We start from the raw sequence: 57671 nt of genomic DNA, 5'->3' as shown, positions 1-57671 counted from the left end.
CGACGTGAATCACGTTCATCAGAACAGAAACATACATCGTCTCTTTGGTGTAACCATGCGTACGAATCGTCGCGGCCAGCGCGTTAATCAGCGCCTGAAGGAAGATCCCGCCTCCGACAATACTTATATAAGAACGGGCAAAATCGTATATTTCACCTTGGATATGAAGCAGTGTAAGCAGATGTCCTCCGAACAAAAGGAAGCTTCCGCTCAGGATTAGTCCGACAATCAGATTAAGCGTAATCGCATTACCTGTGACCTGTGCCGCCTCACTCAACTTCTTCGAACCAATATATTGTGCCACAACAATAGCAGCACCATGTCCAATGACTTCCAATACAAGAATCGCAATGGAAATAATCTGGTTGGCTGCTCCGACTCCGGATACTGCATTATCGGACACCGAACTGAGCATGAACGTATCCACGCTCCCCATCAACATAAACAAGAAGAGTTCCAGGAAAATAGGCCATGTTAGCCGAATCAGATTCAGATCTTTGGCATCCGAACGCAAGGACTCTTTGGTTGAGGATATTGCTGTCATTTTCTCACCTTTCCCGTGTGGGCTTTAATTCTTAGGGTATGTTAGCACAGGTAGTTTGAAAATGCAGTAGTTTTGCGAAAAAACTTGAAAGTTTTTTGAAATTCCAATAATAGGTATTTTCAGTTCTTTCATTTAATTTGCATTATAGAGAAGAAATACATTCATATAGTCGTTCTAAATACATGTTCTCAGGAGATATACGAAGTCCGAGACGATGAACAAAAACCCTCACACATCCCTTTTGGATCGGGATATGTAAGGGTCCAAGGTTAAGCTAGCCATTTAATCATATGGAATACATGGGTCTATCCTTTTACCGATCCGGCAGCGATGCCCTCCACAATTCGATTGCTCAAGACGAGGAAAGCGATCAGGATCGGCAGGATGCTGATCATCAGTGTCGCGCCAATCGCTCCCCAATCCGTTGTGTACTGTCCAATAAAATTCTGTACCCCAACAGTCAGCGTCTTGTACGCATCTGTGCTGATGAACGTATTCACGAAGATGAATTCATTCCAGTCATAAATCATGTTGATAATCGCTGTCGTGGCGATCACCGAGGATGTCATCGGCAGGACGATACGGAAGAAAATCCGATGGACAGAGCAGCCGTCCATCACCGCTGCTTCCTCCACTTCCCGCGGAAGGGCATAATAGAAACCAAGCAGGATCATAATGGTGATCGGCATATTAAACGCAATGTATGAAAGAATGACCGACAATGGATGATCTGTAAGATGGAGCTTCAGAAACAGGCTGAACAACGGAATCAGCGTAGAATGCACAGGGATCATCATACCCACCATGAACAGTCCGAGCACCAGAGAACGTCCTTTCCAGCGCATGCGGGTTATCGCGAAGGTGACCAGACTCGCGAACAGTACGGTGAACACAACGGACACCACTGTGATCCAGACACTATTGAAGAAATACAAGCTAATGTTGCCTTCCGTCCACACCTTCACATAATTCTCCCAACGCGGAGTCGCAGGAAGGGCGAACGGTGCCATATCGAATACTTCCTGATTGTTTTTTAGCGAGAACAGCAGCAGCCATATCAAGGGCAGAATCTGCAGCAGCGCCACCAGAATCAACAGGCTGTAGAGCAGGACATAACCGAGCTTTCTCAGCACAGTCGGTCCCGCGCCTGTTCCGGGATAGGCTGGCAACCGAACCGTGGTATCGGTCTTCACAGGGATGGACCTCCTTTCATTTCACTTCACTCAAGAATACTGAATGGTGTCCTTGGATGCCGTAGCTTTTCGAAGCAGCCAGGTTACGACCAAACAGATCACGAGCAGGAAGAAACCAACGGCACTCCCGTAACCAAAGTCGAATCCACGGAAAGCCTGATGATACATATAAGAAGCCATCACTTCACTGGAGCCATTCGGTCCACCGTCCGTCATCACATAAATGAGGTCAAAGTACTTCAACGAACCAACGACAGCCAGCACGATCGTCACTTTGATCACTTCCGTGATCAGGGGCAGCTTGATTCGGAATGCAATCTGCCAAGGGCTTGCACCATCAATCCGCGCTGCTTCAACCAACGATTCCGGGATATTCTTGAGTGCAGCATAGTAAATCAGAATATAGAATCCCGCATACTGCCACAAGATCGGTACGAACAGCGCATACAATACCAGGGATGGCTCCGCCAGCCAGGCTGGCGGATTGGCAATACCGACAGATTCCAGAAAGGTATTAAGCACACCATTGCTGGGATGGTAAATCTTCAACCATAACTGGGCAATCGCTACGGAGGACAGCAGCATCGGAATCAGATATATTTTTCTGAACAGGTTGGCACCCTTAATTTTGCCTGACAGCACCAGGGCAATCATAAGATAACCGATCAGACTCAGTGCAGAGAACAAGGCCAGTAGAAAGGTATGATATGCACTCTGCCAGAACGTTGCGTCATGAAGCAATCTTGCATAATTTTCAAAACCGATAAAGGTCATTGCGCCGATCCCGTCCCACTGCATCAATCCGTAATATCCGGTCAGCACGATCGGGATATAGATCAGTACCAATAACAGCAGCAGTGCGGGAAGCACGTACAACGCAGCGACTAAACGGTTGGACATGACTTTATCCATCACAATATCCTCCCTATGAGCGTTGTACGTTAGTTGCCTTTATCAATCGCTTCCTGATGATTCTTCACAAATTCCTCAGGAGTGACCGCTTTTCCGAACAGTGCCTGGATCATATCCAGATGGACTTGAGCTGCGGTCGGTTTCATCTGCACGTCGGCGAATAATGTCAGGCTGCTGGCCTGATTCAATTCATTCAGCAGGTCAGTATAAAGCTGCGGCAGTTGTACCTCGGCTGTGTCCACTTTCGTTGCCGGAATAACACCCGCTTCGGTTACAGAGCTTTCGCCCCATTTTTCCACAAAATATTGAACGAATTTCTGAGCTTCATCCTTCACCTTGGAGTTCTGTGCGACGAACAAGCCTACACCCGGGCCGCCGACCCAACTGTTAATGTCGCTTTTGCCACCATCCATTGTCGGGAATTTGAAAAATCCGATTTTATCCTTGAACTCCTGCGGTACATCCGGATTGGTGGTATAGTTCGGCAGTTCCCAGGTGCCCATGAGGTACATGGCAGCTTTCTCATTCATGAATTCCGATTTACCTTCATCATTGGACAAGCCGTTATAACCTTTGTTAAAGGCGTTCATATCCACCAGCTTCTGTACTTCGGCTGCCGCCTGGATCAGGGCTGGATCGTCAAACTTGCCTGTGCCATTGATGGCCTTCTCCAATGCATCTCCGCCCAATCGATTGGCCAGATACATATACCAGAGAGACCCGGTCCAGCGATCCTTGTTGCCGAGAGCGATGGGAACCACACCATTGTCTGTCAGCGTTTTCACAACATTCAGAAATTCATCATATGTGGCCGGGGGCTGCAGATTATATTTGGCGAAAATGTCTTTGTTGTAATAGATCGGAGATATGTTCAGTTCAATCGGGAGCGCATAGGTTTTGCCTTCCACAGCATACGCTTCGGTTGTTCCGGCAATGAACTTTCCTTCTAGTGAACCACTCAGGAGGTCATCCAGTGGAGCAAACAAATTGCCCTTCACATAAGGCTCAAGAAAACCCGCTGCCCACGTTACGCCTACATCCGGGAGTTCATTGGAAGCGGACAGAATTTTCAATTTGTTCTTATATTGCTCATTCTCCAGCACTTCCTGTTTGATGGTCACGTTGGGATGATCGGTCTGATACTGTTTGATGATCTCATTCACCAGCTTATTCTGCTGTGCAGAGCTGCCTGCTGGCCAGAGATGCATAAACTTGAGGGTCACTTTTCCGTCAGAGCCACTACCGCTCGCTTCACCCTCTCCGTCAGAACCTGAATTGCTGCATCCGGATAAAAACACGGCGAGGATAAGTGTCAATGTCAGTAGCATTGCTATTGGCTTTTTTCTCATATTCCTAACCCCCTGTAATGGTTATTCGGTTGATGTAACCGCTTTAATAAAATTGTAGCATGGGTACATCTCCCCCATAAGACCAGGATGATTTGGAAAAACTCCACTATTTTATGGTTATTTAGTCTCTTTACGAATCCCAATGGAATGACGATATTTGCTTGGGCTAAGCCCTTCGAGACTTTTGAATACCTTAATAAAATATTTATCTGTCTGGTAGCCTACCTGTTCGGCGATCTCCGAGATGGGCAGGGCCGTCTGAACGAGCATCTCCTTCGCCCGTTGAATACGTGTACGGGTCAGATATTCGCTAAAATTAATTCCTATCTGCTCCTTGAACAAAACGCTAAAATAACTGGAGTTCAAGTGCAGCATATCAGCGATTTCCCGCAGGGTAACATGTTCCCTCAGATGGGAATCCACGTAAGAAACAGCTTCACTGATCTGGGGATTAAGTCTCTCGTCTCCCCGCTCTTTGGCATCCAGCAGCTTGGGGTCAACCAGCTTCTGCATCATTTGAATACGCCGCTGTTGGTCTCCAAGCTGCAAAGCCTTCTCTACCGTCTGAATCAGCTGTTCCTTCTCAATCGGTTTAAGCAAATAATCTACCACGCCAAGTTTGATGGCCTGCTGGGCATATTGGAAGTCGGCATGCCCTGACATAATCAACACAACTGGTTTGCTCGGAAACTGCTGCACGGCTTCAACGAGGGACAGGCCAGAGAATTCCGGCATGCGAACGTCAGTAATCAAAAGGTCCGCCGTCTGTTCACGGAGCCATGCTGCAGCTTCGACTCCACTTGCCGCAGTTCGAATTTCGTTACGACCAGCCGACCAGCCTTCCAGCGTCTTGCGAATCCCCTCTCGTGTACGCGGTTCATCATCAACGATTAGAATCGTTCTGCCATGAATCATATGCACCCTCCGTATCCTTCGGAATCTCAAAGCGAATGATAGTCCCTTCACCGACCTTACTCGTAATGGAAAGTCTGCACAATTCGCCAAGCTGACTGCCAAAATAAAGCTTCAACCTGCGATGCACGTTAATCAGCCCCACGCCTGTTCCCTTGTCGGAAACAGCAGGTCCACCATTCAATGCACGAACAACGGATTGAAGCCGGGAATCATCCATGCCAGGTCCATCATCCCGAACTTCGATGTGAACCAGCCCATCCTGCGTGGAAGCATCTACATGGATGCTTACCTTTCCCGGTTCAATTTTGCTCTCTATCCCGTGAAGAATAGCATTCTCCACCAAGGGCTGTATGAGCAATTTGGGAATCCTCACAGTGCGCATCGCATCACTCAGTCTGATCTCCCATTGCAGCCGTTCTCCCAGCCTCATCTCCATAATTCGAAGATAACGCTCCGCGTGCTCCAGTTCATCGGCCATAGTAACCCATTCATCCTGATTGGGACTGGAGATGATGTAGCGAAATAGGCGGGACATCGCCACAACCATACGCGCCATTTCCTCGTCTCCTTTGTCATCAAGTGACCAATAGAACGCCTCCAGCGTGTTAAACAGAAAATGAGGATTGATCTGCGACTGCAGAGCTTTCAGTTCTGTTCTTGACTGCATGATTTCCTTCTCATATATCTCCTGGGTCAACTCATTCAACCGATAAACCATCTGATTGTATACTTCATTGAGCCTGTGTATCTCCATCGTTGAGCTGAACATAATATTGGGTTTCATGGCTCCCGGACGTGCACTGCGCATGGCCCTCATCAGTCGGGTGATGGGACGTGTAATCATGGTGGACAAGAGAAAGGACATAATGAGGAACAGCACGACGCCAAACAAACCGGAAATAAGCAGTGCCGTCCGAAGAATGGACACACCCTCCGTTGTCTCGCTCACAGGTGTAAGAACCGCGAGCGTCCATCCCGTCATTTCGGAATGCTGTCTAACGACGATATAAGGTTCCTCCCGGGTCTCGACTACAGAGCTGTCACTGCTTAGGAGTGCCTTCACATCCAGACTAGCCTCCAGATTGGAAGTAACCACGCTTCCTGCCGCATCTAACAGAAGAATAGAATCCTCCACATCGTCCTCAGCATCCAAGTCATTCAGTTGAAAAAAGCTGCGCTGCATCCGCACCACGACATAACCTCCAGGTTCAAAAGCCCGGTCCATCAGGCTGACTCGCCGAATAGCCATAATGACCCCCAGATCTTCCGGGTCAGGACCGACCCAGACCAGCCTTCCCTTCTCCGCGTCTGCTTCCGCTATCCAGTTACGTCCGAGTCTTCCATCCAAAGATCGGTCATCCATGGGAAATATTCTGCTATAAGTTGTCGTATAAATTTCCAGACTCTGCACACCGCTCATAAAGGAAGGATAGCTGCTCACAACCTGCAAGAGCGCTTGGCGCTGATTAAACGTAGCCTGTTCCCCACCTTTCTCATTGCTCAGCAAACGCTGCACATAAGAATCATCTGCCACTTGAGCTGTCAAGGAGTTAACTTGTGCGATTAAGGCGTCCAGTCTGCCGTTAGCCTGAACAGCAGTTTGATGAATATGCTTCTCCGCATTGGTCTTCAGCAAACCGGATACCCGGTCATAGGCAGCGATTCCCGCAATAAATAACACCACCAACATCACCAGTACAAAACCAACAAAAATCTGATTGCGCAACGAGTTCCATCTGCCCCAATTCACTCGCAAACCCCATTCTCCTCCCCGCATGTAAAAGAAATCGCCACCCGTTTCTCATCTTGGGTGACGATTGAGTACAAGTATGCCGGAATCCATCATCGCCAATTATTGAAGCGTTTACATTTTGGCTCATTGATCTCCTTTACCGATCTTTGTTTAGCGATTAAACTAACGACTAAAAAATAGCACAGAATCCTATCTTTATCAATCTTTTAAATACAGGGCAGCTCCACAAACCAGAAGCTCATGAAAACAAAAAAAGGACGGACTCCATGAGTCCGCCCTTTTCTTCATTATTTCACTGAACCTTGCGTTACACCATTGATAATCCATTTTTGTGCAAACAGGTAAATGATGATCATCGGCAGCAACGCCAGCAGGTACGATGCAAACGCCAGGTTGAAGTCAGTATTGAATTGACCCTGGAACACATATTGTACCAGTGGAAGCGTGTATTGTGCCGGATCACTAATAATAATGAGTGGCAGCAGAAAGTCATTATAGGTAGACAGACAAGTTAGAATACCAACCGTGGCACTGATCGGCGCCATCAATGGGAAAATGATTTTCCAGAATGTGCCCCAGGTTGTTGCTCCATCTACGAAGGCTGCTTCCTCCAGCGCTACCGGAATGGACCGAATGTAACCTACATACACAAATACGTTAAAGGCGAGCCCATACACCGTATGCAGCAGGATAAGACCCAGAAGATTGGTCATTTCCAGTGATGCAGTCAGCTTAACAATCGGCAGCATGATGATTGGAAACGGAATGAACATCGCACTGACGAAGTAATAGTACAGCCCTTTGAAAAACTTCCGTTTCTCCATATTCCGGGCAATCGCGTAAGCAACCATAGAGTTACTGAGCAAGGTCAGAATGACTGTTGACGCAGTAACAATGGCACTGTTACGGAACGATTGGAAGAAGTTTGTCATGTCTATTGCACTTGCAAAGTTCTCCCAGTGGAGCGTTGTCGGAATAGCAAATACCGATTGAGCCATTTGCTCCGGATTCTTCAATGCGATTGTAACTGTCATATATAAAGGGAACAGAATGAACAAGGTACCCAGAACAATTAACAACATAACGGGCCAGTTGGTACGTAAACGGCTTCTCATTACAGATCCGTCTCCCTTCTTTGCAGGAACCGGATTTGCAGAATCGAAATCACCGCAATAACGATGAAATAGATAACCGAGTTCGCAGATTGATATGCATATTCGCCGCCTTCAAATCCACCCGTGTAGATCAGATGGGAGATGGACTGTGTTGCCCGTCCCGGTCCACCATTCGTCAAGGCCACGATCTGGTCAAAGACCATCAGTGAGTTTTTCATCGCCAGCACCATATTAATCGTGAAGAACGGGGCAATAAGCGGAAACGTAATGCTCCAGAATTCACGCCATTTGCCGGCGCCGTCCAGATTTGATGCTTCATACAATGTCGTAGGGATGGTTTGCAAGCCCGCCAAATACAGAATCGTATTCAACGCGACGGATTGCCATACCGCTACAATCACGATCCCAATCCATGCCAGGCTTTCGCTGCCCAGAATGTTGGTGGATAAGGCGTTGATGCCCAGGTTTTGTCCCCAGATCGGGAATACGTTGGAGAACAGGTAGTTAAATATGTAACCTACGATCAATACACTCAGGATATTCGGCAAGAAGTAGATGCCACGAAAAAAGTTACGGAACTTGATCTTGGCATTCAGCCCAAGTGCAATGAGCAGGCTTAGAATATTCGTAAGGATCGTTACAACGATCGCAAACTTGAAGGTAAACCAGTAGGCGTTGCCTACATTGTCATCTTGAAACAGATTGAAATAATTTTTGAATCCAACAAAATCATAACCTTTACCGAATCCGTTGTAGTTCGTAAATGAATAATAGATCCCCTGGAGGGCCGGCAGCGTCATAAATACAAAGAACAGTATTACCGCCGGAACCGTCATCCAGTAATAAGGCGCGATGCGCTTGTTCATACTCCATCCTCCTTCGGACAAGGCGTTATCGCCGATTCGCTACCTTGTCCCATTCTTTGTCGAGTGTATCCAGATAGTTGTCAATGTTCTTGTTCTGCAAAAAGGACTGTACGATGGAATTCAGCTGCACTGCAGCCGGAATATAGTGATCGGCGAAGTCGATAACCTTGCCCTGCTCAATGTAAGGTGTCAGTTCCTGTACAGCAGGATCATCTTGTTTTACACCTTCCACCGCAGAGAACAGCGTCTGTTCCTCAATGTATTTGCCTATATTTTCAGGCTCCAGCAGAAACGCGATGAACTGCTCGGCCTGCTCCTTGTTCGGTGTATCCGCTGCAATGGTAAACAGGGAGTCGATTCCGTTCACCAGCTTAATCTGGCTCGGATCATTCCCTGTCGGGAATGGGAAGAAACCAATGTCCACATTCGGATTGGCTTTGCGGATTTCGGAGATCGCCCAGGTACCCTGGATGTACATATAAGCTTGGCCATTGGCAAAAGCACGGTTACCATCCGAATACGCTTTACCGAAGTTGTCACCGTGACCATAATTCATCAGCTCCAACTGCTTCTCCGCAACCTCACGGTATTTCTCCTTGAAGGTCACTTTGTTCTCGCGACGCTCCAAGTAGAAATCAATACCAACCAAGTTAGGTCCGAGTGCATTGAACGGCAGATTCGTCTGCCAGTCATCCTTGTATGTGAAGTAAAACGGAATTTTACCCGCATCCTTGATTTTTTTGGCTGTAGCAATCAGCTCGTCCCAGGTCTTAGGTACGTCCAGACCCATTTCTTTAAATAACGTTTTGTTGTACATGATGCCGTTTGCATTTGTTGCGTAAGGAACACCTGTCACTTCATCCATGCCCGTGACATCCTTCAGCATCTTTATGTAGTTGGGATCGATCGTTTTTAACAGTGGACTGTCTGTCAGATCGGCGAAAATATCACTCTGTGCAAGAATGGAATAGGTATCGGTTGCCCCCATTGCCATAATGTCTGGCACATCGTTCTTCACCACACGTGTCTTCAGCACCGTCTCCGCGTCAGGTGGATTCACCTGAGTGACCTGAATATCGGAGTGTTCGGCGTTGAACGTTTTGATTAATTCGTCAAAGGTTCCTTTGGCTTCGGGTTTGTTCTGAAAAAATTCAACCTGCACTTTGCCGTTGGCATTATTCCCACTGGTGCAGGAAGACAGAAGTACAGCCGTTATTCCACAAAGCAGCATTAACCCGAGTGCCTTGGTAAGCGATGTTCTCATGTTGTACCTCCCTCAGCTTATATACGTAAAGATTTACCCATTAAATTAGTGAAGTAACCACGTGGTTAATCCTTCCACCGTTCTATACTTAGAGCGTTGACTATAATGTGTCCTATTATTCCTAAAACGGTTTCGGTAAAATTGAATCAGGCCCACTGAGAGCGAGTCCGCTCATCGTTATAACAAAAAAGGACATCGGAATATATCCAATGTCCCTCATGTATTCAGTTACGCTGCTTACATCAAAGCTGTTGTTAGCTCTCTATCAACGCTCTATTTTCGGCAAAGCATTACGTAAACGCTTGGCTCGGTAACTCTGAAATGCACGGATTAACATGCCGATAACGAGCATAACCACACCAACATTTATTGCTACATCCGCCAAATTGAGAATACCACGTCCCGACGGAAATACGAGAAAATCCGTTACGCGTGCGTAGATAAACCGATCGATTGCATTACCCAAAGCACCACCAACCATGAAACCGGCACCTGCCTGCATCCAGAAACCGCGAATCTCACCTTTTCTCCGATAATACATTATGCCCGCCACGAACAGAATGGCAACCACACCGAACAGACGCGCATTCCCTTGAAACAGGCTGCCTGCCATTCCACTGTTCTCATAATGCTGCAATTGCATTCCCGAGTCGCCAAGCCTCATCGTGTCGCCAACTTCCATATACATCCTCACCGCCATCTTGGTCCCCTGATCAACCAAGGTAACCAGCAGTGCTACAAAATAAAATAACATGTGCCACTCCTCCTGCCGGACGCTCAAAAGTTAAACTAAAGGGTCTCCGCTGTAACATTTCCTTCACTTTAACACACCCGAAGCGTTGTCACCAACTGGGTAGAGCACGCGCTTGGCATACACTCATAGGAATGGAATGGGCAAAAAAATCCGTGCCTGGATTAGGCACGGATGATAAATACTTTTATTGGAGTTGAAATCCACCATTTTATTGAATAGCGGAGAGCACATCCAGCAGCATGGATTTGAATTTCGGACGGTCAATGGCTTCGCAGACACGTACATTTGGCTCTTTGCCGAAACGTCCATTGATATCCACGACGCTATATCCGCGTGTTAACTCTCCCGCTGCCTCCACATCCACATAATACTGACCGGATTTGGTCATGAGCGACTCATCTGCGGCAACAGCCATCAGCAACGTATCCGGGTGAGTGGTGCCATTCAGTTTATGTACCGATTTGTTGAACTGCATAACCACTTTGTTGATGGCTGTGAAGAAATCAGCACCAGATGTACCCAGTGCTGCAATTTCAGCGTGATCATCATCATCCATAACAGAATACTGCGTACACATCTCCCAGCCAACCATGGTGGTCGGAATGCCTGCGTGCAATACAATTTTGGCTGCTTCCGGGTCTACATAGAAGTTATACTCTGCGGCTGGCGTAATATTACCCAGTGCATTGTTCGTACCACCCATGATGTAGAGATGAGCAATCTCCGGAATAATGGTTGGGTCCTTCTGGATTGCCATCGCAATGTTGGTCAGGGGTGCAATGGCCAGAAGCGAGATTTCGCCCGGATGTGCGTGTACCTTTTCAATGATAAAATCAACTGCATGCCCTGCCTCTGGACGCTGGTCTGCCTTCGGGAAATGGGCTCCGCCCATGCCGTCATCGCCATGTACGTCTTCCACCGTGCGGTGTTGGGCCTTGCCATAGGCCATCAATGGGCGCTCGCATCCTTTGTACACAGGCACCTTGCCGCCATGTCCAGCAACCTGAACCGTGTACAGGGCATTTTCAACCTCCTGGTCAAACTGTACGTTCCCACCTGTAATCGTAATGCCCTCCACCTGGAAATGGTGCAGTGCCGTCAGGATCGCAATCGTATCGTCTCCTGCTGTATCTGTATCAATGATGACTTTTCTCATGATGCCGCGCTCCTTCTTCGTTGAATTGATAATCATTCCAAATAAACACTAGGGTTTATTTTACATCAAAAACGTACCAATGACGATGGAAACGCCGATGATAATGGAACGCAGCAGCTGTGCTACTGCCATGTTGCCTCGTGCGATTTCGTCACATACCCGCATCTTGGGAATCAGGAAGTCAAATATAATATAGACCAGACACAAAATAATGATTCCAAGCGCCGACCAGAGCAGCATATCCAGCCATGAATGCGTGGAGAAGGACACCATGCCCACAATGATACACAAGCCCAGCAATTTGCTGCCCATATACATGCCTGCCGCCTCGTTGCCTTTCGCGATTTCCTCGCTATCGTTATACCGGGTCAATTGGCTAAAAGCGAAATACCCACATACCAATACAACCAGCAAAATGCCTATACCTACCGCTACATTCAGCAGGTTTAATCCCAAATTGTCCATTCCTTCTCCTCCTCGTCATCCATCCGCTCATTGACCACAGCCGCACAATAATAGGCCATATCTCCGGTTACCTTCTCCCCGATCCGAGGTAGCACACCAGCAAAATGTCCACCAATGACAAACACCCCTGTAAGCAAATAACCGCTGTATTCGCCATCCTCTGTCTGAATTACGGCCTGCTCCATCGGTACCAGCTGCTGATATATTTTAGGCTGATTATTATAATAGGCTGCGATCTCCTCATCTTCTTGCAGTTCGTCTGTTGTGTTCGAGTTCATAGGAGCGTGCAGCTTATGAGAAGCAGCCGTTTGGCCCCCATGATGATCCGATCCCTCACCCAGCAGCGATGTGCCTCGACCTTCGCGGCCCCAATAGCTTTTGGCTACGTAAGGCATTGCGCTCCATTCGAAAGGTCCAGCTTCGAAATAAGTAGGTAGCAGATACCGTGAAATGGAAGCTAACTCTGCATCGTTAAACAGCCGAAATCCGCAATACTCCGGGGTTTGTTCATTACGTTCATAGAGTGACCAGATTGCAGCCATGAAGCCCTTGCTCTGCATCAGCACATGCTGTACAGGATTCATCAGACCCAGGCGTCCATCCTGAACCAATTCAAGCAGTGCTGCGCCGATGTCCACGCCGGTCGTTTCATCTCGATCATCGATTAGATATTCCAGGGGATAGAGCCGGTACAGAAGGTTGATCTCGCGTCCATGATGGTAGAGCGCCTCCCCAGGAATAATCTCCAACTCCTCCAGTGGCGCGTAGAACGTTTCATACCCCGCCTCCTGGCACAGCTTCATCAGATACTCCGTATTGGTCCTATCCTCCACATGCTCCCCAAATGAAGTAAAGGTCACCGGGCCCAGCAAACCCTGCTTGGCGTAAGCATCCAGCCAGCGGCGAAAGCATTCCCGGATACATTCATCCATTCCTTTGGATGGAGCATGGAGCGATATTTTTTCAGCCATCCCCACCAAAATACCTTCCAATGCAGCTGCTTCAGGTATGCCGGTTGGGGTATCCGTATTATTCTCAATACATTTAGGCCCAGCTTCCCCAATAATCCAGTCCTGCCGAGTGATGCCGCCTGTCACCATCTCCATACGCGCCGCCTGAATCAGGCCGGGATGAATGCCCAACTGCTGCTCCAGAAAAGAGTCGGGCATGTATTGTTGAATAAAACGCATCACCTTGCAGTAGATTCCGTCTACAGCCTCAACTGCCGTACGCAATTCCTGCATCTCCGCTGGGGAAAAGACTGTCAACGCAGGCACACAATATTGCTTGCCATACATGCGATGGTAAGGAACCTGCTGCCCTGCTTTGCCCCTGAAAACTTCTTCATGACTGAATGGCAGTTGGTATATATGCCTCATCAGGTTCTAACCTCCCGAACTGCGGAAGAAGCTGCCAAAGCCGCTCGATTTTGAACTGGATTTACTGTAGGAGCTGCTATCCTTGTTGCTCCGATAGGACGATCCGCCACCGTAGTAATAGTGCCCACTACTGGAGTCATATTCACATCCAGTATCGTATTCCGGGTCACATTCGTCGCTATTGCTGCTACAACCAGATAATACAGCTGGAACCGCAAGCATTAGCGAGAAGGCAACAAGCTTGGCACGTGATCCAGGTTTGGGTTTGGAATCTTCGGCCATTACAGATCCACCTCCTTCATCAAAAACAACACTTTCTTGCGATCCACATCCAGCACGGAATACACAAATTCATATGTCGTACCGCCCCGGACCATGTAATGGTCCAGCAGTTGCTCGGCAAGCTCCATCGTGTACGAGGAGGATTCTGCCAAGTCCAATTCCTGAAATGCACTCCCATTCCACAGCATATATTCCGCACTGTACATGGAGGACATTTTACACATTGCCAGTGCAGCGTCCGCAATCGCTGTACCGTATTCGGCAGGTTTTTGGTTGTCATATTCGGTCACGTAGACCGCATGCTCCCGACGATCCTCACATTCATTGGATAGATGCGCCCAAAGCTTATTTTTCATCAGGGTCGCATCGACCAGCTTGCGCATGAACAGCTCATCGCGAGTAACCGATACCTGCTCCAGTACCCCTGTCTCCACCTGCCGGTCATCCGACCAGTTCCGATAAGTCATTGAATAATAAATAACGATAACCTGCCTTTCTGTGAGCTCTAAGAGGAGCCGTTTCCATACACACAAACGTATTAAACGCATGAGAAGGAAAAAAGTTACACTATTCCCGATGACATGTAAAAAAGAACAGGGTTATCAATCTCGTTCACAGAGCACGGAGCTCAAGTGTTAACGAATCTCATAAGCCTTATATGGTGATTACATATGAAATACAGATTTTAGCGAATCTGAGAGATGCTATTTCGGAAAGAACAGCCTAAAACAACGATAAGCATTCACTTCATAAGGAATAACATCTCTGTGGTTCGTTAGATAATTCAAAGTGTGGATTTTGAAGCCAATAGGGTCTCCTCGGTTCGTTAGGATGCCGGATACTTGAATCCGTCAAATCATTGCTAGTCGTCCCTTAAGCGCAAAAAAACTGTCCCAAAGCCAATGCATGACTTATGAGACAGCCTCCTCGTTTGCTCAAGCTGTTGCTAGCTCCTATTGATATTGATATTGATATTTCTATTGCCAATGCCCTTCCAGCTTACACGTATGGCTTATAATTCGGCCCACTGGGCGAGCAGTTCGTTGTACTCCGCCGACAATCGCTCTCGCTCGTCCCACATCTGTTCCAGAGCAGGCGGATCATTCGCCACCGTTTCGAGCTGTTGATCCAGTTCCCGGAGCCGGGTTTCCAGGTGTGCCATGACCTGCTCCAGCTTCTCTGCAGCACGCTCCCTGTCACGACTCTTTCCAGTATTCCCAGACTGGAAGATGGATGAGTTGTTCAGCTTGCCCGATTGCGCCGCAGCCGAAGTCCCGCGGGAAGAAATTCCTGCTTCTACCCCAGCGGCATTCCCCCGGGGTGAAGCCACCGCTCCTGCTACATGCTGATTTGCCGCCGCTGCGCGGGCTTGCAGATCCAGCTTTTTCTCGCGATAGGCTTCATAGTCTCCCAGATAAGTGGTCATCCGCCCATTCTCCAGTTCCCACACGCGGGAAGCGAGTCGATTGACGAAGTAACGGTCATGCGAGATGGCAAGCACCGTTCCTTCGAAATCAACGAGCGACTCTTCGAGCGCTTCCCTTGAAGCGATATCCAGATGGTTGGTCGGTTCATCCAGCAAAAGCACATTCGGCTTCCGCTGAACCAGCAGAGCCAGCCTTAGCCTCGTCCATTCCCCACCAGATAACTGTCCTACCGAGCGAAATACATCTGCTCCATAGAATAGATATCGGGCCAAAATGCCGCGTGCTTCTCCTTCTTCCACGCCCGCTTCCAGACGGAAGTACTCCAGCACATTCAGCTTCGGATTGGAAGGCTCCTCCTGCTGGGCCAGATAGCCAACATCTACACGTGCACCCCACTCCAGGTTGCCTGCACTGGGTTGTTCCTCGCCCAGCAACAGCTTGAACAACGTCGTTTTGCCTGAACCATTGCGTCCAATAAGGGTAATTTTGTCGCCATATTCGAGCAATCCTGATACACCGCGCAGAATTGGGCGTTCTCCATAAGACTTTTCGACATGTTCCATAACGGCCACCCGTTTTCCCGTACGGTCTGTAGGGCGTACATCGAAGTCGGCGTTACGCCGCTCCAGTACTGGGCGCTTCACCTGTTCCATCCGTTCGATTGCTTTACGCATCGAAGCTGCACGCCGGAAGAACTTTTCATTCCCCCCGACTCGGCCCCATTCTTCCAGTTGGCGGATCGTTTCTTTCATTTTTTTGATCACCTTCTGCTGCTCCTTGAACTCTTCGAATTGCTGCAGCAGTCGTTGTTCCTTCACTTTCATATATTCCGTATAGCCACCAGCTGACGTCTGCGCTTCTCCATCCTCCAGTTCTAACGTCCGGGATGCTACACGGTCCAAAAAGTAGCGATCATGTGAGATCAGGATAATCGTACCTGTGTACTCGCGCAAAAACCCTTCCAGCCATTCCACCCGCTCCAGATCAAGGTGGTTGGTCGGCTCATCCAGCAATAACAGATCAGGCCTTACAATTAGCTGTGAAGCCAGCACAACCCGGGTCTGTTCTCCACCAGACAACGAACCAAACCGCCATCCGTAATGCTCCTTCGCAATATCCAGACCGTCCGCCACCTGATCGATCCGGGCATCCATTTCATATCCACCCTCGCGCTCGAACTGGTCCTGCAATGCCGCGTACCGCTTCAACAGTCGCTCCAATTGGTTCGGATCGGATGCACATTCCGGATCGGACATCTGCTGCTCCATATCCTTCATTTGACTCCGGCACGCCATAAGCTCCCTGAATCCAAGACTCAGCACATCCAGCACTGTGTAATCGTCCATTCCTTCCGGCACCTGAGCGACGTAACCTATACGTGTATCCTTCTTGATCATCAATTGTCCTTCATCCGGCTGGCTCAGTCGTGCCAACAGACGCATCAATGTCGTTTTTCCGCTTCCGTTGCGGCCGATCAGGGCGACCTTGTCGCCTTCCATAATTTCAAACGTAATGCCGTCCAGCACCAGATGTGCTCCGTGGTATTGAGTCAGTTGTTGCGCACTAATAATCATCATAATAAGGTTCCTCCTATGGATTGGAAGATCCTGACCGCAACACAAAAAGAGCCGCAGGAGGTTAGCTCCGCGGCCCTTCAGAATTCAAGCAATATCGCTTATCGTCCGAATGGGGTCAAGGCAGGCATCTTCTCGCAAATGTTAACTTCCGTATATTCAAAATTGGACAGACTTCTCCCGTTGGTCAGAAAAGTATGAACAATGCCAGCCATAGCAATCGGCAGCTGGCTAATACGGTTGTTAAGCATCTCGTGATTCACCTGTCTTCACCTCCCTTTTCATAATTAATGACAATATATCACAGACAAATGCATTCCTGCAACCGTCCGATCGTCCAATTCACTCTTACTGTACAGCAGCTAACCCTCTGATTAATTCCGTCTCCGACGCCGAAACACTACATCCGTAATCGCCACCGTAATTAGTGTCAACATTCCCGCTGCACCCAGCGATGCACCAAGCAAGGCATAACCGATACCGTTCCACCCGCCAATCTCAATGCTAATCATGATCACAACGGCTCCGCCGAGCAAGGCCACACATGGCAGTATATATAGAACCCCGGTCATTCGACGTCCCTGCAACCGATAGATGAGCCATTCAATCAACAGCTGCACTGCCCACATGCCAAGCGTCCATAGGATGAGTACTTCCATAAGGTTCTCCTCCTTCTTGCTGAATGGTTAGAGCCTTCGTTACAGACCTCTCATTATTTCAACCAGTTGGCAAAGAACTCCCGGTATCCTTCTTTCATGATTGTGCGCGAAAAAGCACCAAAAGCATACTCACGGTTGTCTTCCGACACACTTCGCGGCGAGGCAGCAGCCATGTTCACCAGTTCAAACCAGTTATCCTCATTGCCTGCAAAGGCATGCGTGGAACGGATGTGTCCATAGCAGGCATGCTCCGGCTTCACAACCATTTTGCCCATCGCCATCGCTTCGGTCAGCGGCATCGCAAACGTATCAAATGCCGAACAGCTCCAATACACCTTGGACGAGTTCATTAGGGTAAATACCTCATCCTGTGTCAGCGCGAATTGCAATTTTACGTTGTCCGGAATGTTGTATTTCTTCATGCTTTCCTCATAGCGGCGACCGCCGAATACCATGTATACTTCCTTGTCCGGGTTCTGCCGGGCGTATTCCAGCACCAGATCCGGGCGACGATTCGCTTCATCCCGACCGATCCAGAGCACCCGATTATGCACGACCTGGCTCGGGTCATAGTGGCGATGCGCCAGCTCTTCGTTGAAGCCGATCGGGATAACGTTCACGTCATGTACACCGAAATTGCGGCCCAATTCAGTTTTTAGAAACTCCGTCTGCACAATCGCTTTATCCACCATCGTATAAAATGGCTTCATCATCTCATACCCCGTCAGCGCCGGGTCGGGAAAGCTGTGCGGGAACAACACACTCTTCGGTAAAAACATCTTCAAAAACGTAAACCCGGATACGGTGTAGATGACATGCTCTATATTTTGGCTATATATCTGGTCCAGTACGATATCATAGTTCACCAGGTCGCCTTTCTCATGCTCATAACCTGGCAACCAGTCATACCCGCTGACATGGCGCTCCGGCGAGATGAACACAATCTCCACGCCCAGCTCCAGCCCGATCTGCTTCAACCGATCCGCAAATACGCGCGGGCCCTGTGCCTCCGTGAATTGAATTTTACGCATTACGAGTCCTACTTTACGCATGTTCTGCACCCCTCATTTCTATTCCCTTCAACACTGCTTCATGCACTGTTTCAGTGTCATTGCCGTCTCGTGCCACTGGTTCCGCAGCTGTTCCTCCGGCCATACACAGTCTGCACTTCTCAGATCCCCATCAATCAGACGCAGCATCCAGAGCGAAAATACAATGGCATATGCACAGTACCACCTTTTAAAAGAAACCCGATCAACCTGAACGCTATGGCGTTCCAGCCCGTCCAGATAAACATCGATAACCCGCTCCCGCAGCTCAGGCGTAACGGTTCTCGGGAAAAGCGGATGCGATAGATCTACCAGATGATATACGTCCCAGAGAGCCGTATTCAGATGCGCATGCTCCCAATCGATAATCACCAGCCTGCCATTCACATCCGCCATGTTGCCGGGATGAAGATCTCCGTGACACAAGACACGAGGTAACTCCTCCTCTGCTGTATGGATTAGCGAGGAGATGTTGTGCCAAGCCGATGGTGACAGCGAGACCTCCAGCTTGGACAACAAATCAGCAGTGGATTCCTTTTGCCAAAGCAGATCATCCAGTATGTCCCGAATTGGCGGTTTCTGACCCACCCGGGGCAACTCACCCCAATCAGCAACAGATAAGGAGTGCCACTCCGCCATATGTACAGCAGCAGCCAGCATCGTCTCTTCCCGCGAATCATGCACCAGTTCGCCCAGATCCTCATAGATGATCCAGCTCTGTTCCGCGTTAATTTCACGGTCTGATGCAGCAATTAGCGCTGGATAAATAGGCGGCAATACAGACAGCACATACTGGGACATCCATTGTTCACGTCCATGTTGTGCAGGATTGGTCAGCGGTTTGAAAATATAACTTTCCCCGGTACGAACAGTGAAACGCTCCACATATTTACCATTCATGCCTTTGTAGAGCCTTTCTCTGCTTGTTACATATTGTTCATTTAACGTCCCTTCGGGAGTCACCCAGCGATGCGCCTGCACGTCTTCATTCACGCCATTCACCTTCCATTTCGTTCCCCAGACCTGGAGCTGGCGCCGCTGATGTTTGCCTTTACAGCCCTACCTCTGTCCAAGCTCCTTTGCCCGTCTATCCGTTATTATTTCTATCCATCATACGTTGCCGTTCATAAGCCTGCAAGCTTTGAGTGAAAGCACTTTTCCTAGCGTTAAATAAGAGATTTTGAAATGGCAGTTGCAATTTAGTTAGTAATCACTTACTATACAATCATGAAGAACAAACCTCATGTAGACAGCAAAAAGAAAGACATCCTACAAGCAGCAATGCGCTTGTTTGCAACCAAAGGCGTTGACGGCATTTCCGTCAAAGAGATCGGTGACGCCGCCGGAGTAACGGATGCGGCGATCTACAAACATTTTAAAAACAAAGATGCCGTTGCCCTTGAGGCCTTCACCCAATATTGCGCGGACTATACTGCATTAATTGACGGGTATGTTCGCCAGGATGGTCCGGTGCTCGAACGCTTCCGGCAACTGATTACCGAAGTTCTCCACCTGCATGATGAAGATCCCTACGGACTGCTGCTGATTTCACAAAATCATGAGATTTTCATTGAAGCTGGAAGCAGTGAGGATTACCGTCAGCCGCTTGATGCGTTGATTGATCTTATCGATCAGGGGATTATGCGAGGTGAACTACCAGATCAGGATTCACGGCTCACAGCCGTTCTGGTCATTGGTGCCATTACGCGTCTGGCCGTATCCAGTATGCAAGGTGAACTGCCGGAGCTGCTTGTTCCATACACCGGAGAAACCGTTCACCGACTTGCGTTGATGTTGGGCCAGGTAACAGCTGAGCTCGGATAACACCCGACGGATTGCATCTCTAATTCGTTCCGATCAGACAGGCAATAATCATTGGTAATTGGTATAAGTTTTTACCTATATACAAGATCGGCTTCATCCAGCTTCAGGATATTCCTGAATGTTCACCAGGTCATTCGTGACCTTTTCTTTTTGCACATGAGGTTAGTGTTCATTAACTAAAATAGTCAGGACGTGTCATCATTATGAAGAAAATATTAATTATTCAAGGAAACCCCGTCTCCCCAAGTTACAATGGCGCAATCGCCGAAGCTTATCGTAAAGGCGCTGTGCAGGCAGGTGCCGAGGTTCGCATGATCACCCTGAACGAACTGGAGTTCAACATGAATTTAGAGGGAGGCTATCGTAATAAACTGCCGCTCGAACCGGACTTACTGGAAGCCCAAGAGGCGATTAAATGGGCAGAGCATCTCGTATGGGTGTTTCCGATTTGGTGGGGAGGACCACCAGCTTTGTTCAAAGGATTCATCGACCGCATCTTCATGCCAGGCTATGCCTTCAAGTATCACAAAGGTAAACCTTTCCCGGATCAACTGCTCAAAGGTCGCACCGCACGCATGATCACCACCATGGATGGTCCGAACTGGTACTACAAATGGTTCCAGGGTGAACCTGCACACAAAATGATGAAGATCTCCACCTTTGCTCTGACAGGCATCAAACCTGTACGCATAACACCTGTAGATCTGGTGGGCAAACAGTCCGAGGAACAGAGAAAGAAATGGCTGGAGAAAATTGAGCAGCTTGGACGGAAATTGGGGTAAAAAAATCAACTCGTTCTTGAAGGGATTTTCATTTAATGTTATCAATAAATTAAACGATATATTCATCTAACAATTTATAGTCGATACTATTTACATTTAATAGAAAGGAATTAAACTTAACCAAAAAAAGATACTGCGTGCATAAGCACCGCAGTATCTTTGTCCATAGATGAACGCTATTCAAGTAGATGGGATAACTCAACTAATACAGACTAGGCTTTCACGGCAATGCCTTCATAGAACCGACGAATGACCTTCTCGGCTGGTTTACCGTAAACTCCGTATCCATCATCGCTCAGGGCATCCTTCTCTTGATGCAGATGCGCGCTCCAGTCCCACAGACCAAATCCGCGCACCCAGTCCCGCTTACTTGCATGACGGAACATGGCTTGATAGAACTGCTCCTGCTCCTCCGCGCTGACCGCACCTTCTAACCCCCAGTCATTCGGCACCTGTGCCGATCCACTACGGCTAGGGCAGCCCGCTTCTGCGAAGAAAAAAGGTTTGCCGTAGGGTGCAATGACCTGTTCAATCCGATCCAGCTGCGCCTCCCAATCCCCAATCGGATAGTAACCGCTGGAGGAAATGACGTCTACGGCATCCCACCATTTCACTTGCCCTTCCTGATACTTGTCGGTGTTGTAGGATACTAGCCCGGAATACACTTCACGCACTCCCGCGATGACCTCGCGCCATTCCTCGCTCCGACGCTCAGACTGCACCATCTCACAACCCACGATGAACATCTCGCATTTCTCACGCTCTGCAATGGCCGCATAATGCTTCTGATACACGGTATAACTGTGGAACCAGTCTTGCCATTTCGGCTCACACGGCACATCGATATCAAAGAAGTTAATGTGTGCACGCCATGTGCCATCGGTGCAATTGACGGTTGGTTTCAGAATGACCCGCAGTCCGAGCGTACGGGCATAACGGATCATATCCACCAATTCATCGTCTTCCACCATATGTCCACCCTCATATTTGACTTCTACAGCCTGCGGATGATCCTGATGTGCCGCCAGTGCAAAAATAACATGCGAACTGCCAGTGCGTTCAGCCATCAGACGCAAGGATTCTTTCGCTTCCGGCTTGCGGAAGTCTCCCCTGCCACTCATCCAGCCAAATGTAAATCCCTTGATGTATTCCATATGCATTGTTCCGCAATGCCCCTTTTTCAATTAATGTAAAATGAATGACCGAATGTATACACGTCCAACTACGATTGCAGTACCATCTTCCGATCGCCGTTATCCCCAGATTTTTTTGAATCCCTGATGAAAGGGGAAATCCGAGGATAAATGTGAACACTTCGTTTCTTCAGATCGGTTCTGCACTCTCCGTTATTGTGTAAATTCCAGCTTTATTTAAAATTGTTTCACTTCAATCATAATTTTCCTTCCTCACGGTCTCCGGCAATGACTTCATCAGTCTCGATGACATAGTTCACGATTTCTTCGACAGTGGTATAAGCGACTCCAACGTATGTGTCGGCTGCACCGTAATAAATGGCGACTCGTCCTGTCTCCGCATCATGCAATGTGGCACATGGGAATACGACATTGTCTACAAACCCTTGCTCCTCATACCATTTTTCCGGTGTCAGTACGAAGTTCGAGGAACGATATTTCACTTTCGATGGCTCATCCAGATCCAGAATGACCGCACCCATGCTATAAACAAAACCATTGCACGTACCCGTTACGCCGTGGTAGAACATCAGCCAGCCTGCGGACGTTTCGATCGGTGCGGGACCGCCGCCAATCTTGACCGATTGCCACCAGCCCTGACCACCTTTGCTCATGACATGACGGTGCTTGCCCCAGTACACGAGATCCGGACTTTCGCTCAGAAAAATGTCCCCGAACGGCGTATGTCCGCTGTCGCTTGGTCTGGACAACATTACATAGTTATCATTGATTTTGCGTGGAAACAAAACCCCATTGCGGTTGAACGGTAGCATCGGATTTTCGAGACGCACAAACGTTTTGAAATCTTCCGTCTTGGCCAACCCCAGCGCTGCACCGTAAAAATCGGTACACCAGATGATGTAATACGTATCTTCCACTTTCACCAGACGTGGGTCGTATGCATAGTTCGGCATGAAGGGATCGCCCTTTTCGTCCACAAAGGCGATACGTTCCTCTTCAATCGTCCATGATAATCCATCCTCACTCGACCCCATGTGCAGGTGTGGACGTCCATTAATGGTTTCTGCGCGGAATACGCCGATGAATTTCCCTTCATAAGGAATCACTGCACTGTTGAAAATACGGGCAATTCCCTTGACCGGGTTACGAGGCACAATCGGATTCGCGGAGTGTCTCCATACCGGACCTTCCGTGCCCTCCGGTTTATCCTCCCAAGGCATATTCGGCAATGCATCCCCAACAATGTGTACGTTTTTCATATCAACAACTGTCATCGTTTCATTTCTCCCTTCGGTTAGGCTATATGAAATGAATACTTAAAATTACACGAGTCCACTCCGATGACAGAACAACCTTCCGATCGCCGTTATCCCCAGATTTTTTTGATCCCCTTATGAAAGGGGCAAAATCCGGTTATAAATGCGACCACTCCGTTTCTCCAGCTTTTTTTCTGTCCTCTTCGTTCCTGTGTATTCTCATATGCATTTCATATAGCCTTTTGTTTTTTTATTTAACGGAGCCTTGTGCGAAGCCGTTGTAGATGTACTTCTGTAGCAGCAGGAAGATGATCATCGTTGGAATGATGGCAATCATAATCCCTGCGCTGATAACCTCCCACTGTGATCCGAACGGCCCCTTGAATTTGAAAAGAGCCGTGGATATGACCTGCAAGTCTGTCTTGGGCATATAAAGGAATGGTGTGTAAAAATCGTTGTAGATGTTGACACCCTTCACGATAATGACCGTTACAATCGCCGGTTTCAGGAGTGGCAGAATGATTCTCCAATAGATCGTGAAGTAGGAGGCACCGTCAAGCATGGCCGATTCATCCAGTGCGTTTGAGATGGAACCCAGGAATTGCAGGAAGATATATACCGCGATGATATCTGTACCGAGGTACATCACAATGGCTGCCCAACGGGTATTGAACAGGTCGAGCGCATTGATGATCTGGAATGTAGCGACTTGCGTCGTCACACTTGGAATGAGGGTAGCGAGCAGAAATGCGGCGACCATGATCTTTTTACCTTTGAATTTGAAACGATCCAGCACATACGCGATCATGGAACCCGTCAAAGTGGCACCCACGATAGAGATGATCAGGATGATAATTGTATTTTTGAAACCGACCAGCATATTGCCGTCCACAAAAGCCTTGGTATAGTTCGCAAAGTTCAGCCAATTGGCTGGTGGGGCAAGCGGACTGCTGGTCGCGTACTCTGCATTGGTTTTGAGCGATGCAAACAGCACCACAACAATGGGTACAAGCGCAATGAACGCTGCGAGAATGAGTGAAGCATATTTAAATATGCTCGCTAGGGTGTATTTGAATGATTGCACGTTCATTCCTCCCCTTTCATGGTGACACGCTGAACCAGCGTAACAAGAATGACAATAAACAGCAGCACAACAGCCATTGCTGATGCCAAGCCCAGCTTGCCGTACTTAAATGCCAAGTGAACGGTTTGAATCACAAATGTCTCACTGCCATTGGAACCGTCTGTCATAATGTATGGAATATCGAACGCACTGATTGCGCCGCTAATCGCCAAAATCAGGTTGAGCTGCAGGATACGCGTAATGCTCGGCAGGATGATATGGCGGAACTGCTGCCAGCGATTGGCCCCGTCAATATCTGACGCTTCATAGACATCTTTTTGGATGGAAGAGATCGCACCCAGGAAGATAATGAAGTTAAAGCCCATGTATCTCCATACCGATGCGCCTGCGAGCGACACGTTAATAATGTTCGGATTCCCAAGCCAGAGCTGAGTGTATTGTCCAAGCCCTACGGCCTGCATGAGTGTATCGAGGGTACCATCCGGCTTGAAGAAAAAGAGGAAGATAAATCCGATGGCTACGCCATTCAGCAGATAGGGGAAAAACAATATGCCTTTGAAAAAGTTTTTGCCGCGGATTTTGAAGCTCAGAATCGTTGCAAAGTAGAGGGCCAGACCCATTTGTACGAAGGTAGCCACAAAATAATACAAACTGACAATAAACACTTTAAAATACTCAGGGTCACTGAATATCCGTGTGTAGTTCTCAAACCCCACATAATCAAACCTTTTGCTGTATCCGTTCCAATCGGTGAAGCTGTATTTGAACATGTTAATGACAGGTAAATAAGCAAAAGTGAACAGCAGTGCCAGCGGAATGATCGAGAAGGCACAGATGATAAATATGCGTTGCGCTGAGTAGCCCCAATTCGAAATCTTCAAGTATTTCATGCTCTCCACACCTCCAAGCGGTTCTGCCGCTTTTATATCGAAAGACTCCCGTCCAAATCACAAATGCCTGAGTAATCAACCACCGAAGGTGGCATTTCACATCTGATTTTTCCTGCATCCAGATGCAAAATGCCGTATAAAAAGGGGAAATCCTCTCCCCTCAGCCAAGGCGTGGTGCCTCGCTGCATGTCAGCGGTGGTCGGACATAGGTAGCACCTTTACAGATCGACGTATCCCCGCAATCTGTTTATTTCGCGACTTCTGTCCGTGCTTTAACCCATTTGTCATTCAGATTCTTCATGATGTCGTCGTACGATTCGCTGCGATTACCGATGGCAGCTTCGATAATGCGTTTCTTGAAGTCAGGCTGCCAGAGGCCAATCTCGCCTTCGTTGTCGATTTTGTCAACCAGACCTTCCTGTCCTTCTTTGGCAGGAGTCAGTGTGGAGAATGTAACGTCTTTGTATTGATCCAAAATCGGTGGCAATTCCGCATTTTTGTCTGCGCTCATGCCTCCGCCTTGCTCCACCGCATAGTTTGATTTTGCGAGGAACCAGTCAATCCACGCTTTCGCAGCAGGTTTGTTCTCGCTGTTCACGTTCATGCCGATGTTGTAGTCTGCTGCGAGCGGAACGACCACATCACTTGCATTCGTAGGAAATGGCAAGAATCCGATATTATCTGGTGTATCCGTCAAGCCTTGAATTTGGGTAATCGCCCATGATCCAAGCGCCATCGTTGCAATTTTCCCGTTCGCCAGATCAGCCTTGGAGCTTTCCCAGTCGGTTGTGGTCGGATCTTTCTCAATCAGGCCACTCTTGGCTGCATCATAAAGCACTTTGTACAATTCATAGTGCGGCTTGCCAGCCACAAAGTTTTCATCCGTGTTCGGTTGATCAATGTTTACGTAGTCCACACTGCCTGCAACCGTCGGCAGATCTGCTTCCCATTGTGTCAAAGCCCAACCGGAGGCATAGTTGGTGTACAGTGGAATCGCGTCTGTATTGTCTTTCACCAGTTGGAGTGCGGCCTGGAATTGCTCAGGTGTTTTGGGAACTTCCGCAATGCCAGCGTCCTTGAACACCTGCTTGTTATAGATGATGCCGGAGAACGTGATAACGGTTGGAATACCATATACTTGGCCGTCAACCATACGTTCTTCAATGGCTGTGTACTTATCTTTCAACTCATCGTACGTGCCCAACGGTTCGAAAAAGTCCGGAATGTCCGCAATCGGTACGCTGGTGGGGATCATCAGCACGTCACCATAATCTTTGGTGCTCATACGAATCTTCACTTGTCCCTCATAGTCAGCCAGCGCCTGGAAGTTTACTTTGACATCCGGGTATTCCTTATTGAACTCTGCAGCATAGTCTTTAAATACCGTATCAACAATATCTGTACGCTGCGTGAGAACGGTGATCTCGCCCTTGATATCTGCAGGATCTGTACTGATTTCCTCTCCTGCCTGCGAGGATCCACCTCCAGAAGAGCATGCTGCGAGCAGAGAAGTGATGAGCAGCATGGTGAGCAGCACCATCCAACCTTTGTTTTTATTCAATTGATTTGACCCCTTTCTTAAGTTAATTTAAGTTATCGTTAAGGTTACAAATTGAATTTTATTATGGTAACGCTTACCTGTCAATTAAATTATTTATTACTTAACAACAAGTTTTTATCCCCAGACGCGTTGACAATGCTTTTTCCCGATACTAGTATTATAAAATAAGGTTAACGTTAACTTAATTAAACTTTATCCCTGTACTTTGAAGGAGCGCTCACTTATGACTCACATCAATGACATCAAAACTGAAATAAAAGAACACTGGGAAGGTCATATTCTGCCATTCTGGTCTGCCCTCAAAGATCATAACAACGGCGGATTCTATGGTTGGGTTGGCAATGACCTTCAGGTCGATCCACTCGCTCCCAAAGGCGGAATCGCCACGGCACGACAATTATGGTCCTTTGCAGCTGCCTACCGGGTAACCAGAAATGAAATTTGGCGTGATCACGCTGAACATGCTTACCGTTTCCTTGTGGATCATGTGATGGATATGGAATACGGGGGAATGTACTGGATGGTCAATGCCAATGGAGAACCATTGGACACAAGCAAACATGTGTATACCCAATCCTTCGGCGTCTACTCACTAAGTGAGTACTATCGTGCCACCGGGGATGCAGCTGCTTTGGAACTTGCGAAAACGCTTTTTGCTCTCATTGAGGATCAAGGGCTGAATGCCGAACTACCTGCATATAAGGAACAATTTGACCGCCTTTGGAAGGAACAGCCCAATGAAATGCTGAGCGAAAATGGTGTGATTGCGGATTACACGATGAATACGCATATTCACGTGTTGGAGGCCTATACCACGCTCTACCGAGTGTGGCCAGATCAACAGGTGAAGACGGCACTGGAACGCCTGCTCGGCATCTTATATGAACGGGTGTATGACAAGAACACAAAGTTTCTCGGGGTGTTTTTCAACAAGGATTGGGACTCCATCATTGATCTACGCTCATTCGGGCATGACATTGAAGCCAGCTGGCTGATCGACGAAACGTTGAAAGTGATGGGCTTGGACCAACACTCGGAGTATTCTGCAATGGTTACAGATATTGCCTACAATATTTCCAATGTGGCTGTACAGGACGATGGCTCCCTAATGAATGAGCAAGAGGGCGATCATGTGGATGAGAAACGGATATGGTGGGTTCAGGCCGAGGCGATGGTCGGATTCTATAATGCCTATCAGCGTACAGGTGACCCTTTGTTTTTCGAGAGAGTAGAACGCTTGTGGACATATACGAAGGAACATATTATCGATCACCGTGCTGGCGGGGAATGGTACTGGTCGGTAGACGGAAACGGCACACCGGATCAAAGCGAAATCGCCGGACCGTGGAAATGCCCGTATCACAATAGCCGATTCTGCATTGAACTAATTGAGAGGATGGGATAACGATGATACACCCCAAATACAATGAATTATTGGAGCAACAGGAACAGCTGCTTACGCGTCAAAATGAAATTGATTCTTCCTTCTACAACGGCGTATATGATCGGTACCGTTATCCGGTAATCACACGCCATCATGTACCGCTGCACTGGAGATTTGATCTGGACGAAACGACAAATCCCCACTTCATAGAGCGTCTGGGCATTAACGCTACGCTTAATCCGGGGGCCATCTTTTTCAATGGCAAATACGTGATGGTCATCCGAACCGAAGGATTGGACCGTAAATCCATCTTCGCCCTAGCTGAAAGTGATAACGGAATCGACGGATTTCGTTTCACAGGCAAACCATTAGTGTGGGAAGATATCGATGCCGACGAAACCAACCAGTATGATATGCGATTGGTTCAGCATGAAGATGGCTGGATCTATGGCATCTACTGCTCGGAGCGCAAAGACCCCGAAGCTCAGGCATTTGATACATCCAGTGCAGTAGCCCAGGCCGGACTTGTCCGGACACGCGATCTGCTCAGCTGGGAGCGTCTGCCCAACATCACGACCAGCTCCCCTCAACAGCGCAATGTTGTATTGCACCCCGAATTCGTAGAGGGTAAATATGCGTTCTATACACGGCCTCAAGACGGATTTATCTCCACAGGCAGCGGCGGCGGGATTGCCTTTGGTCTGTGTGATGATATTCTGAATCCAGTGATTGAGGAAGAGACGATCATCGATGAACGGAAATACCATACGGTATACGAAGTGAAAAACGGCCAAGGCCCTGCTCCGCTCAAAACCGATCGCGGCTGGATTCACATTGCCCACGGGGTTCGCAACACGGCAGCGGGCCTTCGTTATGTGCTGTACACGTTCGCCACGGATCTGAATGATCCGGCACGCATCATCGCCAAGCCGGGCGGACATTTCATCGCTCCTTATGACGACGAGCGCGTAGGCGATGTGTCCAATGTTATTTTCTGCAACGGCGCGGTGGTCAACGAACAAGGTGATGTTTTCATTTATTATGCATCCAGCGATACCCGCTGTCATGTGGCCACAACGACGCTGGATAAACTGGTCGATTACACCTTTAATACTCCGGCTGACCCGTACCGTTCCCTGGATTGTGCCAGCCAGCGCGGTGACCTGATTGAGCGGAATGAGAAGCTTCTCCAAAAGCAATTGGTTTAAAACCGAAGATCAGCCTTCAGGCGGAAAATGCAGCATGCTGAAAAATTAGCGTAGCGCTAACCAGAATTTCTTTATTCCATGTGGGTAACGATGTATACTAATATGGATTGTTGTTATGTTTGAAGGAAGCGCTAACCATAATGACAGCACATTGTACGTAAACCGGCTTGAAGGAGGCGACCAAAGCTGAAGAACAATATCACCATGCGGGATATCGCCGACAAGCTCGGAGTTAGCAGTGTGACGGTCTCGAAAGCATTAAATGATAAAGATGGCGTCAGTGGCGAATTGAAGGAAAAAATTAAAGTGCTTGCCGTTCAGATGGGCTATCGGTATAACGCCGCAGCCCGTTCGATGAAGGAAGGCCTGACTCATAATATTGGTGTTATTATCCCGGAGCGGTTTACCGGACCTACACAATCGTTCTATGTACGTGTATTCCAGCGCATCACCAAACATCTGGAGGATCAGGGGTACTACGGTATTCTGCATATTCTGAATGTGGAGGACGAAGAGGAATTAATCCTGCCTAAGCTCTATAGTGACAACAAAGTGGATGGTTTCATTGTGCTGGGACAAGTCAGCAAGGAATATATCGAGCTGGTCCAATCGATGGACGTTCCCAAAATGTTTCTCGATTTCTACGATGAGCATTCTGATATCGACTCTGTCGTTACCGATAACTTTTACGCTGCTTATGAGCTGACAAATGTTCTTGTTCAACAGGGACACCGCCGCATCGCTTATGTGGGGAATCTCTATTCTACAAGCAGCATTCAGGACCGATTCCTCGGTTACTACAAATCATTGCTGGAACATCGGTTACCGATGAATCCGGATCTCGTGCTTAATGACCGCGATGAGCGAGGTACGTTTATTGAAATTGATTTGCCAGCTCAGCTGCCTACGGCTTTTGTATGCAACTGTGATCAGGTGGCCCATCTGCTCGTTCAGAAACTGACTTCACTGGGTATTCAGGTGCCTGCACAATGCTCTGTGGTTGGGTTCGATAATGATATCTATGCCACACTCTCCGATCCCAAATTAACAACGGTTGAGGTCGATGTGGAACAGATGGCGCGTACTGCGGTTCATTCCATGCTCAAAAAGATCGATAACCCGAGTCGCAGCTTCGGCCGCGTACACGTGAAGGGCAATATCATTTATCGTGATTCGGTGAGTGCTGCACCTGCCCTTTCGGATGACGTACCTAACTAAAAAGGAACTAGACTCCTGTTACACAAAAAGAGTGCTCCCGGCCATTACAGCTGCAGGAGCACTCTTTGCTTATGAAAAAAAGAGGAAGTGGTCAGGAACCACTATAGATCACGGCCACTCTCCACTCGATTCCAAAAACCTAACTCCTGTTACAGCCTAGTAACTCGTCTTCAGCCAGTTGTCTTTGGACCAGGATAATTTGCCTGCACCTGCTCCGCTTGAACCGGTGAGGCGTGCATTCAGCGTCGCTGGATCATCGGTAGTGTAGCTGTAAGGAAGTGAAGAGAATCCGTTCCAGGAGAAAGCTTTCACTGCGGCCGGAACCGGGCTGAGTGGACTGCCGGATGTATCACTGTTTCCACGGAATGAGCTTCCATCCAAAGAATACATCGTGTCAGTCACCTTAATTTTACCGGTATACGTTGCATCGGCCGGATCCGTCTGGTTATTGCGGACCGGGAACAGTACGTCTTTGATCACGGATTTTTCGACCAGCACTGCACCATCTTCAGTGGAAATAGCTCCATTGCCAATGATATCAAAATGATACCCTTTGGACGAAATTGCCGTTGCCATCGCAGAAGTGATTCTGGATTTGGCCGCACGCGCCCCTGTCGCATCCATCACAATATTGTAGGCATGCGCATTACCTCCGCGCAGACGTGGCATGCGATCCTGGATATCCTTGTACAGATTATGGTGCAGGGTCATGGAAAGATTGGCGTTGGCTGATTCGAAGCTGGTCGAGCCCACCAGATGACCTTTTTTCTGAGGAGACGAAATGGCAATGATATCGGCTTTGCTGAGCCCAACCGCGCTGCTGCGAAGGTAGTTGTACATCGGATAGGAAGCCTTGTTTGCTTCCAACTCGTTAATCTGCTGAGTAACCCAGCTGTTTGAGCTGCCGTCATCGCCTTTGAAGAGAGACCAGGAAATGGTCACACCGCTTGTTCCTTTTTTCGAATCGACAAGCCCGTCATAGGCTTTATTAAAGGTACAGTGATCAATCCATACGTTGCTGTTCTCCTCAAGAGTGATGTAATCCCAGTCGTTTTTGTCATAGTCGCCTTTGGTTGCTTCATCCCATTCCCATAACTCATCAAATTCAAGGTTGCGGATGATGACATTGGAGCTGCGTTTGACGCTGATGGCTGCATGCTTGATCTTGGAACCGTTAGCGGAGAAAATAGTGAGTCCATTAAAACCGTCAATTGTAATCTTGCTTACGCCAGTCTGTTTCAATACAGGATGCGTTAAGGCATCATTGTGTTTGGCAAAAGGTGATGTCTGCGCGGCACTCGGAATTTCGTTCCACCCTAGATTCAAATCATTCATAATCTCCACCACTTTGACGCCGGAGTTCTTCTTCAACGCCAGTGCCAGGTCAGTCGCATTGTATACCTTCTTATACGTGGACGTGTTCGACTCACTGATGATGCCACCGCCCGTGTTACCTTGGGAGAATCCCGTGAGATTGTAATCTGCATTCCCTGCTGCCTGCACACTTGCAGGACCCGACATTAGTGTGATCCCCAACGTTACAGCCACGGCTGCACTGCACCAGCTTCTTAATTTTGTTTTCATCCCATTCATTCCTCCCATTTCATAATTGATAAGGCTCGTCCCTCGTTGCCATACCGTGTCATGAAGGACATGTCCTCACTGTATATTTTGAAAGCGATTACAACAATAATCTTAATCTCACATCCATGTGGAAAAACCAAATCTGGTAAGAGGTTATACTGTAATCAACTATGAATCGTATAGGTTTAACTTGGTTTCAGGATGACTACATTTCCGATATATATAGTTAAGTCCTACTTCCTGTGATAAAGTAAGAGAGCAGCAGGCAATTCCACATTGTGGATAGAGTGTATTAATAGGACAAACAGCCGCTGACTTATCTATAAGTTACATAAAATGGAGTGAAACAGATGAAGTTTAGAAAGATGCTCTTAATATCGTTTATTTCTATTTTTATTTTTGGCAATTTGGGCCTTCACAGCGTAATTGTGCACGCTGCTGATTCCCTTGAATTCAGGGAGCACGATGATTTAATCAATATTCTAAAAGATGGTGATGGAGAAAACCGCGTCTTCGGATTTACAACGAAGAACAAGTTGACCGCATCCAATACCACTTTGCGCTTGTATGTCAATGCGATAGAAGTGGACTCCAAGGACTATGTTGTGGATTATGCCAACTATAGCATCACCTTCAATAAAGCTCCCGACAGAGGTGCCGAGATTCATATTAAATACGGCATTATTCCCGGATTTGAGTGGGAAGAAGGTGCCAATATGGGTTTTGCCTTGCCTGAGGGAGATGGCTCCACACGGAATTTTCCAGTGTCGTTAAACTATACGCTAAATTCAACCAAACAGATCAGTCTTTCCATTGACCTAACGAAGGTAGCCACGTCCCGATTTACCTTCAACGCAACAACGAATACCGTAACCCTATCCGAAAAACAGCAGGTTCCGCATTCCGGTGCCAAAGTCTATTTCTATATCCCTAAGGCTTCTATTTCCAGTAAACCCTCTCCTTCCGAAGAAGTGATTGAGAGTCCGAGTCCAACTCCAAACAAACCATCGGAGCCTCTTGTTCAAATTCCAACAGGAGAGCGCTATCCCGGCAGTATTACAATCAGATCAGGCAATACCATTACCATCAAACTGTCTGAATCGGCCTCCGTTTCCGGGTACACCTCCTATTTAATGGTGAAAAATGCAAGCGGGCAGGTGGTTAGGCAAATAAAGATTGAGCCAGGAAAGACCTTCAGTTTCTCACTAAGAAAGATGGGGCTTCCAACAGGCGGATATTATTTTTACCTAAAATCGGCCAATCAGTCAGGTGAATTGTCTGCTTCTATTCCTCAATTCGTTATAATCAACCATGAGCCTACGAATATTCAGGTGTTTATTGAAGGTGAGAAGCAGGTTTACAAGCAACCCCCGACTAATTTCAAGGGGAGTGTGCTCGTGCCGCTTCGAGGAATCTTCGAATCGTTGGGAGCCGATGTTAAATGGAACAGTTCCACTCAAACGGTTACGGCAATTAGAGAAGGCCGGACTATCGTGCTGACGATCGGCTCTAAAATTGCCTACATTAACGGTGTCGCTGTAACCTTAAGTGCAAAACCACAGATCATTAACGGCGTAACCATGGTGCCACTACGGTTCGTCAGTGAAGCATTCGGAGGAGAAGTAGAGTGGCACGGAGAAGCTGGTTCGGTTACCATTTTTCTAAATAAGCCATCCATTCCTACATCTGCTGAAAGCGAAGAACCGGCTTCGGGAGCAACAAAAACAACAGAATCTGGGTCTTCAAGTACCTCGCCTATTTTAAATAATATATCGAAGGGAATTAATACTCCGTCTGATATTATATTTGTTATAGACGTGACGGCCAGTATGGGTGAAGTGATCGACTATATCAAAGAAACGGTTAAGAGCTTCGTTGATTCCGTACCTGCCGGTTCGAATTTTGCGGTTATCACCTATCGGGACGTTAACATTTACAGAAATGGCGATTACAATTTGAAGTTCTTTGATTTTACCCAGGATAAAGATAAGTTAAAGGGGGATTTGAATACATTGGTGGCTTCTGGCGGAGGGGATATAAGAGAATCGGGACTGGAGGCTATTAACTTAGCTACTAATAAGCTCTCGGAGTTCAGCAGCGACAACGCCAAACGGATTATATTCATTACCGATGCCCCTGTCCATGAGTCACTCCCCTTGTCTTCCTTTAGCATTAAAGAAATAGCTGATAAACTGAAAGCAGACGAGATTGTATTTGATGCCATCGCCCCATCAGACGGTGATGCCTACAGACAGATTATCCAACTCGTTAAAAGTACCCCTGATGGAGTTCTCTATGATATCAAAGATGCTTCGGTACTCTCGCTGAACAAGTGATACGTTAGCTGTGCGATCTCTCCCATTCATAAATGAAACGGAATCCCGGACATGATGTGCCGGGATTCCTTTTTGTTCGCGGTTATGGTAGCACACAAATTTATGGTTATAAATGCACCCTGAAGTGGTACATTAACCATAACATATAACCTACAGGTGTGATAAATAGTGTATCTTATTCAAAAAATTAAAGAAGTGACTATGCAATATAACGATGCCAGAAAAGTCATTGGCGAGTTTTTTGATTCTACCATGTTGCATCATTACAAGTTATCGCTTAATAGAACGTGTCCAGAAGCCACCATGGAATTGTTTTGGCTCCACCGTAATAACGAAGGCTTTGGGGTCTAACCCGAGAATCGTCTGGTAGAGCAGTTTCTGGTTTTTGCGTTTCGCCAAAATCTCCATAACCAGCCGATCTCCATCTCGTCCACTACCAACCCAAGCGGTGACCCCGTAACCTTTATCTCGCAATGCATTCGCTACATCCCCGCCCATCTGGTTACAAATAACCTTAACGGTAACGTAACCGAGTGCAATCTTCTCTTCAATCCAGGCACCCAGCAATACCCCCAGCCCATAACCAACGGCATATACAATTAACGCAGACGGCTGGGTCAGATATTTGAGTACCAGATTCAGGCCGAGTACGTAGATCACAATTTCGCCCATACTAATGAGCGCAGCAATATATTTCTGTCCTTTGAGCGTCAGAATCATCCGAAGTGTATAGGCAGATACATACACAATCTGGATCAAAAAGATAAATACCAATATTTTAAACAATCGCAATCCCTCTTTCCTGACTTTCACAACGGAATGGGCCGTTTGATGCACGCCTTCTTTCCGCTTCCTCTGCATGTCATTTACGCTTCTGTGTATTTACTCTATCTCCATCATTGGACGTTATGAGGTCATTTTAAACGGTGGAACGTAAATCGGGCTGCAGTTCCTTGCCGGAACTGCCATTATAGAGCCCTTTCTGCGCATTATCAACCCGGCATGAGACCCAGGGGCGAAAATCGGCTTGACTGAATATGCTGAACCAACAACAGGTAGATTAAGGCGTACAGGCAAACAGGTTCGGGAAACGACGGCTACCAAAAGGGGGGAACTGTCATGCAGTTGTGGCACGAAATGGAGCGGGAAGGTATGGAAGAACTCATATTTTGCCATGATCCACGCAGCGGGCTTAAAGCCGTCATCGCCATCCATAGTACAGTACTGGGTCCCGCACTTGGGGGATGCCGCTGCTGGACGTATGCATCGGAGGAAGAAGCGGTTCGGGATGCCATCAAACTCGCAAAGGGCATGACATACAAGTCGGCAGTCTCCGGTCTGCCTTATGGCGGGGGCAAAGCTGTGGTGTGGGATGTGCCCGCCGAACTGGCCACCCAACGGGGCGTAGCCAGCCCAGACAACCATCTGAATCCCAGAAAAGGCAAACAGGATGTCGGACCCCATACGAACATCATTAAAGGCAAGGATACATCGAACGGATTAAATAAGGGGTTAGATACGACATCCAAAAACAACCGGTTAGCTTCCCGGCGTGCCGAAACGTTCCGTTCACTAGGCCGCTATCTGGAACGACTGAACGGACGTTATGTAACGGGCCTGGATCTGGGCACTACGGCGGCAGATATGGACCAGATCCGGCTGGAGACGGTACATGTGACAGATACGACCGGATCGCTTGGTGCACAGGATGATTTCACAGCCGAGATGACCGCCTACGGTGTATACACTGGCATTGTGACATCGCTGCGTCACCAAGGCATCGACGCCTTGCAGGGCATTTCCGTTGCCGTCCAGGGACTGGGCAAGGTCGGCTATGCCCTGTGCCGTTACCTGCATGCAGCCGGGGCACGGCTCATTGTGGCAGACGTTGTACCCGAACGTGTACAACGTGCCCTTGTGCAGTTCAGCGGCGCCATGTCGGCCGATCCGGCCCATATTCACGCCGCTGACTGCAAGGTGTACGCCCCCTGTGCCCTTGGGGGCGTACTGACCCCGGCAACAGTGGAGGAGCTGCGCTGCTCCATCGTTGCCGGGGCGGCGAACAACCAGCTCAGCCACCGGGAGCTGGTTGTTCGCCGCATGCAGGCGCGCGGCATCCTGTACGCGCCTGACTATGTGCTCAATGCAGGCGGAATCATCAGCACCGCCTACGAGCTGGAGGGCGCAGGGCCCGACCTAATCCGCCAAAAGGTGGCGGGAATTGCGGGCACGCTGTCCAAGGTCTATGCGATAGCAGAGCAATCTGCCCTCTCCACGGCGGATGCAGCCGATCAGCTGGCAGAAGCTGTCCTACAAAGCGGAAAACCCCATGCTTAGCATACCGATACCGATTTAACACACTAATTCAATCTCCCAATCTTTTAAGTGCTCCAGAATCGAGATCACTGTTACAGTTCGGCATATCATTTATTTTCTCCATCTTTAAAGTACATCGCATCACGTAAAGAATTAGAAAAAACGTAAAAAAGCCAATCCGATTCATCAACACCGGATTGGCTTTAATCAACTTTTCTTCATAATTCTCATAATTCCATCTGCTAAACTTCATCAGGCAACCTCAACCTGCTACCGCCCGCCTTAACCTCCAACCATTTCAGAGGCCCGCTTCACTCGATGCAGCATCGTCCAGAACAGCATATTAATCACGATTAGTAGCGCTATATAGATCCAGATGCCTGCTGGTATGGTGCGGATGAATACATGTAGTCCCCATAACAGTGCCATGAGCGGAAAGAAGGCAAAGACGAGCCAGCCGTCACTCTGCCCGGCCATACTGAAGGATTGGGAGAACGGCGGTTTTCGCATCAACAACTTTCCAGACAGCGGAATTAGTGCAGTTGCCACCAAAAATATTACGATCAGATCAGGAAGAATTCTTAACCCAAAGGTCCACACAAATATGATAGTGTTCAATATAAATACAGGTAGAAACATATTACATAAGAAAGCCTTCAGCGCTCCACTATATAGCACATTCTCGTTGGCCAGAGGGGCTGCCCGGAAGGTCCAAAACGCCTTGTATTGTCCGGAATACTTCAGCATGGTCACAACAGACACAATCAGCAAGAGCAAAATATATAGCGTGTAAAAGAAGGAGCTTTCCCTGAATTCTGCCCACGAAGAACTCTGCAATTGAGTGAACCAGAATACATAGGGCAATACAAAAGATAAACCCATCGACGGGTATACCTTCAGCTTGAACTCTCTTTCACTTCGCATCATACTGGCAGACAAACGAAAGCACGCCTGCTCTTCTCTCGAACGAGAGAATACCTTCGCCATGATGCGATCCCAACCCCCACGTCTTCGTCCAGATGCCTGACCTGCGTGTGCCATTTTCTCCAAATACAATTCAAAGGAAGGCATCAGCTTCACGTACACCAACAGACTGACCATTGGAACAATCACAGCAAACGCCGAGAAAGTATAAAGCCATGCATCTCCCCCGCCGCCGAACAGCAGCTCAAAAACCGCTGCATACCATACCGGAGGCAGCAGTAACTGCCACCAGGCAGGCGTGAACACCATATTAAAGTCGATGATGCTGAACGAACGTATGACCAGCTGATAACCTACAGCAATCCCGATGGAAAGCAGGATTTGCATCATATTGATCATGTCCTTCAGCTTCTCACCATCCAGAAACTTCATCATGAATAGATAGATCAGGGACGTGGTCACCAGAATTAACATATTAATCAGCACCAGTTCCACTAGAAAAAGCAGGAAAAAGCCGATCCCGTGGGCAATCAATCCGGCTACCAGCGGTGCAGCCGTCAGAGAGCCTGTCAGGAGCAGCAAATAAACCCCGGCGTGAATGGCACGAGCCAAGCCAACAGTGCGTCCATTTACCGGCTTGGTCATGATGATATTACGATCACGGATATCAAGCAGTACCGAAGAAAAGTCGGAGATCATGGAGGTCATGATCATAAACATCAGCATGGCGGTCACTAGACCCATCTGGAGCATAAAGTGTCCCGTATCCCAGACAACAAAAGGAACCATAATCAGCCCCATCAGTGCATACAACCAGAGGGAACGCAGATACAGGTTGCCTTCTTTCTGCTTCTTATTGCCATTACGCGCTGACAATACCGTCGGCACCCTGCGCTGATCCATCTGAAACTTCACCCGTAGAATCAAACGCAGTACATCATAATCCGCTCCTGTTTTGGCGATAATAGGCCGAAAACGGTCCAGAATCTTCAGCGTGCGGAAGTCCGAGGATTCCGCCATATCAATACACCTCCTGCACGATGGACACAAAACGTTCGGCAATTGCCCGATGCTCATTGAAGCCCGTCAGTTGGTTGAATACTTCCTCCAGTGAGCCTTCCATGGATTGCTGCTGAAGTTGCCTGAACGTACCATCCGCCATCACACGTCCTTCGGCAATCAGAACGATTCGGCTGCTGATCTTCTCCACCACATCCATGATGTGTGACGAATAGAATATCGTTGTGCCCTTGGCTGACAGCTGTGTCAAAATCTCTTTTACCACCATCACACTGTTAGCGTCCAGTCCGCTAAGTGGTTCATCCAGGAACAACAGATCCGGGTCATGCAGAAGCGCGGAGATCAGCAGCACTTTCTGACGCATGCCTTTGGAGAAGGTAGCAATGCGGGAATGATATGATTTTTCCAGTCCAAAACAGTCCATCAACTGCTTCGCCTTATAATCGGCATCTTCATAGGACAATCCGTACAATTCTCCTATAAAGGTCAGATACTCTGCCGGGGTTAATTGTTCGTATAGCTCCGCGACTTCAGGTACATAACCGATTCTGCGCTTATATTCCGCGTCACCATCCGCGATATCCTTGCCAAAGATGCGGACCGTACCCACATATCCCTCAACCAGTCCGAGCAAAATCTTGACCGTCGTACTTTTACCCGCACCGTTCGGACCGATGTATCCGATCATCTCGCCCCGATTCACTTCCAGATCAATCCCATTGAGCACATAACGCCCGTTATACCGCATACGCAAGCCTTCAATTGACAGTACTTGTTTTTCACTCACTTCGTTATCCAGCCCCTGTCTCAACTATTTCTACAATTCTACTAGTTTACCACAGATTGGATTAACAGAGAGGGATAAAGAAAAATTAAAAGACCTTTGCTCTGCATAAAGAAATGCATAACAAAGGTCCAAAATTTATAAATTATAATACATTTTTTTGTAAATTCACCAATTAAGCCTGGTAATTATTATTTTTTTATTTAGTTGAAATTCTTATTAATAAAAGGTAAAACAACACCCCTCCTATCACTCCAAAAAAAGCATATAAATCTGTAAAAGTATAAGCTATAAACGCGGATGATATCAACGTCACAATAATCCCTGCTCTATTTTTCAATAATAATCTATAGGTTAGATAGCCTAGCAACCCAGAGATTAATGTAGATAACAAAAAAGGAAGAAAAACGTACATTTGCTAACCTCCTAACTCGAACTCATGTTTCACCATTTTTTACTTTGTGGCAGGGTCCTACCAGTAATATATCTGAGCAATGTAATCGTCCTGAAAATTAAGCTTTTCCGTTATTTATACTAATACCTTTTTTCTGCTTTTGATAATCTAAAATTAGAAAAAAGATTCAATTGGAATGTTTCAACTCTAGCTTGTATAGCTTCATATTTTTCACAATTAAACCCTTGTCCCACTCATAATGAGGGACAAGGGTTTAATTGTGAATCTATATGATGATTAACTGACCAACAATAAATCCTTATTGAACCTTAACAATCTGGAATTGCTGATTCGTACCACCATTATCGGTCCACTGGATGGCAGCTGCTCCGTCTGCCAGGGATTGTCCCGAAATATCAAGTACCTTGCCTGTGCTGCGGTTTTTCAATTTATAATAACCACCGCCCACACTAACCAACTGCCATTGCTGACTGGCCCAGCCGCCATCGTTCCACTGTTCAATAACAGCTCCATCTGCAGTAGAGCCATTCTCAACACCAATCAGCTTGCCGCTGGATCGGTTGATGATTTTGACATAACCGCCACCCGCATCCGTGATCTGCCACTGCTGGCTGGTCGTTCCGCCGTCTGCCCGCTGCTCCAGATCGGCACCATTATCCGCAGAACCACCGATGACATTAAGCAATTTATTGCTTTTGCGACTAATCAACTGATACGAAGCATTCGGGTCCCATACGTTAGTGTTATCCACTCCGGTTACGGAACCCGTGGCTGCATCGATGGTAACCGTGCTTGCCCAGTTCATTGCCAGACTGGTTGCACTAGGGAAAGACAACGGTAACCACACATACTTGGAGTCCTGCACTGGCCCGCTCCAGGCGCCCGCCCAGCGATCGCCCATGTAGAGATAGGATGTTGTCTGTGAGCCTTCCACGGGAAGCACATACGCCGATTGGGAACCATAGGTTGTACTATCCCCAAAGTTGCTCAGGCCGCTCCACGTGCCAGTTATGCTGGTAGCCGTTGCATACTTGGCCTGATTCGGATTCCATCCCGTAGCCCCGGATGTGATCAGGAAGTAGACGCCACCCTTTTTAAACATGGCAGGTGCCTCACGATACTGACCCGGCCATAGCGTCGTTACGAGCGATTCCACACCGAGAAAATCAGGAGTCAGCTTGTAGATATTCAGGTCAGCATTCACTTTGGTCGCCGAGATGAGATAAGCCGTTCCGTTGTCGTTGAATACCGTCATGTCTCTCGAATCATAGCCAAGCGGACGATAGCTGCCCACATACGTATAATTGCCATCCACTGTACTTGAGGTCGCTACCGCCACTCTCGCTTCACCATAGTCAACCCCGTTTTCCTTATGCATCCAAAGAACATACTTGCCTGTGGCACTGTTATAAATGACTTTCGGGCGTTCGATGTTGGAAATGTTCAGCTCGGCAGCCGAGCTGCTGGTAAGCACATCATTGCGATACTCCCAGTTTTTCAGATCTGCTGAACGATATACGGAAACCGCCTTGAACGTTCCATTAGGATTGCGGTTCTCTCCAAACCAATAATAATACCCGTTAGCCTTAATCATCCCGCCCCCATGGGCATGAATGACATTGCCGTTTGTATCCTTGAACTGTACCCCATTGGTCACACTGAGTGGAGCAGCGGAAGCCTGTTGTCCTGGAGCGACCAGCATACCTAGCGATTGTAGCGCCAAGATTAGAGCGAGCAGATAACAAAAGCGACGAATGAAGCGATGCGAATTTGTTTTCTTTTCCAACCAATACTCATTCATAGAACAATACACCTCCGTAATTTATTTATAAAGCGCTTACAATAAAATCGATACGTCTCTTCTTCCTCCGATCGATGATGCATTTCATAATCACCTGTTGCTCAGACTGGCTCGGCACTCACCTCCTGATTACGATTGTATCCACGATCCTCCTGCTCGAATAGTGAACAATACGGCGGAACATGTACGATTAAACACTGAACTTATGGAGAGAACAGCAAAAAGACGCTTCATCCGAAGCGTCCTCTGTTATACACAAGCCAAATCCCTATAATATACGCTATTTCTTAATCTTCGTCGTCAAAATCCTGATCAAACGAAAGCACTTTGCCTGTATTGGCATCGACGTCTACATCGGCTTCACCGTTTGCTGTTCTCAGTTCCACTTCATAAACATAACGGCCGTTATCATGATCCAGTTCGATTTCGGTTACTTTTCCGCCTGTCACCTGTTTCAGGGCAATGTTCGAAGCTTGTGCTTCTGTCAGTTTAACCTGTTTTGAAGCAGCTTGATTAGAAGAAGTACCTGCCACAGTCCCATTATAATCATCGTCGTCATCGTAATCTTCATCATCGACTACTGCAAGGATTTTACCTGTGTAAGCATCCAAACGAACAACAACATCATTACTACCTTTTTTATCGATTTCAACTTCATAGAACGTTTGGCCGTTTCTGCGCTCCAGATCCACATCATCCACTTTACCATCCGTTGCTTTCAAGGCTGCTTCTTTTGCCTGTGCGACCGTCAGCAATGTACCTGTGTTCTGGGTCTGTGTTACTGATTGTGTAGTGGACGTTTGCGTAGGCTGTACCGATTGTCCGTTTACACTCCCACTAGCCAGAGCGGCTGATCCTCCGAGCAACACCGCTGCCGACAAGCTGCCAATCCATAGTTTATGTTTGTTCATCATCATCATTCATCTCCTCGTTGTTGTTCTCGTTCTCGTCTACAGTTATAGAATAACCTGTACGAATGAGAGTTCAGCGAGAGTTAGATTAGAATTTGATGAGAAAATGAGTGAGAACCTCACAGAATGGCTTCTATTCCTTTAATCATCGTCATCATCCCAAGTGACCGAACGAATCGCGCCTGAAATGGCATTCACCTGCACAATGGCCTCACGGCCGTCTTCCAGGTCAATTTCAACCAGATAATACGGATTGCCACTATTCGTTCCACGGAGTTCGATATCATCCACTTCACCAGGAATCCTAGCCAGCGCCTTCTGCTCTGCTTCTTTCTCGCTCAGAAATGAAGTCTTGGTGCCTTCCCCTGTCGTCGGGTCGGGTGAAGAGGATTCCAGCGTCTTTGAAGACTGTTTCTCTCCGGTATACGGATCAATGGTCCATTGCTCCCGAGTATTGTCCTTCATCTTAAATACCGCCAGATACACCGGGATTCCCTGCTGCTCGACAAGTTCAAGCGACACGAGTTCGGCATCCGTTTGTTTCAGTAATTCCGTCTTGATTTGTTCCCGGCTCCATAACGTCTTCTCCTCGGCTTGTGGGTTGGACTCCAGCCGTTTAATGGAATTCACAGTTGCCGTAACCGCATCAACTTGTACGTCATACAGTCCGGTTTCTGAGCGGAGCTGCATGATGTAGGTTCCGTCCTTCAACGTGGAATTCACGATTTCTCCCGTATATTGATCCAAGACCGATTGGGCGGCTGCATCTGCTGTTAACATCACGCGGTCTGATTGCCATGGCTTCCACCACATGACCACTATAACGATAAGGAGAGCCAGTAGCCCCACACCCCACCAAAATGAACGTCTCGGCTTTGCCCATCCTTTGTGTCGTTGTTTTTCCCGTTTCATTTCCGGACGCCCCTCATGCTCTTCCATCATGGTTCCCCCTTACGTACTCTCTTATGATCCGAAATTGTACCGTGTTCACCAGTATATAAGAGAAGAATGAGATTTTCATGAGAGTGACCCGTTCTGTACGGATGTGGGCAAAATAATGGAAGCCTCGGTTCCCCTGCCCTCTGTGCTGCTCAGTTCAATGCGTGCGCCCACGGCCTCTGCGATATCTTTGGCAAGAGACAGTCCCAAGCCCGAACCGCTTGCTCCGCCGCTGCGTGTTCTGGCCTGATCTACGCGATAGAAACGGTCAAACACCTTGGACAATTCCTCTTCACGCATGCCGATCCCCTTATCCACAATACGTATCCGACATTCCTGCCCCTTTGCCTCCAGCCACACTTCAATAGCATCTTCACTATACTTACGAGCATTGTCCAGCAAAATAAAAAGCAGCTGCTTCAGCTTGCTCACATCGCTAATCGCCCATATCCTGCCTGGATCATCACAGTGGACTTCCCGATGATAGGCTTCGCGAAATGCACGTGTGGAATCCAGCGCAAGCCGGGTGATATCCACCCGCTCCAGCTGTACATTCCACTGCTCTGGCTGCTTTGCCAGCAATAGCAGCTGCTCGGTCATCTCTCGCATGCGCACGGATTCGGACAGAATCGCTTCTACCGCCTCATCGAATACTTCGGGTCGTTCCTTGCCCCTTCGTTGCAGCAGACTGGCATAACTTTCAATGATGGTAAGTGGCGTTTTCAGTTCATGAGAAGCATCGGAAACAAAGCGCTCCTGCCGCTCGAAGTTGGATTCGAGCAGATCCATCATGCGGTTGAACGTCTGCCCCATCGTTTTCAGCTCGTCCTTGGATTTTTCGTCGAGGGGAAGCCGCTTGAACTGACCGCTCGACTGGATATCACTCATCGTACGTGTCATCTGCTGGATCGGCCGTGTCATCCGGTTCGCCAGAATACGGCTGGAGATGATGGCCGGAATCAGCGCGATGATGGTCACGGCAACAAGAACCGTACGAAGCACAGACAGGCGATTCTCGGTATCCTCAATGCTCTCGGTGACTTGTAGATTCACCACTTCTCCGTCCGGCCAGATCACTGGAACAGAGACCCAGACATAACCGATTTGCTCAACTTGGGTATACTCGGATTTTTTTTCGCTTTCGTACTTGTAGGATAGCTTGCTCAGCTGCTCCTCAGCCGAGGTCGTCACCGGTGGGGAGCTGGTGCCGTCTTCATTGACGATCCGCAGCATGCCGTCCAGCGGCGCGTAGGCCCGGAGCAAGTCGTCCGGCGGAATGGAACCGGCAGACTGGCGCACTCCTTTTACAATAGACTCGGCCTCAGCCTCTACCCGCTTGATCTCGTTATCGATCGACATTCGTTCAAACACGATATACACCGACAGGTTGACGACAATCAGCAGCACGGCGAACAATACGGACGAGTATCCGTAGATTTTGCTGCGCAGGCTCATACTTGCTCCTTCAGGACGTAACCAACACCCCGAACGGTATGTATTAAGGGTGGTGTGAATCCGTTATCGACCTTTTTGCGCACATAACGGATATACACATCCACCACATTGGTATCTCCATAATAATCGTATCCCCAGACGGCCTGAACAATCTGATCCCGGCTCAGCACCTGGCGCTGGTTTTGCAGCAGATACACCAATAGATCGAACTCACGCGGGGTAAGCTCAATCGATTGACCATCCCTGGATACCTCACGGGTTCCTTCATTCAGCTTCAATCCACCTGCGGTGAGCCAGCCTGTCTCACTCTCCGCCGTGTGCTCTGATGATTGCGCCGTGTCCCGTGGAACCGAAGAAGAAGAATGGGCAGCAGCCGATGCAGCACTCAGGCGCAGTGCAGCACGCACTCTCGCGAGCAGTTCTTCAATCTGGAACGGTTTTGTAATGTAATCGTTAGCTCCGAGATCGAGTCCCGAGACTTTGTCTTCCACAGAGTCTTTGGCTGTGAGCATCAGAATGGGCACGGTCGCATCTTTGGCACGTATCCGCCGCAGCACTTCAATCCCACTCAGACCCGGCAGCATAATATCCAGCAGAATCAGATCCCATTGCCCGTCCCCATACATCTCCAGCCCTTCCGTTCCGCTGCCTGCCTTGCCTACCTGATATCCCTCATACTGTAATTCCAGTTCAAGCAGGCGTGCAATTTTGGGCTCATCCTCGATCACCAGCACGGCTTCATTCATGCAGAGCTCCCCCTCATTCCGTCATTCCATTCTCCCGTTATATTACAATACGAATTACAATTTACCTAAGGCATCCTCTACCAAGTCATCCCCAGCAATCAGATCAAAAGCCATTCGATACGTCTTCTCCTCCTGGAGGGAAGCAGCGATGACACGAGCCACGTCTTCACGTGGAATACTTCCCGGTTTCAGATCTGTTCCTACAGAGATTTTGCCGGTGCCCGGTTCATTTTTCAAACCACCAGGACGGATAATGGTGTAATTCAGATCACTTGCGAACAACGCCCGATCAGCATAATGCTTCGCCACGTAATACGGCTTAATGGCGTCCGACCATTTCTCTCGTTGATCTGCCCCAAACGCACTGACCAAAATATATCTGGTAATTCCCTGCTGCTGTGCAGCCTCCATTGTTTTCACTGCACCATCGAGATCAATGAGCAATGTTTTGTCTTCGCCCGTAGATCCACCGGAACCCGCTGTAAATACAATGGCATTGTGATCTTTCATTGCCTCGGCTAGATCATCCACGCCGCCTTCCAAATCGCCAATTACGACATTGGCACCAAGCTGCTTAAGTAGGTCTGCCTGCTCCGGTTTGCGAATCATCGCGGTGACCTGATGTTTCCCTTCCTCCACCAGTTGCTGCACCAGAAATTTGCCGATTTGTCCGTTCGCTCCAATGACTAATACGTTCATATGTCATTCTCCTCTCGGTTTTCCTTTTATAAGCTAGCTTTTATAAAACAGACTTGTCTTTAATTTAAACGAAAGCCGACGCTTCTAAGCGCCGGCTGCTATGTATTACTACCGTTCAGCGCATCTGGCAAGATGCGGATAACATGTCTTTCCTTTAATATACCATACACCCTATACGGTTATACCGAGCACTTTTTTCTTCAATATATATCTGATAACAACGGTTATACTTCCGCATTCACTTCGTGGAACTTAGCCCCTATGCCAAACGGATGCTGGTTAAAAATAAAAAAAGACACCCCAAATGGGGTGCCTTTCTGTTGCATGGCATACAGGTATTAGTAAGCCAGTGCAAACAAGCCGTGAATATGAGCAAGGTAACGGATGTTACTTGCTTCTTTCATCATGGTTGCTGGCAGACCTTTCAGACGAGTCTGGTTGCCACCGATCATGCCGACAGCATCCTTACGACCCAGACTTCCCAGTGTACCGGAGAATACTGGTGTGAAGGATTCCATTGCGCCACCTTTGAACATTACGCCCAAGTTGTGACCAATAGTTTCACCCATTTGCCAAGCCAATTGTGCTGTTGGAGGGTATGGACGAGCGCCTTCGCTAGGGAAGACCACTGCGCTGTCACCAGCAACAAACACGTCTTTATGGGATGTGGATTGCAGTACTTCCGTAACTTTCGCACGGCCACGATCCACTTCAATTCCGCTGTTGGCAACAACTGCATTACCTTGAACGCCGCCTGTCCATACGAGTGTGTTCGTAGGGATCGAGCTTCCGTCTTTCAGCAGAACTTCATTTTCTTTCATTTCGGTAATCGCTACGCCAACGATGAAGTTAACGCCACGTTTTTCCAGACTCGATTTTGCACGCTCAACCAGTTCTGGCGGGAATCCTGCCAGGATGGAAGGACCTGCTTCAACCGTGTACAGGGAAACTTCTTTGAAGTCGATACCTTTTTCTTGGCATACAGCCGGAAGAAGGTCAGCGAATTCACCAACAAGCTCGATACCTGTCAAACCACCGCCACCGATAACAAACGTAGCGTCTGCTTTGTTGCCGGATTGTTTGTAAGCATCCAAACGAGCTTCCACGTGTGCACGAATGCGGTTAGCATCGCTAACGGATTTCAGCGTGAAGCTGTACTCCTGCAATCCCGGAATTCCGAAGAATGCCGTTTCACTGCCCAAGGCAACAACGAGTGCATCGTAAGAGTAAGTAGAACCACTGGTCATGAGAACTTTTTTCTCGTCCGGCTTGATTGTATCCACCGTATCGATTTTCAAGTTCACATTTTTACCACTCAGCAATTTTTCGAGTGGAAGGGCAACTGCTTTTTCAGCAATGCTTCCTGCTGCAAGACGGTGCAGTTCCGTAATAATTTGGTGCGTAGGGTAACGGTTCACGACTGTAATAGTCGCTTCTTCCGGTGTCAGGTATTGACGCGCAGTCAGCGCAGTCAACAGACCACCGTAACCTCCGCCCAAGATCAAAATTTGCTTCGACATATCCATCCTCCGTTCTTCTAATCTTAACGTTGCTGTTGTTGACGCTCGTTCAGGATGCTCAGGAATGATTGAGCAAAACGCAGCGTTTGTTGTACGTTTGGATCTTTAAGCATTTTGAGCATAGCGAACAAACCAACCGAAGTTTGCTCGGCTTGCGCACGATCACTTGCTTCGATGGCAGCAGAAGCTACACCTTTAGCTTTGTCTACAACAGGTTTAGCAAACTCGCCCATTGCGCTCATTGTGTCGCTGATCAGAACTTTGTCTGTAGCTACGCTTTGTGCAAAGTCATAAGCTTTGGTCATTGCAGTGACCATTTCAGCCAGTTTAGGCAGGTTCTCCACCAGAACGGTCAGAGACTCCTGTACCTCAGGCTTCATCAGTTGATCCAGTACGTCCAAGGACTGGCGTTGGGAAACGTCGGCACCTTCTGTAACCGGCACCTCTTGTTGAGTAGGCGATTGTGACATAAGAGAAAGTCCTCCTTTACTTTGGGATAGAAGTCCGCGACTTTCATGATGCCTGTCAAGCAGAGCCGAACCACAAATACATCCAATACAACTAAATGTACCAAATTTCACACAATAGAATGAGCATAGCCCAAGGGCCGTTCCCACATCGTGTATTGTATCTTGGGTCTATTGCGGACAACATGTGTTGACGCAAAACGACAAGCAGGCCGAAACCGAACTCTATACCCCTATATTACACCTCTTACACATGAACATGAAAAAGAAATTTTTTACACTTGTGAAGATATTGTGAACATTGTAACAAAATCGATTTTTTTGTCAAGCATTGCGGTCGGTTTAAAATCGATTATTCTCCTGTCCCAGATCCATCATCCTACCACATGTGGTATGAAGACAAGATCCCATATGACCATATGTGCGATATGTACACAAGGAAGGATTTTTTCAACTGAATTTTTCAGGAATTGTTTTCCAAAACCATGAATTTCATGCAACGAAATTGGTCACTGTCGTTATTATGCAGCTAGGGGTGCAGCCTTATTCCTGAAATGACATCATTTCTTGTTCAAGTATGAACCTATCCGGGCATGAAAGCAAAAAAGTCAGAAAGAAGGCCTGACGGATCGTCCGGCCTTCTGATATTTCTTTCACTGTTTGCCTGATCTGATCGTTACATGTAGGTCACACCATAACCATTTCTGGGGAATGCTGATCCATTTCTTCAAGCAACGCTTGTATTACAATGACAGCAGCCCGCTCCAATTCCTCCACCTCCAGAAGTATCGAGATAGCCTGATCGGCATGAAGCTTCTCATTAGGCAGTCCTCCATCTGGAAAAGGAAAACACTGCTTGAGCATGTTTAACCTTTGGGACATGTTTCGATATAACTCTTCCGCCTGAAGACAGAGTGGAATCAAGCTGGAATGGAGGGGAGTCGAAGCCCACTTTACAGAAAGTTCTTTGAAAAACTCACTTGCATAACGTCTTGCATCCCACAAAACCGCAAGGTTATAGGCATGACCGTTCGGTTCTACCCGTCTATATTCTAGGGCTTCTCTCCAGACCCCATAAGCAGCCAGACCACTGACTGTGTTCGGCAAGGTATACGGGTCCTCCCCACGATAATGAGCCAAAACATCTGTCAGTGCTGCGCGCAGGTTCATTTCTCGTATCATGCCATCTGATTCCGCTGTCAGTACAAATACTTCCTGATTCACACCCCGCCCTACATGATCATAGGGAATTGTTTCTGATTTAATGAAATCTGTACCGTATAAGGTTCGAACTGCATCATCATAGCCATAGATCAATCCGAATTCGGGAATATTCAGGTCCCATACGACGGCCGGAATTCCCCGATGAATGGAGTAACGAATCAGGGAGAGGGCCCGAACTAGCCTTGGATTTAGCAACCTTTTCCCTTTCGCTTTCTCCTCTAGCATCGAAGGATCGACCAGATTGGCATTGCCCCCTGCTTCGCTCGCCAAAGCCTCAACCGCATGGGAACGATAACCCATATGCTGCAATCCTCTGGTAAGCACCTCTTTGAAGTTATAGGCGGTGGGTCCAGCGATATGTATGTCCTGAGGCAGGATGGTCAGACGAAAAGAAAGTCCGCTCATCCCCATAACCATGGGGAGAGATGGAGATGAACCGATATAACCTAACATCTCGTGAATGGATGCTGCTGCCGAGTTCCAGGTTTGGGGAGCTCGAAACGAAAGGGGTTCCTCCAGAATCACTCGATTTTGCCCAAGTGAATTCCACTCTGCCAGCATTTCTTCTACAGATAAATGAATATGAAGCTGCGACACTTTTTTACGTGAACGTGATAGAATTTGATACACATTAGCACTTGTTAGATTGAATTTGCAGGCAATTTCTTGCGGCGATAGCTGCTCCATCCAATACGATGTAAAGACCTGTTGCTCTCTCTCATTCAGACAACCTAGCAGCTTGTGGAGATTGTTCCTCATTTCCTGCTGAGCAACAGCTTGATACGGATCATAGCCTGTCTCCCAGGATCTCCGATCGGTGTCATTCAAAAAATGATTCAGCGTCATGTCGAGCGAGTCTTGATCGCTCCATGAGGCATCATCGGCTCCAAATCCAAATGCAAAGAACGAAGAAAAATGTTGTTCCCGCTGCTGCTCTCGGCGCTGCATATGTGAATACGCCTGATTACGCACAATGCGCTGCATCCAGGCCATAAAACGGTCAGCATTCTGAAGCTGTCTCATATGAATGAACGCACGAATAAGCCCATCCTGTAAAATGTCTTCTGCGAGATAAGAATCATGCGTAAGTGCTCGCACATAACGGAACAATTGTCCGCGGTAACGGTGAATCAACTCACCAAAGGCCTCTGTATCCCCAGTTTGGGCTCGTTGGATAAGCGCGATGTCCGACTCCTTATTCCCATTTTTGAATGTCTCACCTTGCCCCGGCGTGATATGGCGATTGTCAGCTAATTCATCCATTTGTATCTCCCTCTCTTATAGCCTTGCTTCATTACATTACTCCATCTTCAAAATAGCAGCTTCGATCATAGCTTCCGTCTCCGCAAGCGCCTCCATGATTGTCGCAGCAGCCTCCCAGTTCCGGGAGACAAGACGGGATTGGCATTCCCCGAATTGGCGGGATTGTGCGTATTTCAAAGCAGAAAGATCAGGATGGATTGTTTTAAAAAATAAGCCATAATCATGGGCACGACGCGCGCCTACTGGCAGAGCAAAATACACATAATGAGCCCACTCATTACCATCGATTGATCCAGCACGAACCTGTTCCGCCTTATCTAGAATTGCTGAAGCTCCTGTTTGTCCTTCCTGAGCAGCAATGTCATTGAGCTGTTCTGTAAGGCTTGATTTGAACCAAGTAAAAGCGCGGCGGTTAATCTCCTCCAGATCAGGCTGTTCCATGCGTTCAGGACTCCACCATCGTCGATACACACCGCTACTCCACGGGAATTCAGACTTCCATGCTTCCTCAAGTTTATCCAATGTCAGGAAGACATTCGGGAATCCAGCCGGGTCATGCAGGCATATTTCATCGCCCTCCATGCTCAACGCCACTACATAATGATCGGAACCACCCAGGTTGGGAAAGTTGGGATTGTAGACGAGTTTGCCCATATCCAGCGGACCCATCATCATAGGACCCTGCTTCAAGGCCTCTCTTAGCTCATCTACAGGCATCTCTGTACCCCGTGATTGCACACTTTCACGCACACTAAACCCCAGAATGCTCATCGCTTTGCTGATGGCCAGATCAGGACTAGAGGTACAATTATCAAAAAAGAGAAGGTCTTCCTGCGTTCGAAAGGCCCCTAGTGAAAAGCCACCGACGGTTTCAAGCAGACCAGGGTCTACCTTTTCTCCAATGGACGACAGCAGCATTGAAGCTGAATTGGCGTAGCAATATGCACCATTTCCAATATAATTGCTCATATCATAACATCCTCTCATTTCTTTAATGAAGCACGCGATCATGCAATGCCTATACTTATATTGACTCTTCGTACAGATCATTTCTGACAGAATATTCAGAACAAATTTCTGCCCGCATGAACTAGCGAACGTTTAGAATGCGGACATCCCGGTTAATAAGGACTACACCAGAAACGAAGGAGATGTTCGATATGAGTAATTCAACTAGCGATAAAATCAAAGCAGGCGTAAACAAGGCCAAAGGCGAAGTGAAGGATCAGGTCGGTAATGCAACTAACAACAGATCCCTTCAGGCTGAGGGCAAAAAAGACAAAGCCAAAGGTGCTGTGCAGGACAAAATTGCTGATGTAAAAAAACATCACTAGATCCATTCGTTAAACGTGAACACGCACGACGATTCGTGCAGTAAATATAGAATCTTTGCCCGACCGTCCATATCGGTTGAAAGCCGGGATTCGACGGGGGCGCAAAAAAGCCAAGGAAGGTGTTATTCACTACACCCTTCCCTGGCTTTTTTTGTCCTATTTAGATAGCCGGAACTGCATATCTTGCCATATCGATAATAAAACTGCGTGCTTCTCTTGTCGTGTGGTATTCACGGCTGAATTGTCTTACCCATTCGGGATGTTCCTGATACCATCGAAAGGTCTGCTCCAGTCCCTGCTCCAGCGTCGTCTGGGGGAACCATCCGGTCTCTGACCGTAACTTCCCAGAGTGAACGACCAGACTCGAACCCCTGGACTGGGTGGGCTCCTGCTCTCGAATCTCCGCCGTTCCATTAGAAGTATGCAATTGTTGCAATTGAGCTCCGATCTCTTGCATGGTCGTTCCTTGCCCCGTCGAAATGTTATAGATCTGCTGATCTTGTCCATTCAGCATAATCTGTTCAATCGCTCGCAGCGCATCATCCACATACAGAAAATCACGTACAGCTGATCCCTGAATATCCAGAGGAAGGCCGTCCATCATTCGGCCAAAATTACGCGGGATAATCCGATCCGGCAACTGCCAAGGACCATAGAGATTGGTTAAACGAAATATTTTTACAGGAAGCTGGTAACATTGAGCGTAGGATCTTGCGAGCATCTCACAGGCTACTTTGGAAGCGGAATAAGGGGATACCGGAGCATATTCATCGGATTCGTGATACACTCTGCCCATCTCCCCTCCGTATACCTCAACGGATGAAGCCAGTACCACGGGAATATGGTGATCGGAAGCGTATTGCAGAATGGCCTGTGTACTGAGGGTGTTGTTACGAAACACTTCTCCGGGGTGATGATACGAATAATCTACGTGCGGCATCGCTGCCAGATGAATAATATAGTCTGTTTCGTGCGGCAAGCTGAATCTGTCCTTCGCGAGATCACAACAGATAAAAGCCATCTCATGAAGTGGAGAGCTGTGAACAAGCCTCTGACAATAATCATCCTGGTCCACCAGGGTGATTCGATGTCCTTTTTGCGCCAAATACTGAGAAAGGTTAAATCCTACAAATCCAGAAGCCCCTGTAATGACAATATTCAAGCACATTCCCCCTTGGATTAATACAACAAGTTCACTGAAGAGAGTCTATGTTCTGATTATAACCTTATAGTGATACATTTTGTATCATTTTACAATTGTTTTTTGTTCTTCTCCAGAAATAAACGGGTAATGCCATAGAGAGGTGATATTTACGATGAAAGAGGACATAAACAATGTACAGACAATGTTATTCCAGGACGATGGTGTGATCCCCAATCATCCAAGTCTGCCTGTACTTCTGTATAAGGGGATTTGGGCAACAGATTCCTCTCGTGCAGAGTCGTTGCTGAACCAAAACGGATGGGGAAACAGCTGGATTAACGGCGTGTTTGATTATCATCATTATCACAGCAATGCTCACGAAGCACTTGCAGTGGTGAGTGGTTGGGTTGAGCTCATCCTTGGTGGGGAACATGGAAAGGTTGTGCGGCTTCAGGCAGGAGATGTCGTCGTATTACCTGCGGGAACCGGACATAAGCGGCGGAGTGCGAGCCTTGATTTCCGCATTGCAGGGGCCTATCCAGGTGGCATGAGTTATAATACCCGAACGGGTGAACCGGGAGAGCGTCCCAAAGTTCTGCGTGAAATTCAGGAGGTTCCCACCCCGGATACCGATCCGGTCTATGGGCAAGGGGGGCCACTATTGGAGTTATGGAAACAGAATAAGACATGAAAGAATAATGGACTGCTCCGGGATAAAAAAACTACCGGGAACAGTCCATATTTCGGTCACTGAGGGAGCCTCACACTGTATAATCGCATGGCATGTGGCTTCCCTTCCATCTCAAGCCGTCCCTGCAATATCAATTGTCGTATACGATATTCAATGAATGCGTCTCCGACAGCTTGTTCAAGATGGCCCAGCACCTCACCTACGACGCGGGCTGATTTTATAAACTCGCCAGGCTGTCTGGTTAATGTAACTTCTCTGGCCTTCTGCATAATGTATTCATCGATCGCGTCTTCTTGCACGCTCTGAATCTCGCCATCCTTCATTAATCGCAGAAATCCAGGCTGCACAGCCAAATTCACCCACTCTTGCTCCATGTGTTTGCGTTTCTCCAAAGACAACGGTTCAGCATTCACACAGTGCTGCCACATCGCTAACAACTTCTCAGAAAAAATTTCACCTGTTCTAAGAACATCATGCTGAACTTCAGAAGGGTTGAATAATTCCTGATATAATGCGCTTGTCTCGATCAAATAGATCGGTCCCAGCCTGTTACGCAGCAGATGCATGGCATATAAAAGTCCCGTTCTCTCATGAGCATTATTCGCATACCAAATAGTGATTCGCGTATCTTCATCAATCGAACTCAACATGTTATTTAATTGAAGCAGCTTATCCATGCCTTGGACGGCATAACTTCCATGTTCACTCAAATAAAGTTTCTCAAGTAGCCAGAGGTGCCTGCGGTGTAAATCCGCCTTGTTCGTCAAATCGCCCAATGGACCGATGGCATAGTAGTCATTCATAGAGAAAAACCGCCGCTCCGAGCGCCCTGGAACTTTGCCCATCGCAACCTTAATGCTGCCTAGCTGCGATTCTCCAATCGCTATATGAATTTCACGTGGTTTCTGTGCCATCAACGCCTGTTTCTCAGCGTTCTCCCGGTTCCGATTCTCGTCCAATGTATTAAATATCGACTGAATTTCCGTTGCAAAATGAACAGAATGTTCTTCAGCTGACTGATCACTGACTGCCATATCTGCGCTAAGATAGAGCGTACGCAATAACGAACGCAGCTCGTCCTCATCCATACGGTACAGCTCCTGATCAAAATCAAAGACATTGTCAATCATGTTTATCCCCCTCTAAACAGTCTGAACAGATGGTCATCTCCACACTTAACCATTCAAAATCGAGTACGTATTTGTATCATCGTAAGTTTACGAAGAAATAGACTTTCCAGAGGAGTGACTCCGTTCATTCATTTCCTCACGATTGGATGACGAACGGGTGAAGTGCCGCTCCAACTTCCGACTTGCCCACAGGGATACTGCGATAAACAGCAACACGCCGCCCCAGCGCACAGGGTGTTCCATAAACTGAGCTACATTGGAACCGATATACGTCACACAGAAAATCATAATGGCTTTGCCAAAACTCACCGCGAGCAGGAAGGACATTAATCTCATCCGTGCGATACCTGCCGCAACATTGATAATCACGAACGGACCCACTGGAAATATACTCAACAAAAACACATAGCTGAACGCATTCCGCCGAATCCATACCATACTGCGCTGCACACGGGGTTTGTTGGCCCAACGTTCCACAAAAGCCGATTTCCCAATTTCTCGTACAATCAGGAACGTAACGGTACATCCCAGGACCATCCCGATCCATGAATATAAAAACCCTGCCCATAGCCCATACACTGCTCCGTTAACCCCAACAATGAGCAGTGTAGGCAGCGGGGGCACGAATGATTTCATAAAGGTAAGCAAAATTGCAGGTAAAGGGCCCAGGGAGCGGAACTTCTCCAGCCAAAAACGAATATTCTCTTCCGTAATATAGGACATGATGTCCAAAGATGCCGGGTTCATCTGCTTCCCTCCAATCTATACAGTTCAAATTTTCTAAAGATGTTGTTGCCCATTATAAAATACATCTGGTAAACCGATGTGAAGTTTCACGACTCACTTCTCCCCAGTATAACGTACATATGAGCGCTGTACCGTTGTCAATTTGAAGAAATTTCACCTGTGACGCTGAAAAACAAAAGAGCACACCCGGACCTGTTCAGTCTTGGTGTGCTCTATCTATCGGATACCCGCTTGAAACCATTGGTCAACAAGCTTGGGGCAGTATTTGTATTTCGCATAAACCGTTTATTCTAGCTGAGCTTCCTGCATTGCCAATTCATTCAGCTCTTCCTGATGCGCAGCATTCCACTCGGGAATACCGGAACGCATGAATTCCTCGGCATCCATCGCTGCTTTGGACTGATTACACAGATTGCAGGCGCAGACACAGTTAAGTGGGGTCGTATGCCCACCTTTGGCTCGCGGCAGCAGATGATCAATCGTATCTCCATACGATCCACAGAAGTAACAGGTATAGTTATCACGGGTCAAAATAAACCGTTTGAAATCCTTGTTGCTAAACAATCGGCGGATCGTGTACCGATTAACTACAACAGCGGCTTTTTCCTTGACCAGCGTGACCGCCAGCTCCATATCCACTTCCTGATGCCAGCGCCGCCCTTTGTCCGTCTTGCCACGCATGCGCACCATGCCTTGCCGGTTCGTCCGAAGCGATGCCGGATCTTCCGGATCAATCGCTACAGGCACCGCCGGTGCATGACGGCGGGTACGACTTTCCGTTCCAGCCCCATGACTGCGGCTGGAATGCGCTGGCGCCCGCTGCCCGGATGATCCGGCGCGGGCTGTGTCTTCGCCGCCCGCCTTGGGCGCACGCTCCTTGCGTGCCGAGCGCGGCTTCGACACGGGCGAGCCTGGCTGGCGCCCGGGTGCAGGAGGCGCAGCCTCCATGGCGGTGCCCGGTGCTTGGCCGGGCACAGGCTTTGCAGCAGCGGCAGGCTGTGCGGCCGCTGCCGGGGGGCCGGCGACCGAGGCATCGCCACGGTCGCTCAGGTTCGGCGCACTGGCCTCAGCTATGCTGCGGGCCTGTCCTGCGCCGGACGGCAGCGCGGCAGCACGTTTGCGGCGCCGCTTGCGTTTGCGCTTGGCTGCGGTCGGCTGATCCGCAGCCCCTGGCTCTGCTGCCGGGCCTTGCGGCTTAGCTGGC

Annotated in this window: 52 protein-coding genes (2 of these 52 cut by a window edge); 9 read left to right on the top strand and 43 right to left on the bottom strand. The window is 48.1% G+C overall.

All coding sequences use genetic code 11. The features are described 5' to 3' along the window. The 20 genes from CS562_RS19595 to CS562_RS19505 form a co-directional block, all read right to left on the bottom strand. Positions 1-544 carry the 5' portion of an MATE family efflux transporter gene (locus CS562_RS19595; protein WP_099857980.1) on the bottom strand. 863 nt of this gene lie to the left of the window's left edge, so only the first 544 of its 1407 coding nucleotides appear in the window; it begins with the start codon at positions 542-544; its stop codon lies off the left edge, out of view. A gap of 305 nt (positions 545-849) precedes the next feature. Further along, on the bottom strand, positions 850-1713 hold the full coding sequence (locus tag CS562_RS19590; RefSeq protein WP_099858007.1) for a carbohydrate ABC transporter permease: 864 nt from the start codon (positions 1711-1713) through the stop codon (positions 850-852). Positions 1714-1767: 54 nt separating this feature from the next. Continuing rightward, on the bottom strand, positions 1768-2649 hold the full coding sequence (locus CS562_RS19585; protein WP_076287393.1) for a carbohydrate ABC transporter permease: 882 nt from the start codon (positions 2647-2649) through the stop codon (positions 1768-1770). A gap of 29 nt (positions 2650-2678) precedes the next feature. Continuing rightward, positions 2679-3998, bottom strand: coding sequence for an extracellular solute-binding protein (locus tag CS562_RS19580; RefSeq protein WP_099857979.1), 1320 nt, complete (start codon positions 3996-3998; stop codon positions 2679-2681). Positions 3999-4115: 117 nt separating this feature from the next. Beyond that, positions 4116-4913 carry a response regulator transcription factor gene (locus CS562_RS19575; protein ID WP_099857978.1) on the bottom strand — a complete coding sequence of 266 codons (798 nt, stop codon included), beginning with the start codon at positions 4911-4913 and terminating at the stop codon, positions 4116-4118. Then, on the bottom strand, positions 4882-6663 hold the full coding sequence (locus CS562_RS19570; RefSeq protein ID WP_306554545.1) for a cache domain-containing sensor histidine kinase: 1782 nt from the start codon (positions 6661-6663) through the stop codon (positions 4882-4884). Before CS562_RS19570 ends, CS562_RS19575 begins: the two co-directional genes overlap by 32 nt. Before the next feature lie 290 nt (positions 6664-6953). Beyond that, positions 6954-7781: a carbohydrate ABC transporter permease gene (locus CS562_RS19565; protein WP_076287389.1), complete on the bottom strand. Its 828-nt coding sequence runs from the start codon at positions 7779-7781 to the stop codon at positions 6954-6956. Then, the gene (locus tag CS562_RS19560; protein ID WP_063567591.1) at positions 7781-8647 is read right to left on the bottom strand and encodes a carbohydrate ABC transporter permease; all 867 of its coding nucleotides are present in this window, start codon (positions 8645-8647) and stop codon (positions 7781-7783) included. Before CS562_RS19560 ends, CS562_RS19565 begins: the two co-directional genes overlap by 1 nt. A gap of 25 nt (positions 8648-8672) precedes the next feature. After that, the gene (locus tag CS562_RS19555; RefSeq protein WP_099858006.1) at positions 8673-9878 is read right to left on the bottom strand and encodes an ABC transporter substrate-binding protein; all 1206 of its coding nucleotides are present in this window, start codon (positions 9876-9878) and stop codon (positions 8673-8675) included. A gap of 298 nt (positions 9879-10176) precedes the next feature. Next, positions 10177-10665, bottom strand: coding sequence for a signal peptidase II (gene lspA / locus CS562_RS19550; RefSeq protein WP_076287387.1), 489 nt, complete (start codon positions 10663-10665; stop codon positions 10177-10179). Positions 10666-10873: 208 nt separating this feature from the next. Then, the gene (locus CS562_RS19545) at positions 10874-11821 is read right to left on the bottom strand and encodes a nucleoside hydrolase (protein ID WP_063567588.1); all 948 of its coding nucleotides are present in this window, start codon (positions 11819-11821) and stop codon (positions 10874-10876) included. A gap of 60 nt (positions 11822-11881) precedes the next feature. Next, on the bottom strand, positions 11882-12286 hold the full coding sequence (locus tag CS562_RS19540; protein ID WP_076287386.1) for a DUF350 domain-containing protein: 405 nt from the start codon (positions 12284-12286) through the stop codon (positions 11882-11884). After that, a complete protein-coding gene (locus CS562_RS19535) occupies positions 12268-13665 on the bottom strand; it encodes a glutathionylspermidine synthase family protein (protein WP_099857976.1) in 1398 nt (465 codons plus the stop codon). Before CS562_RS19535 ends, CS562_RS19540 begins: the two co-directional genes overlap by 19 nt. A gap of 6 nt (positions 13666-13671) precedes the next feature. Further along, positions 13672-13947 carry a hypothetical protein gene (locus CS562_RS19530; RefSeq protein ID WP_076287384.1) on the bottom strand — a complete coding sequence of 92 codons (276 nt, stop codon included), beginning with the start codon at positions 13945-13947 and terminating at the stop codon, positions 13672-13674. Continuing rightward, the gene (locus CS562_RS19525; protein ID WP_257219546.1) at positions 13947-14381 is read right to left on the bottom strand and encodes a hypothetical protein; all 435 of its coding nucleotides are present in this window, start codon (positions 14379-14381) and stop codon (positions 13947-13949) included. The genes CS562_RS19530 and CS562_RS19525 overlap by 1 nt, the downstream gene beginning before the upstream one ends. Before the next feature lie 578 nt (positions 14382-14959). After that, positions 14960-16951: an ABC-F family ATP-binding cassette domain-containing protein gene (locus CS562_RS19520; RefSeq protein WP_099857974.1), complete on the bottom strand. Its 1992-nt coding sequence runs from the start codon at positions 16949-16951 to the stop codon at positions 14960-14962. Between the two features lie 98 nt (positions 16952-17049). Then, positions 17050-17211, bottom strand: coding sequence for a hypothetical protein (locus tag CS562_RS33020; RefSeq protein ID WP_167483722.1), 162 nt, complete (start codon positions 17209-17211; stop codon positions 17050-17052). Positions 17212-17322: 111 nt separating this feature from the next. Next, positions 17323-17607: a hypothetical protein gene (locus CS562_RS19515; RefSeq protein ID WP_099857973.1), complete on the bottom strand. Its 285-nt coding sequence runs from the start codon at positions 17605-17607 to the stop codon at positions 17323-17325. A 53-nt stretch (positions 17608-17660) separates the two neighbouring features. After that, positions 17661-18659 carry a glycosyltransferase gene (locus CS562_RS19510; RefSeq protein ID WP_099857972.1) on the bottom strand — a complete coding sequence of 333 codons (999 nt, stop codon included), beginning with the start codon at positions 18657-18659 and terminating at the stop codon, positions 17661-17663. 27 nt (positions 18660-18686) lie between these two features. Then, positions 18687-19649 (bottom strand): phosphotransferase family protein, encoded by a 963-nt coding sequence (locus tag CS562_RS19505; protein WP_125477305.1) that lies wholly within the window; start codon positions 19647-19649, stop codon positions 18687-18689. Positions 19650-19883: 234 nt separating this feature from the next. Between CS562_RS19505 and CS562_RS19500 the strand changes: the two genes are divergently transcribed. Further along, the gene (locus CS562_RS19500) at positions 19884-20480 is read left to right on the top strand and encodes a TetR/AcrR family transcriptional regulator (protein ID WP_099857971.1); all 597 of its coding nucleotides are present in this window, start codon (positions 19884-19886) and stop codon (positions 20478-20480) included. A gap of 200 nt (positions 20481-20680) precedes the next feature. Next, on the top strand, positions 20681-21262 hold the full coding sequence (locus CS562_RS19495; protein ID WP_099857970.1) for an NAD(P)H-dependent oxidoreductase: 582 nt from the start codon (positions 20681-20683) through the stop codon (positions 21260-21262). Between the two features lie 212 nt (positions 21263-21474). On the opposite strand, the gene CS562_RS19490 is transcribed toward CS562_RS19495, so the two are convergent. The 5 genes from CS562_RS19490 to CS562_RS19470 form a co-directional block, all read right to left on the bottom strand. Further along, entirely contained in the window at positions 21475-22416 is a 942-nt protein-coding gene (locus tag CS562_RS19490; RefSeq protein ID WP_099858004.1) for a glycoside hydrolase family 113, read from the bottom strand. A 236-nt stretch (positions 22417-22652) separates the two neighbouring features. Further along, a complete protein-coding gene (locus tag CS562_RS19485) occupies positions 22653-23690 on the bottom strand; it encodes a glycoside hydrolase family 130 protein (RefSeq protein WP_099857969.1) in 1038 nt (345 codons plus the stop codon). A 232-nt stretch (positions 23691-23922) separates the two neighbouring features. Then, positions 23923-24762 carry a carbohydrate ABC transporter permease gene (locus CS562_RS19480; RefSeq protein WP_076287377.1) on the bottom strand — a complete coding sequence of 280 codons (840 nt, stop codon included), beginning with the start codon at positions 24760-24762 and terminating at the stop codon, positions 23923-23925. Then, positions 24759-25646 carry a carbohydrate ABC transporter permease gene (locus CS562_RS19475; protein ID WP_062323195.1) on the bottom strand — a complete coding sequence of 296 codons (888 nt, stop codon included), beginning with the start codon at positions 25644-25646 and terminating at the stop codon, positions 24759-24761. Before CS562_RS19475 ends, CS562_RS19480 begins: the two co-directional genes overlap by 4 nt. Positions 25647-25893: 247 nt before the next feature. Continuing rightward, positions 25894-27207 carry an extracellular solute-binding protein gene (locus tag CS562_RS19470; RefSeq protein ID WP_099857968.1) on the bottom strand — a complete coding sequence of 438 codons (1314 nt, stop codon included), beginning with the start codon at positions 27205-27207 and terminating at the stop codon, positions 25894-25896. A 232-nt stretch (positions 27208-27439) separates the two neighbouring features. Here CS562_RS19470 and CS562_RS19465 point away from each other — a divergent pair, with 232 nt between their 5' ends. The 3 genes from CS562_RS19465 to CS562_RS19455 all read left to right on the top strand — a co-directional run bounded on the left by CS562_RS19465 (position 27440) and on the right by CS562_RS19455 (position 31017). Continuing rightward, positions 27440-28612, top strand: a complete 1173-nt coding sequence (locus tag CS562_RS19465) for an AGE family epimerase/isomerase (protein ID WP_373561754.1) — start codon at positions 27440-27442, stop codon at positions 28610-28612. Between the two features lie 2 nt (positions 28613-28614). After that, positions 28615-29799: a glycoside hydrolase family 130 protein gene (locus tag CS562_RS19460; protein ID WP_099857966.1), complete on the top strand. Its 1185-nt coding sequence runs from the start codon at positions 28615-28617 to the stop codon at positions 29797-29799. 204 nt (positions 29800-30003) lie between these two features. Next, positions 30004-31017, top strand: coding sequence for a substrate-binding domain-containing protein (locus CS562_RS19455; RefSeq protein ID WP_076287374.1), 1014 nt, complete (start codon positions 30004-30006; stop codon positions 31015-31017). 156 nt (positions 31018-31173) lie between these two features. Here CS562_RS19455 and CS562_RS19450 read toward each other — a convergent pair whose 3' ends face one another. Continuing rightward, entirely contained in the window at positions 31174-32601 is a 1428-nt protein-coding gene (locus CS562_RS19450) for a pectate lyase family protein (RefSeq protein ID WP_099857965.1), read from the bottom strand. 350 nt (positions 32602-32951) lie between these two features. Here CS562_RS19450 and CS562_RS19445 point away from each other — a divergent pair, with 350 nt between their 5' ends. Further along, on the top strand, positions 32952-34937 hold the full coding sequence (locus CS562_RS19445) for a stalk domain-containing protein (RefSeq protein WP_099857964.1): 1986 nt from the start codon (positions 32952-32954) through the stop codon (positions 34935-34937). 270 nt (positions 34938-35207) lie between these two features. On the opposite strand, the gene CS562_RS19440 is transcribed toward CS562_RS19445, so the two are convergent. Then, positions 35208-35723 carry a DUF2179 domain-containing protein gene (locus CS562_RS19440; RefSeq protein WP_076287701.1) on the bottom strand — a complete coding sequence of 172 codons (516 nt, stop codon included), beginning with the start codon at positions 35721-35723 and terminating at the stop codon, positions 35208-35210. A 333-nt stretch (positions 35724-36056) separates the two neighbouring features. Here CS562_RS19440 and CS562_RS19435 point away from each other — a divergent pair, with 333 nt between their 5' ends. Then, positions 36057-37274 carry a Leu/Phe/Val dehydrogenase gene (locus CS562_RS19435; protein ID WP_099857963.1) on the top strand — a complete coding sequence of 406 codons (1218 nt, stop codon included), beginning with the start codon at positions 36057-36059 and terminating at the stop codon, positions 37272-37274. 261 nt (positions 37275-37535) lie between these two features. Here CS562_RS19435 and CS562_RS19425 read toward each other — a convergent pair whose 3' ends face one another. The 12 genes from CS562_RS19425 to CS562_RS19365 all read right to left on the bottom strand — a co-directional run bounded on the left by CS562_RS19425 (position 37536) and on the right by CS562_RS19365 (position 52390). Next, positions 37536-39197, bottom strand: a complete 1662-nt coding sequence (locus tag CS562_RS19425; protein ID WP_099857962.1) for a hypothetical protein — start codon at positions 39195-39197, stop codon at positions 37536-37538. A 1-nt stretch (position 39198) separates the two neighbouring features. After that, positions 39199-39984: an ABC transporter ATP-binding protein gene (locus CS562_RS19420; protein WP_099857961.1), complete on the bottom strand. Its 786-nt coding sequence runs from the start codon at positions 39982-39984 to the stop codon at positions 39199-39201. A 710-nt stretch (positions 39985-40694) separates the two neighbouring features. Beyond that, a complete protein-coding gene (locus tag CS562_RS19410) occupies positions 40695-42197 on the bottom strand; it encodes an RICIN domain-containing protein (protein WP_099857960.1) in 1503 nt (500 codons plus the stop codon). A gap of 287 nt (positions 42198-42484) precedes the next feature. Then, on the bottom strand, positions 42485-43111 hold the full coding sequence (locus tag CS562_RS19405; RefSeq protein WP_180287185.1) for a PepSY domain-containing protein: 627 nt from the start codon (positions 43109-43111) through the stop codon (positions 42485-42487). A gap of 138 nt (positions 43112-43249) precedes the next feature. After that, complete coding sequence (locus CS562_RS19400; RefSeq protein ID WP_180287184.1) at positions 43250-44047, bottom strand: PepSY domain-containing protein; 798 nt, start codon at positions 44045-44047, stop codon at positions 43250-43252. Positions 44048-44125: 78 nt separating this feature from the next. Continuing rightward, a complete protein-coding gene (locus CS562_RS19395; protein WP_099857957.1) occupies positions 44126-45502 on the bottom strand; it encodes a sensor histidine kinase in 1377 nt (458 codons plus the stop codon). After that, entirely contained in the window at positions 45499-46248 is a 750-nt protein-coding gene (locus tag CS562_RS19390) for a response regulator transcription factor (RefSeq protein ID WP_099857956.1), read from the bottom strand. Before CS562_RS19390 ends, CS562_RS19395 begins: the two co-directional genes overlap by 4 nt. A 54-nt stretch (positions 46249-46302) precedes the next feature. Beyond that, positions 46303-46947: an SDR family oxidoreductase gene (locus tag CS562_RS19385; RefSeq protein WP_076287363.1), complete on the bottom strand. Its 645-nt coding sequence runs from the start codon at positions 46945-46947 to the stop codon at positions 46303-46305. A gap of 338 nt (positions 46948-47285) precedes the next feature. Further along, complete coding sequence (locus CS562_RS19380) at positions 47286-48467, bottom strand: NAD(P)/FAD-dependent oxidoreductase (RefSeq protein ID WP_076287362.1); 1182 nt, start codon at positions 48465-48467, stop codon at positions 47286-47288. 23 nt (positions 48468-48490) lie between these two features. Next, entirely contained in the window at positions 48491-48937 is a 447-nt protein-coding gene (locus tag CS562_RS19375) for a DUF1641 domain-containing protein (RefSeq protein WP_024629786.1), read from the bottom strand. 684 nt (positions 48938-49621) lie between these two features. Continuing rightward, positions 49622-51421, bottom strand: a complete 1800-nt coding sequence (locus tag CS562_RS19370; RefSeq protein ID WP_099857955.1) for an RNA polymerase sigma factor — start codon at positions 51419-51421, stop codon at positions 49622-49624. A 36-nt stretch (positions 51422-51457) separates the two neighbouring features. Beyond that, on the bottom strand, positions 51458-52390 hold the full coding sequence (locus CS562_RS19365) for a cysteine peptidase family C39 domain-containing protein (protein ID WP_099857954.1): 933 nt from the start codon (positions 52388-52390) through the stop codon (positions 51458-51460). Between the two features lie 191 nt (positions 52391-52581). Between CS562_RS19365 and CS562_RS19360 the strand changes: the two genes are divergently transcribed. After that, positions 52582-52755 carry a CsbD family protein gene (locus CS562_RS19360; RefSeq protein ID WP_076287359.1) on the top strand — a complete coding sequence of 58 codons (174 nt, stop codon included), beginning with the start codon at positions 52582-52584 and terminating at the stop codon, positions 52753-52755. Between the two features lie 160 nt (positions 52756-52915). Here CS562_RS19360 and CS562_RS19355 read toward each other — a convergent pair whose 3' ends face one another. After that, complete coding sequence (locus CS562_RS19355; RefSeq protein ID WP_099857953.1) at positions 52916-53923, bottom strand: NAD-dependent epimerase/dehydratase family protein; 1008 nt, start codon at positions 53921-53923, stop codon at positions 52916-52918. Between the two features lie 148 nt (positions 53924-54071). Between CS562_RS19355 and CS562_RS19350 the strand changes: the two genes are divergently transcribed. Beyond that, entirely contained in the window at positions 54072-54590 is a 519-nt protein-coding gene (locus CS562_RS19350) for a cupin domain-containing protein (RefSeq protein WP_099857952.1), read from the top strand. Between the two features lie 56 nt (positions 54591-54646). Here the strand turns inward: CS562_RS19350 and CS562_RS19345 are convergent, their stop codons facing one another. From CS562_RS19345 to CS562_RS33740, 3 genes are all read right to left on the bottom strand, one after another. Continuing rightward, positions 54647-55720, bottom strand: coding sequence for a DUF1835 domain-containing protein (locus tag CS562_RS19345; protein WP_099857951.1), 1074 nt, complete (start codon positions 55718-55720; stop codon positions 54647-54649). An 87-nt stretch (positions 55721-55807) separates the two neighbouring features. Then, positions 55808-56467 (bottom strand): TVP38/TMEM64 family protein, encoded by a 660-nt coding sequence (locus CS562_RS19340; RefSeq protein ID WP_064641671.1) that lies wholly within the window; start codon positions 56465-56467, stop codon positions 55808-55810. A gap of 285 nt (positions 56468-56752) precedes the next feature. Beyond that, on the bottom strand, positions 56753-57671 hold the 3' portion of the coding sequence (locus CS562_RS33740) for an HNH endonuclease (protein ID WP_306554519.1). It continues 698 nt past the right edge of the window; 919 of the gene's 1617 nt are visible here — the last part of the coding sequence; its start codon lies beyond the right edge, outside the window; the stop codon is at positions 56753-56755.

It is taken from the genome of Paenibacillus sp. LK1 (genome assembly GCF_002750415.1).
GTDB lineage: Bacteria > Bacillota > Bacilli > Paenibacillales > Paenibacillaceae > Paenibacillus > Paenibacillus taichungensis.
This window is presented reverse-complemented; position numbering and strand designations above follow the sequence as displayed.

Coding starts and splice junctions, on each gene's coding strand:
- CS562_RS19585 (WP_076287393.1), bottom strand. CDS start 2,649: ATGGATAAAGTCATGTCCAACCGTTTAGTCGCTGCGTTGTACGTGCTT.
- CS562_RS19580 (WP_099857979.1), bottom strand. CDS start 3,998: ATGAGAAAAAAGCCAATAGCAATGCTACTGACATTGACACTTATCCTC.
- CS562_RS19575 (WP_099857978.1), bottom strand. CDS start 4,913: ATGATTCATGGCAGAACGATTCTAATCGTTGATGATGAACCGCGTACA.
- CS562_RS19565 (WP_076287389.1), bottom strand. CDS start 7,781: ATGAGAAGCCGTTTACGTACCAACTGGCCCGTTATGTTGTTAATTGTT.
- CS562_RS19560 (WP_063567591.1), bottom strand. CDS start 8,647: ATGAACAAGCGCATCGCGCCTTATTACTGGATGACGGTTCCGGCGGTA.
- CS562_RS19555 (WP_099858006.1), bottom strand. CDS start 9,878: ATGCTGCTTTGTGGAATAACGGCTGTACTTCTGTCTTCCTGCACCAGT.
- lspA (WP_076287387.1), bottom strand. CDS start 10,665: ATGTTATTTTATTTTGTAGCACTGCTGGTTACCTTGGTTGATCAGGGG.
- CS562_RS19545 (WP_063567588.1), bottom strand. CDS start 11,821: ATGAGAAAAGTCATCATTGATACAGATACAGCAGGAGACGATACGATT.
- CS562_RS19540 (WP_076287386.1), bottom strand. CDS start 12,286: ATGGACAATTTGGGATTAAACCTGCTGAATGTAGCGGTAGGTATAGGC.
- CS562_RS19535 (WP_099857976.1), bottom strand. CDS start 13,665: ATGAGGCATATATACCAACTGCCATTCAGTCATGAAGAAGTTTTCAGG.
- CS562_RS19530 (WP_076287384.1), bottom strand. CDS start 13,947: ATGGCCGAAGATTCCAAACCCAAACCTGGATCACGTGCCAAGCTTGTT.
- CS562_RS19520 (WP_099857974.1), bottom strand. CDS start 16,951: ATGATGATTATTAGTGCGCAACAACTGACTCAATACCACGGAGCACAT.
- CS562_RS19515 (WP_099857973.1), bottom strand. CDS start 17,607: ATGGAAGTACTCATCCTATGGACGCTTGGCATGTGGGCAGTGCAGCTG.
- CS562_RS19510 (WP_099857972.1), bottom strand. CDS start 18,659: ATGCGTAAAGTAGGACTCGTAATGCGTAAAATTCAATTCACGGAGGCA.
- CS562_RS19500 (WP_099857971.1), top strand. CDS start 19,884: ATGAAGAACAAACCTCATGTAGACAGCAAAAAGAAAGACATCCTACAA.
- CS562_RS19490 (WP_099858004.1), bottom strand. CDS start 22,416: ATGGAATACATCAAGGGATTTACATTTGGCTGGATGAGTGGCAGGGGA.
- CS562_RS19485 (WP_099857969.1), bottom strand. CDS start 23,690: ATGACAGTTGTTGATATGAAAAACGTACACATTGTTGGGGATGCATTG.
- CS562_RS19480 (WP_076287377.1), bottom strand. CDS start 24,762: ATGAACGTGCAATCATTCAAATACACCCTAGCGAGCATATTTAAATAT.
- CS562_RS19475 (WP_062323195.1), bottom strand. CDS start 25,646: ATGAAATACTTGAAGATTTCGAATTGGGGCTACTCAGCGCAACGCATA.
- CS562_RS19460 (WP_099857966.1), top strand. CDS start 28,615: ATGATACACCCCAAATACAATGAATTATTGGAGCAACAGGAACAGCTG.
- CS562_RS19455 (WP_076287374.1), top strand. CDS start 30,004: ATGCGGGATATCGCCGACAAGCTCGGAGTTAGCAGTGTGACGGTCTCG.
- CS562_RS19450 (WP_099857965.1), bottom strand. CDS start 32,601: ATGAAAACAAAATTAAGAAGCTGGTGCAGTGCAGCCGTGGCTGTAACG.
- CS562_RS19445 (WP_099857964.1), top strand. CDS start 32,952: ATGAAGTTTAGAAAGATGCTCTTAATATCGTTTATTTCTATTTTTATT.
- CS562_RS19435 (WP_099857963.1), top strand. CDS start 36,057: ATGCAGTTGTGGCACGAAATGGAGCGGGAAGGTATGGAAGAACTCATA.
- CS562_RS19425 (WP_099857962.1), bottom strand. CDS start 39,197: ATGGCGGAATCCTCGGACTTCCGCACGCTGAAGATTCTGGACCGTTTT.
- CS562_RS19410 (WP_099857960.1), bottom strand. CDS start 42,197: ATGAATGAGTATTGGTTGGAAAAGAAAACAAATTCGCATCGCTTCATT.
- CS562_RS19405 (WP_180287185.1), bottom strand. CDS start 43,111: ATGATGAACAAACATAAACTATGGATTGGCAGCTTGTCGGCAGCGGTG.
- CS562_RS19400 (WP_180287184.1), bottom strand. CDS start 44,047: ATGGAAGAGCATGAGGGGCGTCCGGAAATGAAACGGGAAAAACAACGA.
- CS562_RS19395 (WP_099857957.1), bottom strand. CDS start 45,502: ATGAGCCTGCGCAGCAAAATCTACGGATACTCGTCCGTATTGTTCGCC.
- CS562_RS19390 (WP_099857956.1), bottom strand. CDS start 46,248: ATGAATGAAGCCGTGCTGGTGATCGAGGATGAGCCCAAAATTGCACGC.
- CS562_RS19385 (WP_076287363.1), bottom strand. CDS start 46,947: ATGAACGTATTAGTCATTGGAGCGAACGGACAAATCGGCAAATTTCTG.
- CS562_RS19380 (WP_076287362.1), bottom strand. CDS start 48,467: ATGTCGAAGCAAATTTTGATCTTGGGCGGAGGTTACGGTGGTCTGTTG.
- CS562_RS19375 (WP_024629786.1), bottom strand. CDS start 48,937: ATGTCACAATCGCCTACTCAACAAGAGGTGCCGGTTACAGAAGGTGCC.
- CS562_RS19370 (WP_099857955.1), bottom strand. CDS start 51,421: ATGGATGAATTAGCTGACAATCGCCATATCACGCCGGGGCAAGGTGAG.
- CS562_RS19365 (WP_099857954.1), bottom strand. CDS start 52,390: ATGAGCAATTATATTGGAAATGGTGCATATTGCTACGCCAATTCAGCT.
- CS562_RS19360 (WP_076287359.1), top strand. CDS start 52,582: ATGAGTAATTCAACTAGCGATAAAATCAAAGCAGGCGTAAACAAGGCC.
- CS562_RS19355 (WP_099857953.1), bottom strand. CDS start 53,923: ATGTGCTTGAATATTGTCATTACAGGGGCTTCTGGATTTGTAGGATTT.
- CS562_RS19350 (WP_099857952.1), top strand. CDS start 54,072: ATGAAAGAGGACATAAACAATGTACAGACAATGTTATTCCAGGACGAT.
- CS562_RS19345 (WP_099857951.1), bottom strand. CDS start 55,720: ATGATTGACAATGTCTTTGATTTTGATCAGGAGCTGTACCGTATGGAT.
- CS562_RS19340 (WP_064641671.1), bottom strand. CDS start 56,467: ATGAACCCGGCATCTTTGGACATCATGTCCTATATTACGGAAGAGAAT.